General features: G+C 75.5%; 61 protein-coding genes (2 of these 61 only partly in view). 34 read left to right on the top strand and 27 right to left on the bottom strand.

Features of this window, described 5'->3' with window-relative positions; all coding sequences use genetic code 11:
- From LPA27_RS04475 to LPA27_RS04495, 5 genes are all read left to right on the top strand, one after another.
- On the top strand, window positions 1-81 hold the 3' end of the coding sequence (locus LPA27_RS04475) for a sedoheptulose 7-phosphate cyclase (protein ID WP_056903250.1). It extends 1188 nt beyond the left edge of the window; 81 of the gene's 1269 nt are visible here — the last part of the coding sequence; its start codon lies beyond the left edge, outside the window; its stop codon occupies window positions 79-81.
- A complete protein-coding gene (locus LPA27_RS04480) occupies window positions 74-895 on the top strand; it encodes an O-methyltransferase (RefSeq protein ID WP_228941658.1) in 822 nt (273 codons plus the stop codon). Before LPA27_RS04475 ends, LPA27_RS04480 begins: the two co-directional genes overlap by 8 nt.
- Window positions 896-898: 3 nt before the next feature.
- Entirely contained in the window at window positions 899-2245 is a 1347-nt protein-coding gene (locus LPA27_RS04485) for a hypothetical protein (protein ID WP_228941659.1), read from the top strand.
- A 1-nt stretch (window position 2246) separates the two neighbouring features.
- Window positions 2247-3299, top strand: coding sequence for a D-alanine--D-alanine ligase family protein (locus LPA27_RS04490; RefSeq protein WP_228941660.1), 1053 nt, complete (start codon window positions 2247-2249; stop codon window positions 3297-3299).
- A gap of 72 nt (window positions 3300-3371) precedes the next feature.
- A complete protein-coding gene (locus LPA27_RS04495) occupies window positions 3372-4145 on the top strand; it encodes a TauD/TfdA dioxygenase family protein (RefSeq protein ID WP_056863224.1) in 774 nt (257 codons plus the stop codon).
- Between the two features lie 10 nt (window positions 4146-4155).
- Here LPA27_RS04495 and LPA27_RS04500 read toward each other — a convergent pair whose 3' ends face one another.
- Both LPA27_RS04500 and LPA27_RS04505 read right to left on the bottom strand, forming a co-directional pair.
- Window positions 4156-5364, bottom strand: a complete 1209-nt coding sequence (locus LPA27_RS04500; RefSeq protein ID WP_056903252.1) for a sensor histidine kinase — start codon at window positions 5362-5364, stop codon at window positions 4156-4158.
- A complete protein-coding gene (locus tag LPA27_RS04505) occupies window positions 5357-5731 on the bottom strand; it encodes an Hpt domain-containing protein (RefSeq protein WP_228941661.1) in 375 nt (124 codons plus the stop codon). The genes LPA27_RS04500 and LPA27_RS04505 overlap by 8 nt, the downstream gene beginning before the upstream one ends.
- Window positions 5732-5833: 102 nt before the next feature.
- Between LPA27_RS04505 and LPA27_RS04510 the strand changes: the two genes are divergently transcribed.
- Both LPA27_RS04510 and LPA27_RS04515 read left to right on the top strand, forming a co-directional pair.
- Window positions 5834-6463, top strand: coding sequence for a molybdopterin-dependent oxidoreductase (locus LPA27_RS04510; protein WP_228941662.1), 630 nt, complete (start codon window positions 5834-5836; stop codon window positions 6461-6463).
- 62 nt (window positions 6464-6525) lie between these two features.
- On the top strand, window positions 6526-8739 hold the full coding sequence (locus tag LPA27_RS04515) for a PAS domain-containing hybrid sensor histidine kinase/response regulator (protein WP_228941663.1): 2214 nt from the start codon (window positions 6526-6528) through the stop codon (window positions 8737-8739).
- On the opposite strand, the gene LPA27_RS04520 is transcribed toward LPA27_RS04515, so the two are convergent.
- A complete protein-coding gene (locus tag LPA27_RS04520; protein ID WP_228941664.1) occupies window positions 8736-9383 on the bottom strand; it encodes a hypothetical protein in 648 nt (215 codons plus the stop codon). The genes LPA27_RS04515 and LPA27_RS04520 overlap by 4 nt on opposite strands.
- A 1019-nt stretch (window positions 9384-10402) precedes the next feature.
- Between LPA27_RS04520 and LPA27_RS04525 the strand changes: the two genes are divergently transcribed.
- Complete coding sequence (locus LPA27_RS04525; protein ID WP_228941665.1) at window positions 10403-11761, top strand: FAD-dependent oxidoreductase; 1359 nt, start codon at window positions 10403-10405, stop codon at window positions 11759-11761.
- Window positions 11762-11764: 3 nt separating this feature from the next.
- Here the strand turns inward: LPA27_RS04525 and LPA27_RS04530 are convergent, their stop codons facing one another.
- Both LPA27_RS04530 and LPA27_RS04535 read right to left on the bottom strand, forming a co-directional pair.
- Window positions 11765-12700: an SGNH/GDSL hydrolase family protein gene (locus LPA27_RS04530; protein WP_228941666.1), complete on the bottom strand. Its 936-nt coding sequence runs from the start codon at window positions 12698-12700 to the stop codon at window positions 11765-11767.
- Window positions 12701-12772: 72 nt separating this feature from the next.
- Window positions 12773-13498, bottom strand: a complete 726-nt coding sequence (locus LPA27_RS04535) for a PaaX family transcriptional regulator C-terminal domain-containing protein (protein ID WP_228941667.1) — start codon at window positions 13496-13498, stop codon at window positions 12773-12775.
- A 95-nt stretch (window positions 13499-13593) separates the two neighbouring features.
- On the opposite strand from LPA27_RS04535, the gene LPA27_RS04540 reads away from it, so the two are divergent.
- Complete coding sequence (locus tag LPA27_RS04540; protein WP_228941668.1) at window positions 13594-15225, top strand: acyl-CoA dehydrogenase family protein; 1632 nt, start codon at window positions 13594-13596, stop codon at window positions 15223-15225.
- A gap of 31 nt (window positions 15226-15256) precedes the next feature.
- Here the strand turns inward: LPA27_RS04540 and LPA27_RS19340 are convergent, their stop codons facing one another.
- Window positions 15257-15781 (bottom strand): MarR family transcriptional regulator, encoded by a 525-nt coding sequence (locus LPA27_RS19340; protein ID WP_324251239.1) that lies wholly within the window; start codon window positions 15779-15781, stop codon window positions 15257-15259.
- 68 nt (window positions 15782-15849) lie between these two features.
- Here LPA27_RS19340 and LPA27_RS04550 point away from each other — a divergent pair, with 68 nt between their 5' ends.
- From LPA27_RS04550 to LPA27_RS04575, 6 genes are all read left to right on the top strand, one after another.
- A complete protein-coding gene (locus LPA27_RS04550; RefSeq protein ID WP_056863233.1) occupies window positions 15850-16293 on the top strand; it encodes an OsmC family peroxiredoxin in 444 nt (147 codons plus the stop codon).
- Between the two features lie 117 nt (window positions 16294-16410).
- Window positions 16411-17664, top strand: a complete 1254-nt coding sequence (locus tag LPA27_RS04555; RefSeq protein ID WP_228941669.1) for a uracil-xanthine permease family protein — start codon at window positions 16411-16413, stop codon at window positions 17662-17664.
- A gap of 43 nt (window positions 17665-17707) precedes the next feature.
- Window positions 17708-18292 (top strand): potassium channel family protein, encoded by a 585-nt coding sequence (locus tag LPA27_RS04560; RefSeq protein WP_056863235.1) that lies wholly within the window; start codon window positions 17708-17710, stop codon window positions 18290-18292.
- Window positions 18289-18687, top strand: coding sequence for a hypothetical protein (locus LPA27_RS04565; RefSeq protein WP_056863236.1), 399 nt, complete (start codon window positions 18289-18291; stop codon window positions 18685-18687). The genes LPA27_RS04560 and LPA27_RS04565 overlap by 4 nt, the downstream gene beginning before the upstream one ends.
- A gap of 97 nt (window positions 18688-18784) precedes the next feature.
- Complete coding sequence (locus tag LPA27_RS04570; protein ID WP_056863237.1) at window positions 18785-19246, top strand: DUF350 domain-containing protein; 462 nt, start codon at window positions 18785-18787, stop codon at window positions 19244-19246.
- Window positions 19246-20514, top strand: coding sequence for a glutathionylspermidine synthase family protein (locus LPA27_RS04575; RefSeq protein WP_228941670.1), 1269 nt, complete (start codon window positions 19246-19248; stop codon window positions 20512-20514). The genes LPA27_RS04570 and LPA27_RS04575 overlap by 1 nt, the downstream gene beginning before the upstream one ends.
- A 7-nt stretch (window positions 20515-20521) precedes the next feature.
- Here LPA27_RS04575 and LPA27_RS04580 read toward each other — a convergent pair whose 3' ends face one another.
- The 4 genes from LPA27_RS04580 to LPA27_RS04595 all read right to left on the bottom strand — a co-directional run bounded on the left by LPA27_RS04580 (window position 20522) and on the right by LPA27_RS04595 (window position 23571).
- Entirely contained in the window at window positions 20522-21292 is a 771-nt protein-coding gene (locus LPA27_RS04580; protein ID WP_228941671.1) for an AfsR/SARP family transcriptional regulator, read from the bottom strand.
- Between the two features lie 127 nt (window positions 21293-21419).
- Window positions 21420-22157, bottom strand: a complete 738-nt coding sequence (locus LPA27_RS04585; RefSeq protein WP_228941672.1) for a GAF and ANTAR domain-containing protein — start codon at window positions 22155-22157, stop codon at window positions 21420-21422.
- 44 nt (window positions 22158-22201) lie between these two features.
- Window positions 22202-22903 (bottom strand): GAF domain-containing protein, encoded by a 702-nt coding sequence (locus tag LPA27_RS04590; RefSeq protein ID WP_228941673.1) that lies wholly within the window; start codon window positions 22901-22903, stop codon window positions 22202-22204.
- A complete protein-coding gene (locus tag LPA27_RS04595; protein ID WP_228941674.1) occupies window positions 22900-23571 on the bottom strand; it encodes an ANTAR domain-containing protein in 672 nt (223 codons plus the stop codon). The genes LPA27_RS04590 and LPA27_RS04595 overlap by 4 nt, the downstream gene beginning before the upstream one ends.
- A 128-nt stretch (window positions 23572-23699) precedes the next feature.
- Between LPA27_RS04595 and LPA27_RS04600 the strand changes: the two genes are divergently transcribed.
- A complete protein-coding gene (locus LPA27_RS04600) occupies window positions 23700-24311 on the top strand; it encodes a hypothetical protein (RefSeq protein ID WP_228941675.1) in 612 nt (203 codons plus the stop codon).
- 26 nt (window positions 24312-24337) lie between these two features.
- Here the strand turns inward: LPA27_RS04600 and LPA27_RS04605 are convergent, their stop codons facing one another.
- Window positions 24338-25162 carry a sigma-70 family RNA polymerase sigma factor gene (locus tag LPA27_RS04605; RefSeq protein ID WP_056863243.1) on the bottom strand — a complete coding sequence of 275 codons (825 nt, stop codon included), beginning with the start codon at window positions 25160-25162 and terminating at the stop codon, window positions 24338-24340.
- A gap of 225 nt (window positions 25163-25387) precedes the next feature.
- On the opposite strand from LPA27_RS04605, the gene LPA27_RS04610 reads away from it, so the two are divergent.
- From LPA27_RS04610 to LPA27_RS04630, 5 genes are all read left to right on the top strand, one after another.
- Window positions 25388-26464, top strand: a complete 1077-nt coding sequence (locus tag LPA27_RS04610) for a hypothetical protein (RefSeq protein ID WP_056863244.1) — start codon at window positions 25388-25390, stop codon at window positions 26462-26464.
- Window positions 26458-27804 (top strand): PIG-L family deacetylase, encoded by a 1347-nt coding sequence (locus LPA27_RS04615; RefSeq protein WP_056863245.1) that lies wholly within the window; start codon window positions 26458-26460, stop codon window positions 27802-27804. The genes LPA27_RS04610 and LPA27_RS04615 overlap by 7 nt, the downstream gene beginning before the upstream one ends.
- A gap of 10 nt (window positions 27805-27814) precedes the next feature.
- Complete coding sequence (locus LPA27_RS04620) at window positions 27815-28636, top strand: glycosyltransferase (RefSeq protein ID WP_228941676.1); 822 nt, start codon at window positions 27815-27817, stop codon at window positions 28634-28636.
- Window positions 28633-29811, top strand: coding sequence for an alcohol dehydrogenase catalytic domain-containing protein (locus LPA27_RS04625; RefSeq protein WP_228941677.1), 1179 nt, complete (start codon window positions 28633-28635; stop codon window positions 29809-29811). Before LPA27_RS04620 ends, LPA27_RS04625 begins: the two co-directional genes overlap by 4 nt.
- Window positions 29812-29958: 147 nt before the next feature.
- Window positions 29959-30678 carry a GAF and ANTAR domain-containing protein gene (locus LPA27_RS04630; RefSeq protein ID WP_162242265.1) on the top strand — a complete coding sequence of 240 codons (720 nt, stop codon included), beginning with the start codon at window positions 29959-29961 and terminating at the stop codon, window positions 30676-30678.
- On the opposite strand, the gene LPA27_RS04635 is transcribed toward LPA27_RS04630, so the two are convergent.
- A complete protein-coding gene (locus LPA27_RS04635) occupies window positions 30675-31874 on the bottom strand; it encodes a zinc-binding dehydrogenase (RefSeq protein WP_228941678.1) in 1200 nt (399 codons plus the stop codon). The two genes, LPA27_RS04630 and LPA27_RS04635, sit on opposite strands and share 4 nt — an antisense overlap.
- A gap of 47 nt (window positions 31875-31921) precedes the next feature.
- Here LPA27_RS04635 and LPA27_RS04640 point away from each other — a divergent pair, with 47 nt between their 5' ends.
- Entirely contained in the window at window positions 31922-34729 is a 2808-nt protein-coding gene (locus tag LPA27_RS04640) for an alpha/beta fold hydrolase (protein WP_228941679.1), read from the top strand.
- On the top strand, window positions 34726-35556 hold the full coding sequence (locus tag LPA27_RS04645; RefSeq protein ID WP_228941680.1) for an ABC transporter permease: 831 nt from the start codon (window positions 34726-34728) through the stop codon (window positions 35554-35556). The genes LPA27_RS04640 and LPA27_RS04645 overlap by 4 nt, the downstream gene beginning before the upstream one ends.
- Window positions 35557-35583: 27 nt before the next feature.
- On the opposite strand, the gene LPA27_RS04650 is transcribed toward LPA27_RS04645, so the two are convergent.
- Window positions 35584-36429: a Cof-type HAD-IIB family hydrolase gene (locus LPA27_RS04650; protein ID WP_228941681.1), complete on the bottom strand. Its 846-nt coding sequence runs from the start codon at window positions 36427-36429 to the stop codon at window positions 35584-35586.
- Between the two features lie 146 nt (window positions 36430-36575).
- Between LPA27_RS04650 and LPA27_RS04655 the strand changes: the two genes are divergently transcribed.
- On the top strand, window positions 36576-37181 hold the full coding sequence (locus LPA27_RS04655; protein ID WP_228941682.1) for a helix-turn-helix transcriptional regulator: 606 nt from the start codon (window positions 36576-36578) through the stop codon (window positions 37179-37181).
- 25 nt (window positions 37182-37206) lie between these two features.
- Here the strand turns inward: LPA27_RS04655 and LPA27_RS04660 are convergent, their stop codons facing one another.
- Window positions 37207-37809, bottom strand: a complete 603-nt coding sequence (locus tag LPA27_RS04660) for a flavin reductase family protein (protein WP_056863259.1) — start codon at window positions 37807-37809, stop codon at window positions 37207-37209.
- Between the two features lie 58 nt (window positions 37810-37867).
- On the opposite strand from LPA27_RS04660, the gene LPA27_RS04665 reads away from it, so the two are divergent.
- A complete protein-coding gene (locus tag LPA27_RS04665; protein WP_056863260.1) occupies window positions 37868-38155 on the top strand; it encodes a DUF1330 domain-containing protein in 288 nt (95 codons plus the stop codon).
- Window positions 38156-38162: 7 nt separating this feature from the next.
- Here LPA27_RS04665 and LPA27_RS04670 read toward each other — a convergent pair whose 3' ends face one another.
- Together LPA27_RS04670 and LPA27_RS19220 are read right to left on the bottom strand one after the other, a co-directional pair.
- The gene (locus LPA27_RS04670) at window positions 38163-39512 is read right to left on the bottom strand and encodes an FAD/NAD(P)-binding protein (RefSeq protein WP_228941683.1); all 1350 of its coding nucleotides are present in this window, start codon (window positions 39510-39512) and stop codon (window positions 38163-38165) included.
- 96 nt (window positions 39513-39608) lie between these two features.
- A complete protein-coding gene (locus LPA27_RS19220) occupies window positions 39609-39737 on the bottom strand; it encodes a hypothetical protein (protein WP_267477179.1) in 129 nt (42 codons plus the stop codon).
- A 74-nt stretch (window positions 39738-39811) separates the two neighbouring features.
- Here LPA27_RS19220 and LPA27_RS04675 point away from each other — a divergent pair, with 74 nt between their 5' ends.
- Window positions 39812-40861 carry an NAD(P)/FAD-dependent oxidoreductase gene (locus LPA27_RS04675; protein ID WP_228941684.1) on the top strand — a complete coding sequence of 350 codons (1050 nt, stop codon included), beginning with the start codon at window positions 39812-39814 and terminating at the stop codon, window positions 40859-40861.
- Here LPA27_RS04675 and LPA27_RS04680 read toward each other — a convergent pair.
- Window positions 40846-41517, bottom strand: a complete 672-nt coding sequence (locus LPA27_RS04680; RefSeq protein ID WP_228941685.1) for a TetR/AcrR family transcriptional regulator — start codon at window positions 41515-41517, stop codon at window positions 40846-40848. The genes LPA27_RS04675 and LPA27_RS04680 overlap by 16 nt on opposite strands.
- 174 nt (window positions 41518-41691) lie before the next feature.
- On the opposite strand from LPA27_RS04680, the gene LPA27_RS04685 reads away from it, so the two are divergent.
- Together LPA27_RS04685 and LPA27_RS04690 are read left to right on the top strand one after the other, a co-directional pair.
- Window positions 41692-42363: a helix-turn-helix transcriptional regulator gene (locus LPA27_RS04685; RefSeq protein ID WP_056863264.1), complete on the top strand. Its 672-nt coding sequence runs from the start codon at window positions 41692-41694 to the stop codon at window positions 42361-42363.
- A gap of 303 nt (window positions 42364-42666) precedes the next feature.
- On the top strand, window positions 42667-43179 hold the full coding sequence (locus LPA27_RS04690; RefSeq protein ID WP_228941686.1) for a ribonuclease H family protein: 513 nt from the start codon (window positions 42667-42669) through the stop codon (window positions 43177-43179).
- 167 nt (window positions 43180-43346) lie between these two features.
- On the opposite strand, the gene LPA27_RS04695 is transcribed toward LPA27_RS04690, so the two are convergent.
- Together LPA27_RS04695 and LPA27_RS04700 are read right to left on the bottom strand one after the other, a co-directional pair.
- Window positions 43347-44150, bottom strand: a complete 804-nt coding sequence (locus LPA27_RS04695; RefSeq protein WP_056863265.1) for an ABC transporter permease — start codon at window positions 44148-44150, stop codon at window positions 43347-43349.
- Complete coding sequence (locus LPA27_RS04700; protein WP_228941687.1) at window positions 44147-45148, bottom strand: ATP-binding cassette domain-containing protein; 1002 nt, start codon at window positions 45146-45148, stop codon at window positions 44147-44149. The genes LPA27_RS04695 and LPA27_RS04700 overlap by 4 nt, the downstream gene beginning before the upstream one ends.
- A 215-nt stretch (window positions 45149-45363) precedes the next feature.
- Here LPA27_RS04700 and LPA27_RS04705 point away from each other — a divergent pair, with 215 nt between their 5' ends.
- A complete protein-coding gene (locus LPA27_RS04705) occupies window positions 45364-46179 on the top strand; it encodes an enoyl-CoA hydratase/isomerase family protein (RefSeq protein WP_228941688.1) in 816 nt (271 codons plus the stop codon).
- Here the strand turns inward: LPA27_RS04705 and ykgO are convergent.
- The 4 genes from ykgO to LPA27_RS04725 are packed head-to-tail and all read right to left on the bottom strand — an operon-like array spanning window position 46160 to window position 47845.
- Window positions 46160-46282, bottom strand: a complete 123-nt coding sequence (gene ykgO / locus LPA27_RS04710; protein ID WP_056863268.1) for a type B 50S ribosomal protein L36 — start codon at window positions 46280-46282, stop codon at window positions 46160-46162. The genes LPA27_RS04705 and ykgO overlap by 20 nt on opposite strands.
- A complete protein-coding gene (rpmF, locus tag LPA27_RS04715) occupies window positions 46279-46497 on the bottom strand; it encodes a 50S ribosomal protein L32 (protein ID WP_056863269.1) in 219 nt (72 codons plus the stop codon). The genes ykgO and rpmF overlap by 4 nt, the downstream gene beginning before the upstream one ends.
- Window positions 46497-47570, bottom strand: a complete 1074-nt coding sequence (locus LPA27_RS04720) for a CobW family GTP-binding protein (RefSeq protein ID WP_228941689.1) — start codon at window positions 47568-47570, stop codon at window positions 46497-46499. The genes rpmF and LPA27_RS04720 overlap by 1 nt, the downstream gene beginning before the upstream one ends.
- The gene (locus LPA27_RS04725) at window positions 47567-47845 is read right to left on the bottom strand and encodes a type B 50S ribosomal protein L31 (RefSeq protein WP_228941690.1); all 279 of its coding nucleotides are present in this window, start codon (window positions 47843-47845) and stop codon (window positions 47567-47569) included. Before LPA27_RS04725 ends, LPA27_RS04720 begins: the two co-directional genes overlap by 4 nt.
- A 64-nt stretch (window positions 47846-47909) precedes the next feature.
- Between LPA27_RS04725 and rpmB the strand changes: the two genes are divergently transcribed.
- The 3 genes from rpmB to rpsN are packed head-to-tail and all read left to right on the top strand — an operon-like array spanning window position 47910 to window position 48620.
- Window positions 47910-48146, top strand: a complete 237-nt coding sequence (rpmB, locus tag LPA27_RS04730; protein WP_228941691.1) for a 50S ribosomal protein L28 — start codon at window positions 47910-47912, stop codon at window positions 48144-48146.
- Complete coding sequence (gene rpmG, locus LPA27_RS04735; RefSeq protein WP_056863273.1) at window positions 48146-48313, top strand: 50S ribosomal protein L33; 168 nt, start codon at window positions 48146-48148, stop codon at window positions 48311-48313. The genes rpmB and rpmG overlap by 1 nt, the downstream gene beginning before the upstream one ends.
- 1 nt (window position 48314) lies before the next feature.
- On the top strand, window positions 48315-48620 hold the full coding sequence (gene rpsN, locus LPA27_RS04740; RefSeq protein WP_228941692.1) for a 30S ribosomal protein S14: 306 nt from the start codon (window positions 48315-48317) through the stop codon (window positions 48618-48620).
- 15 nt (window positions 48621-48635) lie between these two features.
- Here rpsN and LPA27_RS04745 read toward each other — a convergent pair whose 3' ends face one another.
- The 4 genes from LPA27_RS04745 to LPA27_RS04760 all read right to left on the bottom strand — a co-directional run bounded on the left by LPA27_RS04745 (window position 48636) and on the right by LPA27_RS04760 (window position 52853).
- Window positions 48636-50738, bottom strand: a complete 2103-nt coding sequence (locus LPA27_RS04745) for a xanthine dehydrogenase family protein molybdopterin-binding subunit (protein WP_228941693.1) — start codon at window positions 50736-50738, stop codon at window positions 48636-48638.
- Window positions 50735-51742, bottom strand: a complete 1008-nt coding sequence (locus LPA27_RS04750; RefSeq protein ID WP_056863276.1) for an FAD binding domain-containing protein — start codon at window positions 51740-51742, stop codon at window positions 50735-50737. The genes LPA27_RS04745 and LPA27_RS04750 overlap by 4 nt, the downstream gene beginning before the upstream one ends.
- A complete protein-coding gene (locus tag LPA27_RS04755) occupies window positions 51739-52341 on the bottom strand; it encodes a 2Fe-2S iron-sulfur cluster-binding protein (RefSeq protein ID WP_228941694.1) in 603 nt (200 codons plus the stop codon). The genes LPA27_RS04750 and LPA27_RS04755 overlap by 4 nt, the downstream gene beginning before the upstream one ends.
- Before the next feature lie 302 nt (window positions 52342-52643).
- On the bottom strand, window positions 52644-52853 hold the full coding sequence (locus LPA27_RS04760; RefSeq protein ID WP_056863278.1) for a hypothetical protein: 210 nt from the start codon (window positions 52851-52853) through the stop codon (window positions 52644-52646).
- Between the two features lie 222 nt (window positions 52854-53075).
- Here LPA27_RS04760 and LPA27_RS04765 point away from each other — a divergent pair, with 222 nt between their 5' ends.
- Window positions 53076-53264: a ferredoxin gene (locus tag LPA27_RS04765; RefSeq protein ID WP_228941695.1), complete on the top strand. Its 189-nt coding sequence runs from the start codon at window positions 53076-53078 to the stop codon at window positions 53262-53264.
- A protein-coding gene (locus LPA27_RS04770) for an NAD(P)/FAD-dependent oxidoreductase (RefSeq protein ID WP_228941696.1) crosses the window boundary here: on the top strand, window positions 53261-54351 show its 5' portion. 199 nt of this gene lie beyond the right edge of the window; only the first 1091 of its 1290 coding nucleotides appear in the window; it begins with the start codon at window positions 53261-53263; the stop codon falls past the right edge of the window. The genes LPA27_RS04765 and LPA27_RS04770 overlap by 4 nt, the downstream gene beginning before the upstream one ends.

Consider the following 54351-nt stretch of genomic DNA (forward strand, 5'->3'; position numbering starts at 1 on the left):
AAGCGGGTCTGCGCGTCGCTGCCGCGCGGCGGCGAGGGCGTCGACCAGTACACCCGCGCCGAGACCCCGGCCGGTGCCTGAGCCGGTGCCCGGCCCGCGGCCGGTGACGCCGGTCGGCATCGTCGCCGCGCTGCTCGAGCGGGTCGAGGCCGGCCTGGTCGACGTCGCGGGAGTGCCCGACGACGTGCGGGCCGACCTCGCCCGGGCCCGGGCGGTCGCCGGGGGCCTGGAGCCCTACCTCGAGGCCGGCACCAGCCCCGAGTCACCTGCGCTGACCGCGCTGACCGCGCGCACGCAAGCCGAGGACTGGAGCGGGCGCAGCGGGGGGGTGCACCTGGAGCAGGAGATGCTCTCCGGCCACGTCGAGGGTGCGCTGCTCCAGCTGCTCGTGCGCACCGGCGGCGCCCGCCGGGTGCTCGAGGTGGGCATGTTCACCGGCTACTCCGCGCTCGCCATGGCCGAGGCGCTGCCCGAGGGCGGCGAGGTGGTGGCGTGCGAGCTCGACGCCGCCGTCGCCGCCCTGGCCGCCGAGTGTTTCGCGGCCTCCCCGGCCGGCGGTCGCATCCGGGTCGAGGTGGGCCCGGCGCTCGCCACGCTGCGCCGCCTGGCCGACGCGGGTGAGGTCTTCGACCTGGTCTTCGTCGACGCCGACAAGACCGGCTACGCCGCCTACGTCGACCTCCTCCTCGACACCGGCCTGCTCGCCGAGGACGGTCTGCTGGCCCTCGACAACACCCTGCTGCAGGGCGAGCCCTGGGCCGGCGGCCCCGACGGCGCCACGAGCGCCAACGGCCGCGCCGTGGCCGACCTCAACGCAGCGCTCGCCGCCGACCCCCGGGTGCAGCAGGTGCTCGTGCCGCTGCGCGACGGCCTGACGCTGGCCCGGCGGGTCTGAGCCGTGGCCGCCCTCTCGAGCGCCGCGACCGGCGCGGTGACCCTCGCCAAGACCATGGGCGCGCTGGCCCTGCTGCAGGCCACGCTGCCGGTCGACCTGGTCGTCACCGGCGTCGCCGCCGCGCGCGGGCGGGCCGCCCGCTGCGCCCGACCCGACCCCGGCGCGACCGCGGCGGAGCGACGTACGGTGCTGGTCAGCGGGGGGAAGATGACCAAGGCGCTGGAGATCGCGCGGCTGATGCACCTCGCGGGGCACCGGGTCGTCATGGTCGAGACCCGGCGCTACCGGCTCACCGGCCACCGCTTCTCGCGCGCCGTCGACGCCTTCCACGTCGTGCCCGACATCTCCTCGCCCGACTACGCCGCGGCGCTGCTGCGCGTGGTGCGGCAGGAGGGCGTCGACGTCTACGTGCCGGTCTGCTCGCCGGCCGCGAGCATCGCCGACGCCGAGGCCAAGCGGGTCCTGGAGCCGCACTGCGAGGTGGTCCACCTCGACCCCGACGACCTGCGCCGCGTCGACGACAAGCACCTCTTCGCCGAGTCGGCGGCTGCGCTCGGCCTCGCGGTGCCCGACACCCACCGGATCACCGACCCGCAGCAGGTGCTCGACTTCGACTTCTCGCGCTCCGCGCGGCCCTACATCCTCAAGTCGATCCCCTACGACCCCGTGCGCCGCCTCGACCTCACCCGCCTGCCGCTGGCGACCCGCGAGGAGACGGCCGCCCACCTGGCGCGGCTCCCGATCTCCCCGGAGCACCCCTTCATCCTCCAGGAGTTCGTGGAGGGCGAGGAGTACTGCACCCACGGCACCGTGCGCGACGGGCGGCTCCAGGTCTACATCTGCTGCCGCTCCTCGGCCTGGCAGCTGACCTACGAGATGGTCGACAAGCCCGCGATCCGGGAATGGGTCGAGACCTACGTCGCGGCCCACGGCCTCACCGGGCAGCTGTCCTTCGACTTCATCGAGGACGCCGAGGGCGTCGTGCGGGCCATCGAGTGCAACCCGCGCACCCACTCCGCGATCACCCTGCTGCACGGCCATCCCGGCGTCGCGGCGGCCTACCTCGACGACGACGCCCCCGCCGTCGAGCCGCCCCTGGGCGGTCGGCCCACCCACTGGACCTACCACGAGCTGTGGCAGGGGCTGCGCCACCCGCGCACCCTGCCGGGCCGGTTGCGCACCCTCGCGCGCGGCCGCGACGCCGTGCTCGACCCCGCCGACCCGCTGCCCTTCCTCATGCTCCACCACGTGCACGTGCCGTCGCTGCTGCTGCAGAACCTGCGCCGGCTGCGTCCGTGGACCAAGGTCGACCTCAATATCGGCAAGCTCGTCGAGCCGGGAGGCGACTGACGTGGCAGAGCACAGCACCGGACCCTTGCGGGTGCTCCACCTGGCCGGCTCCGCCGAGGACGACTTCCTCGCCGACGTCTCCCTGCTCTACGCCCGCGACTGCCTCACCGCCGTCGCCGACCCCGAGCGCTACGTCGCGCTCGTCGCCCACGTCAGCCCCGACGGGTCGTGGCGCTTCCCGGCCGACCTGTCGCCGGCCGCGCTGGCCGCTGCCGACCCGGTGCCCTTCGCCGAGGCCGTCGGCGTGGTCGCCGGGCTGGGCGTCGACCTGGTCGTGCCGCAGATGTTCTGCCTCTCGGGCATGACCCACCACCGCGCGCTGCTGGAGCTGCTCGGCCTGCCGTACGTCGGCAACCGGCCGGCCGTGATGGCGCTGGGCGCCGACAAGGCGCTGGCCCGCGCGGTGGTCGCCGCCGCCGGCGTCAGGGTGCCCGAGGCCTACGTCGTGCCCGGCGGCCCCGAGGCCGGGGCGGCCGACCTGGCCCTGCCGGTCGTGGTGAAGCCCGTCGCGGCCGACAACTCGGTCGGGGTGAGCCTGGTCCACGAGCAGGGCGACCTGGCCGCGGCGGTCGAGGCCGCCCGCGAGCACGGTGGGCGCGCGCTGGTCGAGACCTACGTGCCGCTGGGGCGCGAGGTGCGCTGCGGCGTGATCGAGGTCGACGGCGAGCTGGTGTGCCTGCCGCTGGAGGAGTACGCCGTCGACACCGACACCAAGCCCGTGCGCGACCAGGCCGACAAGCTGCGCCGCGCCGACGACGGCGACCTCGCCCTGGTGGCCAAGGACGCCGAGCACGCCTGGATCGTCGACCCCGAGGACCCGGTCTGCGAGCGGGTCTGGGCCGCCGCGCGGCGGGCCTACCGCGCGCTCGGCTGCCGCCACTACGGCCTCTTCGACTTCCGCATCGACCCCGACGGCGAGCCGTGGTTCCTGGAGGCCGGCCTCTACTGCTCCTACGCCCGCACCAGCGTGGTCGCGGTGATGGCGCGGGCGGCCGGCATCGACCTGCCGCAGCTCTTCCGCCTCGCCGCCGACGACGCCCTCGCCCACCCCTGACCCGACCGCCTGACCCGACCGCCCGACGCGACCGCCTGACCCGACCGACCGCCCGACCCCGAGGAGAACCCCGTGGAGACCCAGATCCTGCACCCCGTCGGCGCCCGCGTCAGCGACGTCGCCCTCGACGACCCCGGCCTGCGCGCCGCGCTGCCGGGTCTGCTGGCCGAGCACGGGGTGGTGGTGCTGCCGGGCCAGGAGGTGGGCAACGAGGAGTTCCTCGCGTTCCTGCGCTCGCTGGGCGAGCTGACCTTCACCCGGGGCGAGACGCCCGTCGAGGGCCACCCCGACCTCAACCTCATCAGCAACGTGGGGCGCGAGACCCCGCCGCGCAGCACCTTCCACGTCGACACCAGCTACGTCGCGCGGCCCCCGGCGTACACCGCGCTGCGCGCCGTGAGCATCCCCGAGCGGGGCGGGGCCACGCAGTTCACCAACCAGTACCTCGCGCTGGAGTCGCTCGACCCCGACCTGCGCGAGCGCGTCGAGGGCCGCACGATCACCCACGTCGTCACCGGTGTGGAGCTGGAGGAGGACGACGAGTCCGCGGCCGAGCACCCCGTCGTGCGGCCCCACCCCGTCACCGGCCGGCCCTCGCTCTACCTCACCACGCTGTCGCGGTGCGCCGCGGTCAGCGGGCTCGACGAGGAGGAGTCGGCGTCGCTCGTGGCGCGGCTCTACGAGCACTCCACGCGCCCCGAGAACACCCTCGACCACACCTGGGCCCCCCACGACGTGGTCATCTGGGACAACGCCTGCGTGCTGCACCGCGCCGACCACTCCGGCGTCGTCGGCGACCGCGTCATGCACCGCGGCATGGTCGCCGACCACGCCGTGACCGCCTGAGTCGACCGGCTCAGCCCCGCGGCGCGGCCAGGACGCCTCCCGGCATCCGCACCACGACCGTGACGCCCTCGCCCGGCCGGGCGTCGAGCTCGATCGAGCCGCCCCAGGCCTCGGCCATGCGCTGCGCCGCCGCGAGCCCCAGGCCCAGCCCCTGGTCCTCCCGGTGCAGCGAGAGCGACGACTTCGCGAAGGGCCGGCCGAGGGCGGCCACGTCCTGGGGCGGGATGCCCTGGCCGCTGTCGGAGACGATGATCTCCACCGTGCTCTCGTCGGCGAGCCACGCGGCCACGAAGACGTCGGTGCCCGCGGCGGAGAACTTGGCCGCGTTGTCCACCACCCGCTCGAGCACCTCGCGGACCTCCGCCGCCGGTGCCAGCACGAGGAGCCCGGGGGGTGTGGGGGCGCGGCGCACGGCGATGCGGTGCCCGTGGCGGTAGGTGCGCCCCGAGGCGGTCTCCGCCACCAGGTCGAGGACGCCGTCGAGGTCGGAGGAGGGCCGGACGCCGCGACCGTCGGGCGCGCCGGCGTCACCGGCCTCGGTGCCCGCGCTGACGAGGGCCACCGCGTCGGTGGCGACGCGCCCGAGACGCTCCGTGGCGGCCTGCATGCGCTCCAGGACGCGCTGCTGCTGCGGGGTCAGCGGACCGGGGCGTCCGTCCAGGAGCATCTCCACGGCCACCATCAGCACGGTCAGGGGCGTGCGTAGCTCGTGGGACAGCAGGGTCACCGCAGCGGTCGTGCGGGCGTCGAGGTCCTCGGCCGCCCGCTCGGCCTCGGAGGGGGCGGTGACCCCGTCGAGCGCCACGGCCAGGCCGTCGGCGGCCCGGCGGAGCAGTCGACGGTCGGCCGCCGTCCAGGCCCGTGGGGCCCGCGACCAGGTCACCAGGTGGCCCAGGTCGGCTGCCCCTGCCCCCTGCACGGACACGGCGCCGAGGGCGCCCATCGCACGCGGCCGGCCGCGGTGGTCGTGGAGCGTGGGGTTGGCCGTCGTGGTGCGCCGGTCGTCGGTGGGCTCGGCGCCCAGCTCGGCCCAGGCCGCGACCGGGTCCGAGCCGCCCCCCGGCTGCTGGAACCACGCCGAGTCGGTGCCCAGGGCGCCGCGCAGCCACTCCGCGGCCACCGCACCGAGACTCTCGCGGCTCACCGGACCGTCGGCGCGGGCCGCCTCCAGGCGGCGACGGAGCGCGTCGTGCCCGGTCGGCGCCGCAGTGTCAGCCACGGGTCGGCGCGTCGGAGGAGGACCGGGCCAGCCAGGAGCCGATCGCCCGCGCGGTCGAGGCCGCCACCTCGTCGAGGCGCTGGAGCGCGGCGCCGGCCCCCGACCGCTCCAGGGCGGTCGTCGTCGCGGCCAGGCGCCGGGCGCCGACCTGGGCGGCCGCCGAGCGCAGGGCGTGGCACGCCCTGCGCAGCTCCTCCTCCTGGCCCGCGGACGCGGCGTCGTGCACGGCCGCGACGCGGGCGCCGAGGCCGGCGACCAGGTCGCCCAGCACCTCCCGCGCGAGCGGTGCGCCCACGGCCTCGACGAGGTCGCCGGCGGCCAGCAGGGGCTCGACGTCGGCGTCGCTCGACGGGCACGGAGGGTGCATGGGAGAAGGTCATCACGACGGCGGCGTCGTGGAGCGGAATTTGACGAATTCTTGAGCCCGCATGTGCTGCTGCGCGTGGTGCGGCCTGCCGATCATGGGCCCGTGGACGACCTCACGACCCGACTCTCCCGCACCGCCCGCGCCACGGTCCGGGCGGCCGCTCCGCTGGTGCTGCTGCTCGCGCTCGGCTCGGCCTGCTCGCAGGCACCTGACGCCCCGGGCTCCGCGGCCGGCGCCCCGCCCGTGGCCGAGGTGAGGACGCTGGCCCCGGCCACGCTGGAGCCGGGCGACGAGGTGCCCGCGCCCACCGGGCCCGTGGTGCTCACCATCACGGGCGGTTCGGTGCACAACGTGGGCGACCGGCTCGAGCTCGACCGGGCCCTGCTCGACCGGCTGGGCTCGGTGTCCTACGAGGCCGACGACGACCAGGCCACCGGTGGCCGCCGCACCTTCTCCGGCCCGCTGGTGGCCACGCTGCTGGAGGTGGCCGGAGCCGGTGACGCGACGGTCATGGCGACCCACGCGATCAACGACTACACCGCCGACGTCCCGGTCTCCGACGCGTCGGCGTACCCGCTCATGCTGGCGACCCGCACCGACGGTGAGCCGATGGACGTGGCGGGCTACGGGCCGACGCGCTTCGTCTACCCGACCGAGGGCGCCCCCGAGCTCGACAGCCCCGAGTACGACGCCCGGTGGGTATGGCAGCTCGACCGGATCACCCTGCGATGAACCCCCGGCCGCTCGCGGGTGGAGCGCCTGCACGCGGCCGCCGGAGCCGGTGGGCGCCGAGCGTGCCCGGCGCGGTGCTCCTGGCCCTGGCGCTGTCGATGCTCGTGGTGACCCTGGTGCTCTCGGTGGCGACCCTGCGCCAGGTCGGGCTGCTCTCGGGACGCGTCGGCGACACCCAGGCCATCGTCGACGCCAACGTCAGGACCCTGACCCAGGTGCAGCGCGAGCTCCTGCTGCTCGACACCATGCTCGCCGACGGCGCGAGCGCCGACGAGCTCGACCTCCAGGGGCAGCTGGTGAGCCAGCGGGTGCAGGAGGGCTCGCTGTCCTACCAGGAGCAGACCCTGCGCGCCGAGGACCTGCTGGCCCTCGCCCGCGCCGACCAGCGGCGCTGGGACGACGACCTCCTCCCCAGGCTCGAGGCCCTGGGCGACGTCGCGGACCGCCCCGGCGCCGAGGGACCGGCGGTGCGGGCGCTGCGGCAGGACGTGATGGAGCTGGAGAGGTCCTACAACCAGCTCGTCTCCGACGGCGAGAACAACCGCAAGGCCCAGGCGGGGCTGGCCAACGACGACGCCGAGCGTCTGCTGTCGGGGGCGCGGCTCATGGTCGGCGGTCTCTTCGCGACCTTCGCCCTCGGCCTGCTCGCGCTGGTCCTCGGCCTGGTCGTGGCGCGGCGCGCCTCGCGGCAGCGCGAGGCCGACCGCGAGGCCCTGGTGACGCTGAACCAGGACCTCGAGCGCTACGCCCACATCGTGCACGCCACCTCGACCATGGTCGTCTGGACCGACGTGCGCGGGCGCATCATCTGGGTCAACCCCGCCTTCGAGGCCGAGACGGGCTGGGCGCTGGCCGAGGTGGTGGGACGCTCGCCGGGTGACTTCCTGCAGGGGCCGGGCACGGACCCCGCCACGGTGCGGGAGATGGGGGAGCGGCTGCGGCGCGGGGAGCGCTTCACCGCCGAGGTGCTCAATTACCACCGCGACGGGCACGAGATGTGGGTCGCGCTCGACGTGACCCCCCTGCGGGAGGAGGCCGCGCAGGGAGACGGCGCGCTCACCGGGTTCGTGGCCGTGCAGTCCGACGTCACCGAGCGCCGCGAGGCGTCGGCGCTGCTGGAGGTCGCCCGCCGCGAGGCCGAGGCGACAGCCGCCGACCGGGCCGCCTTCCTGGCCACGATGTCGCACGAGATCCGGACCCCGCTCAACGCGGTGCTCGGCCTGACCGAGCTCCTGGCCGCGGGCGAGCTCGAACCCGAGCAGCGCGACTTCGCCCTCACCGCCCAGCGCAGCGGGCGGCACCTGCTGAGCCTGGTCAACGACATCCTCGACTTCTCCGCGCTCGACGCCGGCGGGGTGACCTCCTCGGAGGCGGAGCTGTCGCTGGTCGAGACCGTGGACGACGTGGCGGCGATGTTCGCCAGCGAGGCGCAGGGCAAGGGGCTGGAGCTGCAGGTGCGGCGTACCGCCTCGGCGCCCGACCGCGTGCGCGGTGACGTCGTCCACCTGCGCCAGGTGCTGGTCAACCTGGTGGGCAACGCCGTGAAGTTCACCGACACCGGGAGCGTGGCCGTCGAGGTGTCGCGCGACAGCGAGGGCGCCGTCGTCCTCGAGGTCCGTGACACGGGGATCGGCGTGCCGCAGTGGCGCATCCCCTCGCTCTTCCAGCCCTTCACCCGGGGCGACGTGTCCGCCACCCGGCGCCACGGCGGCACCGGGCTCGGCCTCGCCATCTCGCGCGGCCTCGCGCGGGCGATGGGCGGCGACATCTCGCTGACCTCGGTGCTGGGGGAGGGCACCACCGTCACCGTGCGGCTCCCCCTGGCGCCCGTCGGTGCCGCCGAGACCGCGGCGCCCCCGGTCGGTGCCGCCCTCACTACCGACGTCGGGGCCGCGCTGCGGGTGCTGGTCGCCGAGGACGACCCGATCAACCAGAAGGTGATCACGGCGATGCTGCGGCGCTGCGGCCTCGACGCCGTCGTCGTGCCCGACGGTCTCGCCGCGGTGGAGGCGGTGCGGTCGGCCGCGGGCCGGGGCGAGCCCTTCGACCTCGTCCTCATGGACATGCAGATGCCGGTCATGGACGGGATGGAGGCGACCCAGGTCGTCGCCCTCGAGCACCCCGGCCTGCCCGTGGTCGCACTCAGCGCCAACGTCCTCCCTGCCGACCGCGACCGCATGCTCGCAGCCGGCGCGGTCGGCTACCTGACCAAGCCGGTCAGCCTCGCCTCCCTGCTCGACGTGGTGCGGACCCACACCGGGGTCGCCGCCCGCTAGCCCGTCGCGGTGGCGCGCTCGGCGAGCCGTACGGCGACGTGGCGCACCAGGGCGGTGGTCTCGGGGTCGGCGGCGGCCTGCTCGGGCACGAGGCCGCCGAGCAGGGCGGCGGGACGGGTCAGCCACGCCCAGGCGCGCCACGGGTCGGTGCCGGCCCCGAGCAACGTGGTCAGCACCGCGGCGAGCTCGTCGCGCACCCTCCCCGCCGCGTCGAGCTGGAAGGCCGGCACCATCGCCTGCTCCCGGCTGACGACGAGCAGGCGGTGGGCACCCGCCGCCTTGTGCACGTCGAAGCGGGTGGCCTCCAGCGTCGCCCCTCGCAGGGCCGCCAGCGACGCGTAGTCGTGCCACGGGCTCGCCACCAGCTCGGCCCGCACCCGCGCCTGCTGGGCCAGCTGCACCAGCGGCACCGGCACGGCGTGCTCGGGCTCGTCGCCCTCGGCGTGCAGCAGCCTGTCGAGGTCGGCGAGCTGGTCGGCTCCTAGCGGCTCCCCGGTGCGCGGGTCGGTCCACCGCGCGTGGCCGTCGCCGTCGCGGTGGAGCGTCGGCAGTCCGGCCGCCCCCAGCTGGTCGGCCAGCCCCAGCCGCTCCAGCCAGGCCGCGAGGCGCTCGCTGGTCTCCGCCGGGCTCTCCTCGCCCGTCATCGGGCCTCACCAGTCAGGGGGCACGTCATGGGGCAAGCCTGCCTCACCCTCCCTGGACCGCTCGGCTCAGCCGGTGCGGACCGGCGTGGTCGAGCCGTGGGGGCTGGTCCCAGTGCGGCGGTCGACGGGCTCCGGCGGTGGTGGGGTCGAGGTCGATCACAGGTCACACCTAGACCGTGGTGCCGTGCAGCGAGCGGCGCCGGGTGGTGGTGGCGACGGCGCCGGGGCCCTCGACGGTGACGGTGCCCGATGGTGTCCGGTGCGGCCCGTGGGTCGGCCCGGTGGCCGGCGTCGGTGAGTGGCGGGAGACGACACCTGCGGCGGCCCTCGACCCGTCGTACGCCGCCACTTCTCGGGCGGGCCGGCCGGTGCTGGGGGCCCTCGCGGTGACCGAGCGTGCGTAGTGGCGGGAGACGACACCTGCGGCGGGCGTCGACCGGTCGTTCGCCGCCACTTCTCGGGCTGGCCGGCCGGGGACCGGGGGCAGCCCCGCGTGGCGGGTCTGCAGCGCTCGCGGTGACCGCGCGTGCGCAGTGGCGGGAGACGACACCTGCGGCGGCCCTCGACCGGTCGTACGCCGCCACTTCTCGGGCGGGCCGGCCGGGGACCGGGGGCAGCGCCGCGTGGCGGGTCTGCAGCGACCGACCGACCGGGGGCCGGGTGCCCGTGACCCCTACCGACCACTCGGACACCGACGGGTCACGACGCGACGATCCAGAGGAGCGACGGTCGCCGGCGTGGTTCCTGAGGAGCGAGCGCAGCGAGCGTCTCGACGGGCTCCCTCCTCGACCACCGGGGTCGTGGGGCCGCCCGGGCGACCGTCGCGCGGCGGTGTGACGGTCGACGTCACAGTCGGATCCGGGGGAGCGACCTAGGTCACAGCCGTATCCTGTGACCTCACAGCGGATCGGTCCCTACTGCGGTTTGGCGGGGCCCGTGATGCTGGTGCAGGGCGCAGGTGCGCCCGTCCTCGGCGCGCGACCTGCGCGCCGTCCCTCTCGCATCAGGAGTGAGCAGTCATGAGGAAGTTCCGGGTCGCCGTGGTCGGTGCCGGTCCCGCGGGCATCTACGCGGCCGACATCCTGACCAAGGAGCACGAAGGCGCGAGCGTCGACGTGATCGAGCGGCTGCCTGCGCCGTACGGCCTGGTCCGCTACGGCGTGGCGCCGGACCACCCGCGGATCAAGGAGATCGTCAAGGCGCTGCGGCGCGTGCTCGACCGCGACTCCATCCGCTTCCTCGGCAACGTCGAGTACGGCCGCGACGTCACCCTCGACGAGCTCAAGCGCCACTACGACGCGGTGATCTTCTCCACCGGCGCCATGTCGGACCGCTCCCTCGACATCCCCGGTGTCGACCTCGAGGGCAGCCACGGCGCGGCCGACTTCGTCAGCTGGTACGCCGGGCACCCCGACGTGCCCTCCGAGTGGCCGCTCGACGCCCGCTCGGTGGCCGTCATCGGCGCTGGCAACGTCGCGCTCGACGTCGCCCGCATGCTGGCCAAGCCCGCCGACGAGCAGCTGACCACCGAGATCGCCGACAACGTCTACCAGGGCCTCAAGGCCAACCAGGCCACCGACGTGCACGTCTTCGCGCGCCGCGGCCCCGCGGAGATCAAGTTCTCCCCCATGGAGCTGCGCGAGCTCTCCCACTCCCCGAGCATCGACGTGCTCGTGGAGGAGGAGGGCTTCCAGATCGACGACGACGGCCAGTCGCGCATCAGCAGCAACAAGGGCGTCCGCCTCGTGGTCGACACCCTGCTCAAGTACCTCGAGGCCGAGCCGACCGGCGCCCAGCACCGCATCCACATCCACATGTGCCACGCCCCGGTCGAGATCCTCGGCGAGGACGGCAAGGTCGTCGCGATCCGCACCGAGAAGACCGAGATGGACGGCACCGGCAACGCCCGCGGCACCGGCGAGTTCGTCGACACCCCGGTCCAGGCGGTCTACCGCGCGATCGGCTACCGCTCCTCCAGCCTGGCCGACGTGCCCTTCGACGACGTCCGTGGCGTGGTGCGCCACGACGGCGGACGGGTCGTCGACGAGGACGGCATCCAGCTCACCGGGCTCTACGTCACGGGCTGGGTCAAGCGCGGGCCGGTCGGTCTCATCGGCCACACCAAGTCCGACGCCAGCGAGACCGTGCGCCACCTGCTCTCCGACCTCGAGAAGACCCCCGCCCCCGAGGTGAGCGATCCCGAGGGCATCGTCGAGCTCCTGCTCGACCGCGGCGTCGCCGTCACCACCTGGGAGGGCTGGGAGCGTCTCGACGCCCACGAGGTCTCGCTGGGCGAGGCCTCGGGTCGCGAGCGGATCAAGGTCGTCCCGCGCGAGGAGATGCTGCGTATCTCCCAGGGCGCCGCCCCCCAGGGCTGAGCGCTACGGCACCAGGTCGAGGACCCGCATGGCCCGCGCGGCCATGCGGGCCTCGCCGAGCGCGTTGGGGTGCACGATGACCGGGTTGGTGCCCTGGAGCACCGGCTCGATCCAGCGCACGCCGGCCTCCTGGCAGGCGTCGTGGCCCTCGGAGACCCGGTTGAGGTTGACGTACGTCGAGCCGGTGGCCGCCGCCGCGCGACGCACGGCGTCGTTGAGCGTGGCCTGGAGGCTGCGCAGGTAGGGCACGTCGCCCTCGGCGACCGGCATCTGGTCGAAGCACCCGCCGGTGCGCGGCAGGATCCACGGGTAGCCGAGGATCGCGACCTCGGCGCGGGGCGCGCGACGCGCGACCTGGCGCAGCACCTTCACGATCGCGGGGTAGGTCGTGTCGCGGATCGTGTCCTCGTAGCTCGAGCCGAACTGGTCCTTGCACGGACTGCCCTGGCCCAGCGACAGCACCCCGAGCGCGCCGCAGGACAGGATCGAGCCGATGAAGACGCCGCTGTCGTTGCCGCCGATGGTCATCGTGACCAGGCGGGTGCGCCGGTCGAGCGCGTCGAGCTGCGGTGCGACGCCGGGGTACTGGCCCTCGGCGTAGTCGCCGGTCTCCGCGCCGCCGCAGGTCACGTCGACCAGGCGCGCACCGGTGCGCTCGGCGATGAGGTGCGGGTAGTTGAGCGTGGAGCGCAGGCACTGGGGCGGCGCCGTCGGGTCGGGCGGCAGGACGCCTGAGGCGGCGCTGTAGGAGTCGCCGAGGGCGACGTAGCGCCCCCCGTCGACCAGGGCGCCGCGCAGGTCGCGCCGGCCGTCGCGGTCCGTGGCCGAGCCGGTGACGGAGGCGGTGGCGGGAGCCACGAGCAGGGTCGCGGCCAGCGCGAGGACCGCGGCCAGGACGGGTGCCAGGACGGCAGGGCGGGCGGGCGTGCGTGGGCGCATCGGGTCTCCGTCGACGGGGGGACGGGCGAGGTGGTGCCCGTCACAGCGTTCTACGGGGCGCTCCCGCCCCCGTCAAGGGCTCGAGGAGGTCACGGTCCCGCCGAGCACCTCGGCCACGAGGTCGCGCTGGTAGTCGTCGTAGGCCGCACGCGCCCGCGCGGCCGGCCAGGCGTGCGGCTCGAGCGAGGCGGGGAGCAGGGGGTCGGCGGCGAGGTGGCGCACCAGCCGCGCGGCGAGGGCGAGCCGGGTCGCCGGCGTGGCCGCCTCCGCGAGGGCGGCCGTCGTCCGCTCCGCCTCCTCCGCCCAGCCCCGGAGGTCCCACAGGCGGGCGGCGAGCGCTGCGGGGTCGTCGTCGGGGCGGGCGCGGAAGAGGGTGGTGGTCGGGTCGGCGGGGGTGGGGCGCTCGAGGTTGGCGGGGCGGGTCCAGACCCCCTCCCGGAGCTCGGCGAGACGGGCGGCGGCCATCCGGGAGCGCAGGGCGGAGCGCTCGGTGCCGGGGCGTCCGGCCACGGTGACCACGACCATCTCCCAGTCGCCGTCCCACGCTGCGGCGCGCGCGGTGTGCTCCTGGCGCTCGCGGCGCTCGACCAGGCGGCGGCCCAGACGGTGCTCGGCGCCCTCGCGGGTGACGTCGCCGGCGGCGACCGCACGGCTCAGGGCGACGCGCACCGTGGCGGGCGCGATCCCCAGGTGCTCGCCGGCCCCGACGAGCTCGGCCCCGGTCATCGGTCGCGGGTGGGCCCCGAGCAGGAGGCTCAGCACCACCGAGCGGGCGGGGAGCGGCTTGACCTCGGGCACCGGTCGAGTCAACCACAGGAGCATTACGCCTCTGGACACGACTGTCACGCCAGACGTAATGTCCGTCGCCCGACGCGTCGATCCCAGGAGGGCCCATGACCACGACCCACGAGGTGCTCAACCAGGTGCCGCCGCTGGTCGGGCACGACACCAGCGACGACGCCGCCCTGCGCGAGGGCCTGGAGCGCGAGGGGGCCGGGTGGGCGCTCGGCGAGGTCTCCGCCCTGGGCCGTCTGGCCGGGAGCGGCGAGGCGCAGGAGCTCGGCCGCCTCGCCGAGCGCCACCGCCCGGTGCTGCACACCCACGACCGCTACGGCCACCGCATCGACGAGGTCGTCTACGACCCGGCCTACCACGAGCTGATGCGCACCGCCGTCGCGCACGGGCTGCACGGCGCCGCCTGGGCCGACGACCGCCCGGGCGCCCACGTCGCGCGCGCGGGCCGCTTCATGGTGTGGAACGTCGACGCCGGCCATACCTGCCCGATCTCCATGACCTACGCCGTCGTGCCCGCCCTGCGCGCGCACGCCGACCTCTCGGCGCGCCTCGAGCCGCTGCTCACCGGGCGCGACTACGACCCCGTCCTGCGCGACCCCGACACCAAGCGCGGGCTCATCGCGGGCATGTCGATGACCGAGAAGCAGGGCGGCTCCGACGTCCGCGCCAACACCACCACGGCCACACCGCAGAGCGACGGCACCCACCTGCTGGTCGGCCACAAGTGGTTCACCAGCGCGCCCATGTCCGACGTCTTCCTCACCCTCGCCCAGGCGCCGGGCGGTCTCTCGTGCTTCCTCGTGCCGCGGGTCCTGCCGGGCGGCGCGCGCAACCCGCTGCGCCTCGTGCGGCTCAAGGACAAGCTCGGCAACCGCTCCAACGCCTCCAGCGAGATCGAGTACGACGGAGCCGTCGGCTGGCTCGTGGGCGAGGAGGGGCGCGGCGTGCGCACCATCGTGGAGATGGTCAACATGACCCGTCTCGACTGCGTCATCGGCTCCGCGGCCGGCATGCGCGCGGGCCTGGTGCAGGCCGCCCACCACGCCCGCCACCGCGCGGCCTTCGGTCGCCCGCTGCTGCAGCAGCCGCTGATGCGCAACGTGCTGGCCGACCTGGCGGTGGAGTCGGAGGCCGCGACGACGACGATGCTGCGCCTGGCCGGAGCCAACGACCGCGCCGTGCGCGGCGACGAGGGCGAGGCGGCGCTGCGCCGCATCGGCCTGGCCGTGACGAAGTACTACGTGTGCAAGCGCGCGCCCGTCGCGGTGGGGGAGGCGCTGGAGTGCCTCGGCGGCAACGGCTACATCGAGGACTCCGACCTGCCGCGGCTCTACCGCGAGATGCCGCTGCTCTCGATCTGGGAGGGCTCGGGCAACGTCGCCGCCCTCGACGCGCTGCGCGCCCTGGGGCGCGAGCCGCACACCCTCGACGCGTTCCTCGGCGAGGTGGAGCTGGCCGCGGGCGCCGACCGCCGCTTCGACGACGCCCTGGCCCGGCTGAAGAAGGAGCTGACCTCCTTCGACGACCTCGAGGTGCGTGCGCGGCGCGTGGTGGAGCAGCTGGCGCTGGTGCTCCAGGGCTCGCTGGTCGTGCGGCACGCCCCCGCGGCCGTCGCCGACGCCTTCTGCGCCTCGCGCCTGGGGCGCGACTGGGGTGGGGCGCTCGGCACGCTGCCGCCCGGTCTCGACCTCGACCCCGTCGTCGAGCGCGCGCTCGTCGAGGTGCCCTGACCCGTCGAGCCCTGACCCGTCCGGACCCGGGTCAGCCCTCCAGGGAGCGGCCGGCCGACGCGGTGACGCCGCGCAGCAGGTCGCGCAGGGCCACGGCCTGCTCGGCGGTGACCCCCAGCGCCTCCGCGACCCGGCACTGCACCCGCTCGGCCTCCGGTCGCATCGCCTCCCCGGCGGCGGTGAGGGCGACCAGCACCACCCGCTCGTCGGCGGTGCTGCGGCGGCGGGTGACCAGGCCGGCCTGCTCCATGCGGCGCAGCAGGGGCGTCAGTGTGGCGTGGTCGAGGCGCAGGGTGGCGGCCAGGTCCTTGACCGCGCACTCGTCGCGGCCCCAGAGCACGACGAGCACGAGGTACTGCGGGTAGGTGACCCCGAGGTCCTCGAGGATCGGCCGGTAGGCGGCCGTCACCGCCCGCGAGGCGGCGTAGAGGTCGAAGCAGAGCAGGGCGTCGAGCTCGTGCCCGACCGCGACGGTCCCGGAGGTCGTGCCCGACGTGGTGCCGGACGTGGTGCCGGACGTGGTGCCGAACGTGGTGCCGAACGTGGTGGAGGACATGCTTGCATCTTACTCGTGGGCAGGTATGTTGTGTGCAAGACATCTTCGTCGACCGAAAGGAACAGCACATGCCCACGCGCACCGCTCGCACCGCCTGGAACGGCACCCTCGAGGACGGCTCCGGCCAGGTCGAGCTCTCCAGCTCCAAGGTCGGCACCTATGAGGTCTCCTTCCCCAAGCGCGCCGCTGACGAGGCCGGGGGCACCACCAGCCCCGAGGAGCTCATCGCCGCCGCGCACTCCGCCTGCTACGCCATGCAGCTCTCGGCCTTCATCGCCGAGGCCGGCGGCACCCCGCAGGCCCTCGACGTCAAGGCCGACGTCTCGCTCGGCCCCGACTCCGCCAACGGCGGCTTCAAGCTCACCGGCATCACCCTGACCGTGCGCGGCGAGGTCGACGGCCTCGACGCCGCCGGCTTCGCGAAGGCCGCCGACGCGGCCAAGGCCGGCTGCCCGGTCAGCAAGGCCCTCACCGGTGTCGAGATCACCCTCGACGCCGCGCTCGAGGACTGAGCGCTCCACCAGCTCCACCAGCCCGGGGCCGGTCGCCGCGACCACCGCGGCGACCGGCCCCGGTCCACGTGGTGCCCCGGTCGGCACGGCGGGTCCTCGACACGCGACGATGACCCCATGCGCCTCTCCTGGACCCTGCACCGCGACGGCCGCACCGTCGCCGACGACGAGATCGTGCGGCCCGAGGAGCGGCTGGCCTGGCCGCTCACGATCGGCCTGGGCGCCCAGCACGTCGTCGCGATGTTCGGGGCGACCTTCCTGGTGCCGCTGCTGACGGGCTTCCCGCCCACCACCACCTTGTTCTTCTCCGGCGTCGGCACGCTGCTCTTCCTCCTCGTCACGGCCAACCGGCTGCCGAGCTACCTCGGCTCGTCCTTCGCCTTCATCGCGCCGATCCAGGCCGCCACGGCCACCGGCACCCTGGGCAACGCCCTCTTCGGCGTGCTGGCCGTCGGGCTCACCCTCGCCCTGGTCGGCGTGGTCGTGCTCGTCACCGGCACCCGCTGGATCGAGGCGCTCATGCCGCCGGTGGTCACGGGCGCGATCGTGGCCCTGATCGGCCTCAACCTCTCCGGCGCCGCCACGGCGAACGTCCAGCTCGCGCCGTGGACGGCCACGATCACGCTGGCCGCCGTCATCGTCGTCGCCGTCGGCCTGCGCGGGCTCGCCGCGCGCCTCTCGGTGCTGCTCGGGGTGGCGGTCGGCTACGTCGTGGCCGCGCTGGCCGGCGCCGTCGACCTCGGCCCGGTGCGCGACGCGGCCTGGGTGGGCCTGCCCGACTTCTTCGCCCCGGAGCCGAGCTGGAGCGTGCTGCCGGCCTTCCTGCCCGTCGTGCTGGTGCTCGTGGCGGAGAACGTCGGCCACGTGCGCACCGTGGCCCACCTCACCGGTGACGAGTCGCTCAACCGGCTCACCGGCCGTGCCCTGCTCGCCGACGGGATCGCCACCACGCTGGCCGGCTCCGCGGGCGGCTCGGGCACCACGACCTACGGCGAGAACATCGGCGTCATGGCCGCCACCCGGGTCTACTCCACCGCGGCCTACTGGGTCGCCGGCGTCGTCGCGCTCGTGCTCAGCCTGTCGCCGAAGTTCGGCGCGCTGGTCAACACCATCCCCGCCGGCGTGCTGGGCGGCGTCACCGTGGCGCTCTACGGCCTCATCGGCGTCATCGGCGTGAAGATCTGGATCGACAACCGCGTGGACTTCTCCCGCCCGGTCAACCAGCTCACCGCGGCCGTCGCGCTGGTGATCGGCATCGGGAACCTCACCCTCGGCGGCGAGGACGTGCTCGTCACCGGCATCGCGCTCGGCACCGTCGCCGCCCTCGTCGTCTACCACGGCGCCACCGCGCTGGAGCGGCTGCGCGCGTGAGCGGCGGGTTTGAGGTGCCCCCGCCGGTGGCAGGAGGTGGCCTATGACGCCCGTCACCGAGACCCCGCGGCGGGTCACCGCCCCCGTGCGCCGGCTGGTCAACGCCCCCCTCGCCCTCGTCGTCGCCATCGTCGTCGTCTGGGTCGGCTGCTCGATGGCCTACGCGGTGCTGGAGGACCGCGGCCCCGTCGAGTCGCTGTGGTGGGGCATCGTCACCGGGTCGACGGTCGGCTACGGCGACTCCTACCCCTCCTCCACGGCCGGGCGCGGCGTGGCCAGCGTCCTCATCGTCACCATGCTCCTGCTGGTGCCGATCGCGATCGGCCACGTCATCGCCGGCCTCGTCGTCGACCGCGACCAGTTCTCCCACGACGAGCAGGTCGCGCTGGCCGAGACCGTCGAGTCGCTCCACGACCGCGTCGAGACCCTCGAGCACCTGCTGCGGGCCAGCCTCACCGACGTCCACGGGAGCGCCTGGGTCGAGGAGCACCTGCGGGAGGCCGCCTCCCGCGAGAGCGCCCACCACGACGTCGACGACCGCATGCTCGCCACCTTCCACGGCACGCCCGCCACCTCCGCGGCCACCACCTCGGCGCCCGCCACCTCTCGCACGAAGGACCGCCCATGACCTCCCGCCCCGGCACCACCACCCGCCGCATGCGCTCGGCCGGCGTCTCGATCGGCGTCACCGCGCTCATGGCCGCCGGACTCACCGGCTGCTCGACCTCCGCCGACTACGCCGCGGTGTGCGTCGACCCCGACACCCAGGAGCGCGTCGACGACGACGAGTGCGACGACGACTCCGACTACAACGGCACCGGGTCGGGCTTCTTCTGGTACTACCTCGGCGCCAGCTCCCGCGTGCCGGGTGTCGGCAGCCCCGTCTCCGGCGGCACCTTCAACGGCTCCTCGCTCAGCGGCAACGTCCAGCGCGGCGGCCTGCCCAGCAGCGGCGGCACGTCGGTCAAGAGCGTCACCAAGACCGGGGGCTTCGGCGGCGTCAGCCGCGGCATCTCCTCCTGACCGGCCCGACCCGCCCGGCCCGACCCGCCCGGCCCGACCCGCCCGGCCCCGCCGCGCACCCGCCCTGCTCGTCGTACCGAACCCCTAGGAAGAACTCATGCTGGAAGCCCTGCTCGTCGCCCTCGGGCACGCGATCGTCTACGCCCTGGCCGCGGGCGTGCTGCTCGTCGTCGCCTACTACGTGCTCGACCTCGTCACCCCGGGCCACCTCGGCAGCCACCTGCGCGGCATCGACGAGACCGGCGCGGAGTCGGTGCACGCCGCCTCGCGCTCGGCCGGGCTGGTCACCGCCTCCTGGCTGGTCTCCAACGCCCTGGTGCTCTTCACCGCGATCTGGACCAACGGCGAGACGTCGCTGGGCTGGGCCCTGGTCTGGACGCTGTGCTTCGGCCTGCTCGGCGTGGCCCTCAACGCGGTGATGTTCTTCGTCGTCGAGGCGCTGACCCCCGGCGACCTGCGCACCATCGTGTGCGAGCCCGGCCCGGTGCGCCCGCTGGCCTACGTCGCGGCCGCGTCGGCGATCTCGGTGGCGCTGATCGTCTGCGCCAGCATCGCCTGATGTGGCGCCACGCGTCGCGCCCGCGCCCGGAGTGGGAGCGCATCGTCACCGAGCAGGGGCTGATCTTCCCCGTCACCCCGACCCCCGAGGGCCGCACGGTGCCCTACTGGAACGAGTCGGCGTGGTACGAGGTGACCCTCGACGAGGTCGAGCTGCTCGAGGCCGCCACCGAGGAGCTGTGGGCGATGTGCGTCGACGCGGCCGGCCACATGGCCGCGACGATGACCGACGAGCGCCTCGGCCTGCCGCCCGGCAGCCTCGCGCTCGTGCGCCGCTCCATCGAGCGCGGCGACCCCGCGGTCTACGCCCGCTTCGACCTCGCCTACGGCGCCGACGGGTCGGTGAAGATGCTCGAGATCAACGGCGACACCCCCACCGGCCTGGTCGAGACCGGCGTCGTGCAGTGGCGCTGGATCGAGGACGTCATGACCGACATCGACCAGTGGAACTCCGTCCACGACCGGCTGGTGGCCCGCTGGCGCGACCTGCTCGTCTCCGGTGAGCTCGAGGGCGACCACCTGCACTTCCTCTACGACCTCGGCGGGGAGGGGGAGTACGACGGCGGCGAGATGGAGATGACCGTCCACTACCTCATGGACTGCGCCGTGCAGGCCGGCTGGACCGTGATGGCCCACCCCATCGGCGAGGTCGGCTGGAACCCCGACACCCGCGACTTCCGCGATGTGCACGACCGCCCGATCCGCAACGCCTTCAAGCTGTACCCGTGGGAGGACATGCTGGGCGAGGAGTTCGGCCGGCTGCTGCTCGACGAGGCCGAGACGACCCCGGTGCGCTGGTTCGAGCCGGCGTGGAAGGTGCTGCTGAGCACCAAGGCGATCCTGCCCGTGCTGTGGGAGCGCAACCCGGGCCACCGGCTGCTGCTGCCGGCCTACTTCGACGAGCCCCGCGACCTCGAGGAGTGGGTGGCCAAGCCGCTGCACGGGCGCGAGGGCGACAACGTCACCGTGCACCTGGCCGAGGGCCACGAGCAGACCAAGCCCGGCCCCTACGGAGCCGAGGGCTTCGTCTACCAGCGCTACTACCCGCTGCCGGTCTACGGCGGCAACTACGTGGTGCTCGGTTCCTGGGTCGTCGACGGGCAGGCCGCCGGCATGATCGTGCGCGAGTCCGACGGCATGGTCACCGACTACTTCAGCCGGGTCGTGCCCCACGCCATCAGCGACGGGCTCAGCCCCGACGACGCCACCGTGCGCGGCTGGCTGGCGACGCGTACGCCGGTCACGCCGCCGTCGCTGCCGCCGGGCTGACCCGGGCTCAGTCGGTCCCGGCGCCCCGCAGCAGCCTCAGGTGCAGCTCACGGGTCTGCGGCGACGGGTCGGCGCCGAGCTCCTCGGCGAGCTGGCGACGGTAGCCCTCGAAGGTGCGCAGCGCCGCCGCGGTCTCGCCCAGCTCGGCGTAGGCCGTCATGAGGGTGCGGTGGACGGCCTCGGCGCCGGGGTCGACGGCGATGGCCTGCTGGGCCAGGTCGACGGCCTCACGCAGGGCGCCGGTGCGCAGGGCGGCCTCCGCCGCGTCGGCGAGCAGCACCGAGCGCAGGCCGCGCAGGGCCGCCCGCTCGGCCCGTGCCCAGGCCGCGGTCTCGTCGTAGGCGCTGAGGTCGCCGGCCCACAGGGTCTCGGCCCGCCGCGTGTGGTCGAGCACGTCGACCAGCCGGGCGTCGAGGAAGGCCAGCCGGGCGTGGCGGGCGTGGTCGCGGTAGACGGCGACGTCGACCCACGCGCCCTCGAGCACCAGCCCCTCGGGGTGGCGCACGACGCAGTCGGCCTCGACGGCGCGCCGGATCTGGCTGGCCGCGGTGCGCAGGCTCCCGCCGGCGTGCTCGGGCGAGGACGCGGGCCACAGGGCGTCGGTGAGGGTCCGCGCCCGCACGGGCCGCCCGTCGGCCAGGGCGAGCATCCGGAAGAGGTCCATGGTCTTGCCGGTGCGCCACGCCGCGGGGGGCACGACGGTGCCGTCGCGCCGCACGACCTCGAGACCGCCGAGCAGGCGGACGAGGACGGGGGAGGTGGGGCGGGGACCGGGCATGGCAGGCGGTGCTCCGTGGGGGGAGTGGGGATCGCAGCACCGGTCTGACCGCGGACCCAACCCTAACCCCACCCCGCCCCCGGGCGCCGGAGAAACGGACCGTGGTCCGAGACACCCAGCGAGATCCTCAGGTCGTCGGCCGCTCCGGGGGGAGCAGGTCCCCGACCGCGAGCCGTCCCTCGATGACGTCGGTGGCGACCGTGCCCAGCGGGCGGGCGTGCTCGCGGGCGAAGGCGCGCATCAGGGCGAAGGCCTCCTCGATCTCGAGGTCGGCCCACTCCGCCACCACGCCCTTGGCCTGCTCCACCACGACCCGCAGGCTCAGCGCCGCCTGGAGCTGGTCGGCCAGCACCTCGCGCTGCCGGGGGGTGCGCTCCTGGAGCAGCCCGACGGTCGCGACCGCCGTGAGCGCCCTGGCGATGGCGCGGTCGTCGTCGGTGAGGTCGGTGGCCGCGGCGTAGAGCAGCGCCAGCGCGCCGAGGCGCTCCGAGCGCAGGCGCAGCGGGACAGCGTGGACGGAGGGGTAGCCGAGCTCCTCGGTGGTGCGCACGAAGCGCGGCCAGCGTCGCAGGCCCTCGGTGCGGGGCACGTTGACGACGTCGTCGCCGGAGCGGAACGCGTCGAGGCACGGCCCCTCGGCCGTGGCCAGGGTCTCGAGCCCGAGGTCGCGCGCGGCGTGGGTCGTGGTGGCGATGACCCGCAGGGCGCCGCGCTGGTCGGCCAGGACGATGGCGGCGGCGTCGGCACCGAGGATCTCGGCGCTGCGCTCGGCGAGGTTCTGGAGGAAGTCGACCACGTCGAAGTCGTCGCCGAGGGTGTCGGCGAGCTCGACGAACGTGGTGGCCAGCAGTTGCTCACGAGACACGGGTGTCCCTCCTCGGTCGTCGGTGCGGAGGCTCGGCGGGCGGGTCACCGGAAGTCGATCCTGCGGGCCACGACGTCGCGCGCCACCTCGATGATGGACCTGTCGGCCACGTAGGCGTGAGCTCGCAGCAGCAGGAGCGCGTCGTGCAGGCTCACCACGGCCTGCACCGAGACCATGCCGGTGGCCTGGTGCACCTCCGGGTGCGTGGTGAAGCCGTCGACGGCGTCGTCGAGCCGCGGGTCGTCGAGGGCCCCCTGCGAGGCGGGGTCCTGCAGGTGGAGCAGCACCACCACGGCGGCGTCCACGAAGTGCAGCGCCAGCGACAGGTCGTCGTCGTCGAGCGGCCCGGCGCGGGTGCGGTAGACGTCCAGGGCGCCGAGCCTGATGCCGCCGATGCGCAGCGGGAAGGCGAAGACCGCACCGACCCCCCGCTCGCGCAGGTGGGCGGAGTAGGCCGGCCACCGCTGCTCGCCGGCGCCGAGCTCCGCGAGCTGCACCAGCCGACCGGTGCGGAAGGCCTCCACGCAGGGCCCCTCCCCGAGGGTCAGCTGGAGCACCTCGAGCTCCTGGGCCGCCGGGTCGGAGGCGGCGACGAGCTCGCTGGTGGCGTCGGGGGCCATCACGGCGAGCCCGACCGCCACGGCGTCGAGCTCCCGCTTGGCCGAGCGGCACAGCAGCTCGGGCAGGGTGAGGTCGCTGCCCGCCTCGTCCATCAGCGACATGAGGATCCGTCCGACCGGCGTCACCGGGGCTCCGTCCCGGAGACGATCTGCTCGGCGAGGTCGCGCACCTTGACCTGCGACTCCTGCGACATCCGGCGCAGGTAGGCCATCGCCTGCTCCGAGGTGAGGGCGTGGCGCTCCATCACGATGCCCTGCGCCTGGCCGATGAGCGCGCGGGTGGTGAGCGCCTCGCGCAGGTTCTGCACCCGGTCGACCTGGCGCAGCAGCCGTCCGGCCTGCAGCGCGGTGCGGCCGAGGTCGGCCCAGCCGTCGTGCTCGAAGGCCCGCGGCCGGTGGGAGTAGAGGTCGAGGGTGACGGCGTGCCCCCGGATCGCGGGCAGGCCCAGGACGCGCACCGACAGCACGTCGAGCCCGGCGGCCGCGGTGCTCCAGTCGGGCCACAGCGGGTCGTGCCGGGTGTCGGCGATGGTCGTCGCGGACCCCTCCGGCAGCGCGCGGCTGCCGGGCCCCCCGTGCAGCAGCAGCTGCAGCTCGTCGAGCTCGGCCACCAGGGGATCGGTGAGGGCCAGCCGGGTGGCGCCGCCCGCCTCGGTGTGCAGGGAGAGGCCGGCGTGGTCGGTGCCGAGCCGCTCCCGGGCGAAGCGGGCCACCTCGCCGGCGCCCTCGGCGAGCTCCTCGCAGCGCTCGAGGCGCCCGAAGAGGTCCTCGAGGTCGGGCCAGGGTGAGGTCACGGTGCCCGCCCCCCTGGTCGGTCGTCGGTGCGCCCCGGAGTGGGCGCGGCCTGATCCGCCACCATCGCACACCCGGGGTCCGGGGGTAGCCTCCCCGCAGTGCCCGAGCCACCCAGGAGGAGGCAGCCGTGACCGGTCGTCGACCGCTCGTGCTCGCGGCCCTCGTGCTGCTGCTGCCGCTGGTCGGGTGCGACGGAGGCGGTGGCGGTGGGGACCCCGAGGGACCGGCCACGGCCTACGACCCCGCGCGCGACACCTCGGTCTACGACGACGCCCCGTCCACCGAGACCTTCGACGACGCCTTCCGGGAGGACTACGAGGCCCAGGTCTCGCTGCCCGACGGGCGCAAGGTCAGGCTGTGGTACTCCGCCTCGGGCGACCGGCTGCTGGAGCAGCACTACTCCCCGCGGGAGGGCGCCTGGACCTCGCCCGTGGTGCTGCACCGCTCCGAGGAGCCCGACCCCTGCCAGGGCATCGAGGTCACCGAGGAGGACGGCGTGGTCGCCGTCATCGCCGACTTCGGGCTCTACTGCTACGACGGGGACCCGCCCAGCGACTCTCTGGCCCTGGCCGCCACCGGCGACCTGACGACGTGGGACGTCGACTCCACCCTCGGCTTCGACGGCTGGCAGGCCATGACCATCGAGCCCGCCGCCGACGGGCCGCTCGTGACGTGGGACGGGCCCGAGGGCACCGGGCTGACCTGGACGGCGGCCTCGGGGTTCGCCGGTGGGGCCTGACCGGGCGCGCACCACCGGCCCGGCGCTCAGGCCGCGCCGAGGTCGTGGCGCAGCGTGCCGAGGATCCGGCTGAGCTGTCGCGACACCTGCACCTGGCTTACCCCGAGCTCCTCGCCGATCTCCCGCTGGCTGCGGCCCATCACGAAGCGCAGGGCCAGCACACGGCGGTCCCGGGCGTCGAGGGTGCGCACGACAGGACCCAGGTCGGCCCGGGCCTCGGCCCCGGCCAGCCCGTCGTCGGAGTCGTCGGGCAGGAGCGAGCCCAGCGTGGCGCCCCCGTCGCCGCCGGCGCCCCCGTCACCGACGGGCAGGTCGAGGGAGGTCGGCCGGAAGCAGCCGCGCGCCGCCCTGGCCTCGTCGACCTCCTGCTCCGTGGCCCGGCACGCCGCGGCCAGCTCCGCGGTGCTCGGCTCACGGCCCAGCCGCTGGGCCAGCGCGGTGCCCTGCTGCTCGAGGGCGCGCTGCAGGTCCTGGACCCGTCGCGGCGGCCGCACGGCCCAGCCCAGGTCGCGGAAGTGGCGCAGCACCTCGCCGCGGATCGTCGGCACCGCGAAGGTGAGCAGGTCCTCCGAGGCCGCCGGGTCGAAGCGGCGCACGGCCTTGACCAGGCCCTCGTAGGCGACCTGCACGAGGTCGTCGTCGGCCACCCCGCGCCCGCGGTAGCGCGCGGCGACGGCCTCGGCCACGCCGCGGTTGAGCACGACGACCTCGTCGAGCGCCTCGCGGCGGGCCTCGGGGTCGCCGGCCACGCTGCGCGCGACCAGCTCCGCCGTGCGCCGCGAGCGCTCGGCGCGGGGCACGCGGGCGGTGCGGGTGGGGTCGGCCGGGTCGGGAAGGGAGGTCGGGGGCATGACCGGGTCCTTCGGCGTGCGGGGTGGATCGCCGGTGTTTCCAGCGGGGCCCGGTCACCGACGCTAGCCACGCGGGCCGGGCGGCGACGCCACCCGCAGGGGTGCGGTGCATGACCGGGCGGGCGGGGGGAACCGGGGCCCATGCACCCCGTCCGGCACCTGTCCCCGCGCCCGTCCGTCCTCCCGGGGTCGGGCCCGCCCGCGGCGTCGCCCGCGCCGGAGCCGGTGCTGCTCAGCCGCGGGCACGCCGCCGGCACCCGCCCGCTGGTCGACCTGGCGCGCGCGGCGTACGACGTGGCCGACGCGGGGGTCGCGGCGATGGTGCGCCTCGCGCTGGAGGTCGAGGACGACGTGCCGCTGCCGGGGTCGGGGGAGACGCTGCGGCGCTGGGAGGTGCTGGCCACGGTGGCCGCCCAGGACCTCACCGCCGCGCGGGCGCTGGAGCCGCACCTCGACGCGGTCGCGGTGCTGGCCGAGGCCGGCCCGGCCGCCGCGGGCGTCGACGACCTGCTGGAGGAGGACGAGGGGAGGCCCTCGTGGGGCGTCTGGGCCGCCGAGGGACCAGGAGCGCGGCTGCGGGCGGTGCCCGACCCGGCCACCGGCGGGGTCCGGCTGACGGGCCGCAAGCCCTGGTGCTCCCTGGCGCGCGAGGTCTCCCACGCCCTGGTGACCGCCTGGGTCGACGAGGAGCGCCGCGGGCTCTTCGCGGTGCGGCTCGCCGATCCCGGCGTGCTCGTCGAGGACGGACCGTGGTCCTCGCTCGGTCTGGCCGAGGCCGTCACCTCGACCGTCGTGCTCGACGGGGTGCCGGCCCGCGAGGTCGGCGGGCCGGGCTGGTACCTCGAGCGCGCCGGCTTCGGCTGGGGCGGCATCGGCGTCGCCGCGGTCTGGTACGGCGGGGCCGTCGCGGTCGCGCGGCGGCTGCGCGAGCAGTGCGCTCGCCGCGAGCCCGACCAGGTGGCGCTGGTGCACCTCGGGGCGGTGGACGCGGCGCTGGCCGCGGCCCGGGCGGTGCTCGTCGAGGCCGCCACCGACGTCGACACCGGCTGCGCCGCCGGTGGGAGCGGTGCGCTGGCCGCGTTGCGGGCGCGCCAGGTGGTGGCCGACGCCGTGGAGGAGGTGACGGGGCGGGTCGCCCGGGCCCTGGGGCCCGGCCCGCTGGCCCACGAGCACCGCCACGCGCGGCGCGTCGCCGACCTGGGGCTCTACGTGCGCCAGCACCACGGCGAGCGCGACCAGGCCGCCCTCGGCCGGGAGCTGCTGGCCCCGAGCACGAGCGCGGACGGGGCGACGGCGTGGTGACCTTCGCCCACGACGCCCCCGGCACCGAGGCGCCGTCGTGGCGCTGCCACCCGCGGCGCCGCCAGGTGCGCGCGCTCGACCCGGCCCGCCTGCTCGGCCCGGCACCGGGCTCGGTGCTGGTGGTCGTCGCGGCCCACCCCGACGACGAGACGCTGGGGGCGGGAGCGCTGGTGGCGGAGGCCCACGCCCGCGGGGTGGAGGTGCGGGTCGTCGTGCTCACCGACGGCGAGGCCAGCCACCCCGACTCGCCCACCCACACCCCCGCCGAGCTGGCGGGGCTGCGGCGCGAGGAGGTCCGCGCCGCGGTCGACGCCCTGGCGCCGGGCTCGACCCCGTGGCTGCTGGGCCTGCCCGACGGCGCCGTGGCCGCGCACGAGGACGAGGTGGTCGCCGCCCTGGTCGGGCTGGTCGGCGACGGCCGCGACACGGTGGTCGTCGCCCCGTGGCGCGGGGACCAGCACCCCGACCACGAGGCCGCCGGGCGGGCCGCCGCCGCGGCGGTGGTGCGCACCGGTGCCCGCCTGCTGGAGTACCCCGTGTGGTTCTGGCACTGGGGCCGGCCCGACCTGGCGCCCTGGTCCGACCTGCGGGCCGTGCGGCCCTCCCCGGTGGCCCGGGAGGCCAAGGCCCGGGCGATGGCCGCCCACCGCAGCCAGGTCGCCCCGCTGTCCGCCGCGCCCGGCGACGAGGCGCTGCTGGCGCCCGGCTTCCTGGCCCACTTCACCGGCGCCGAGGAGCTCTTCGTGGAGGCCGGCGCCACCGACGAGGCGCTCGAGCAGGTGCACCGCCGCGACGCCGACCCGTGGGGCACCGACCGGCGGTGGTACGAGCAGCGCAAGCGGTCCCTGCTGCTGGCCGCGCTGCCCCGCGCCTCCTTCCTGCGGGGGCTGGAGGTGGGCTGCTCGACCGGGGCGCTCACCGCCGAGCTGGCCCCGCGCTGCCGCGAGCTCGTCGCGCTCGACGCGAGCCCGGCGGCGCTGGGCCACGCGCGCGACCGCCTGGCGCTTCTGGACGGCGTGCGGCTCGAGGCCGCCGTCGTGCCGGGGGAGTGGCCCGAGGGCGACTTCGACCTCGTCGTGCTCTCCGAGACCGGCTACTTCCTGAGCCCCCGTGACCTCGAGGGGCTGGTCGAGCGGGTGCGGGCCTGCCTCACCGACGACGGCGTCCTGGTGCTGTGCCACTGGCGCCACCGCGTCGAGGGGTGGGTGCTCGACGGCCCCGACGTCCATCGCGTCGTCGCCGCGGCGGGGCTGGGAGAGGTGCTCGGCACCTGGGTCGACCGCGACGTCGAGATCCTCGTGATCGGCCCCACCGACCTGCTGCCCGACCCTCGTGCCTGAGGCGGGCACGGTGCTCGACGCGCTCCTGGTCGTGGTGCCGGTGCACGACGAGGAGGAGCTGCTGCCCGGCTGCCTGGAGGCGCTCGCCGCGGCCTCGGCCCTGCTGGCCGTGGCCCGTCCGGCCCTGAGCCTGCTGACGCTGGTGGTGCTCGACCGCTGCACCGACGCCTCCGCCGAGGTGGCACGGTCCCACGGCGTGCGCACGGTCGCCCTCGACGCCGGCCGGGTGGGCGCGGCCCGGGCCGCCGGGGTACGGCACGGCGCGGCCCTGCTGGGCGCCCCGCCGGCCGCCACCTGGGTCGCCACGACGGACGGCGACACGGTCGTGCCCGCCGACTGGCTCGCCGCCCAGGTGCGGCTGGCCGAGCACGGCGCCCGGCTCGTGCTGGGGCGGGTCGTGCCCGACCCCCGCGACGTCGAGGAGCACCTGGCCCGGGCCTGGCGCGCCCACCACACCTCGCCCGAGCCCGGCGACCACGTCCACGGCGCCAACCTCGGCGTGCGCCTCGACGCCTACCTCGCCGCCGGGGGCTTCCCCGACGCCGCCGAGCACGAGGACTCCGCGCTCGTCGACGCGCTGCGGGCGGGGGGCGTCGTGCCCGTCGGCGGGCCGCGGGTGACGACGTCGGGGCGGCGCCGGGGTCGCACGCCGGGCGGCTTCGCGGGCTTCCTGCGCGACCTCGAGTCGCGGCTGCACGGGCCGGCCCCGCATGCGTCCGGCGCGACGGGGAACCGGGTCGTGACCGCTCCACCGGACGACCCAGGAGGCACCATGACGAGTCCCGTCCCCCGCACCCCCGCACCCGCCCGCACCGAGGGAGGCGTGCGATGAGGGCCGTGACCTGGCAGGGCGTGCGCGACATGCGCGTCGAGGACGTGCCCGACCCGACCATCGTCGACCCCACCGACGCGGTCATCCGGGTGACGAGCACCGGGCTGTGCGGCTCCGACCTGCACCTCTACGAGCCGCTCGCCCCCTTCATGACACCCGGCGACGTCGTGGGCCACGAGCCGATGGGCGTCGTGGAGGAGGTCGGCCCCGAGGTCCGCGACCTGAAGGTCGGCGACCGTGTCGTCGTGCCCTTCAACATCTGCTGCGGCACCTGCTGGATGTGCACCCAGGGCCTGCACAGCCAGTGCGAGACCACCCAGAACCGCGACCAGGGCACCGGCGCGAGCTTCCTGGGCTACAGCAAGCTCTACGGGCAGGTGCCGGGCGGACAGGCGGAGTACCTGCGCGTGCAGTTCGCCGACTTCCTGCCCGTCACGGTGCCCCAGGGCCCCGCCGACGACCGGTTCCTCTTCCTCTCCGACGTGCTGCCCACCGCCTACCAGGCCGTGCGGTACGCCGACCTCGCCCCCGACGGGGTGCTGCTCGTGGTCGGCGCCGGCCCCATCGGCGACATGGCCGCGCGGATCGCCCTGCACGAGGGCCACCGCGTGATCGTCGCCGACCGGGTGCCCGAGCGGCTGGCGCGCGTGCACGGCCGGGGCGCGGAGACCATCGACATCGACAGGGTCGACGACCTGGCCACCGAGGTGCGCGACCGCACCGCGGGCCGTGGTGCCGACGCGGTCATCGACGCGGTCGGCATGGAGGCCCACGGCAACCCCGTGGCCGAGAAGGTCGTCAAGGGCGTCGGGCTGCTCCCCGACGCGCTCGCCAGGCCGCTGATGAAGCGGGTCGGCATCGACCGGCTCGACGCGCTCACCAGCGCCATCGACGCGGTGCGCCGCGGTGGCACCGTCTCGATCTCGGGCGTCTACGGCGGGGCCGCCAGCCCGATGCCGCTGCTGACGCTCTTCGACAAGCAGATCCAGCTGCGCATGGGCCAGGCCAACGTCAGGCGCTGGACCGACGACCTGCTGCCGCTGCTCGTCGACGACGACCCGCTGGGCGTGGACACCTTCGCCACGCACCACCTGCCGCTGGAGGAGGCGCCGGCTGCGTACCGCTCGTTCCGCGATAAGGCCGACGGCATGGTCAAGGTGGTGTTCCACCCCTAGGGCGACCCGGTGGGCCCCGGTCGAGGTGGGTTGCTAGCATTCGGCTCGCTCGATCGGGGCCCAACAGCGACCCCGTCCCCTGCGCCCCCACGCGGATCTCGACGTCCGGGGTGGCGCACGCCCGGACGGAACCGCATGCTGGCCCACATGGACATCGCCGCAGCCCTCGCCCAGGCCTCCGCCGATCTCAAGCAGCCCCAGGACCTCGACGCCGCCCTCGCGACGATCGCGGAGGTGGCCTGCGAGTCCACGCCGGGCATCGACCACGTGGGCATCAGCGTCGCGCACCGTGGTGGGCGCATCGAGACCCGCGCGTGGACCGACCAGGTCGTCGTGGAGCTCGACCAGCTCCAGTACGACACCGGTCAGGGCCCCTGCCTGCAGGCCCTGGAGTCCGACGGCGTCGTGCGCGTCGAGCACGCCCGTCACGAGCAGCGCTGGCCGGCCTTCATCCCCGGCGCCGTGCGGCTCGGGCTGCGCTCGCAGCTCGGGGTGCGGCTCAACTCCGACGCCCGCACCTTCGGCGCGCTCAACCTCTACTCCTTCTCCTCCGACACCCTCTCCGACGAGACCGTGCAGATGAGCGAGCTCTTCGCCTCCCACGCGGCGCTGGCGATGGGTCACGCCGAGCGGATCGGCAACCTCAGCGCCGCCCTGACCAGCCGGAAGGTCATCGGGATCGCGCTGGGACTGCTCATGCACCGCCTCGAGATCGACGAGCCGACGGCGTTCGCCTACCTGACCCGCATGTCGGCCAGCACCGAGACCAAGCTGCGCGACGTCGCCGCCTCGGTCGTGGCCGACCACGAGGCGCGCTTCGGCCGCGGCGCGACCGAGGCCGGGGAGCCGGAGCCCGCGGGCGCCTAGGCTCCCGTGCCCGCGCCGCCCGCCCCGGCCACCTCGTGCACCTGCGTGCCGGCCAGGGACGGGTCGATGAGGACCTTGGCGTGGCGCTCGGGGTCGCCCAGCGCCTCGAAGGCCCCGGCGACGCCGTCGAGGCCGACCCGGCCGGTGAGCATGGGCGAGGGGTCGAGGTCGCCCTCGCCCAGCGCGTGCAGGGTGTCGCGGAACTCCAGCGGCGTGTAGCCCACCACGAAGCGCAGGTCGAGCTCCTTGTTGACCGCCAGCGAGGGGCGCAGCGTGTCGGGGCCCATGCAGACGCCGACCACGACCACCCGGGAGAAGAGCGGGGCCCCGGCGAGCACACCGTCGAGCATGCCGGGCACGCCCACGCACTCGAAGACCACGGGCGCCTTCGGCGTGGCGGCGCCGACCCGCTCTGCCGCGCGCCAGCCGTGCCACCAGCCGACCGGCAGCCGGCTCAGGCCCTCGACGGCGTCGATCGCGGCGTTGTAGGCGGCCGGCAGGGTCGCGAAGGCGCCGCGCTGCACCGCCGTGTCGTACGGCGACGCCACGGCCGGGTCGACCACGACGTCGGCGCCGCACGCGGTGGCGAGGGCGCGCCGCCCGGGGGAGGGGTCGCTGGCCACGACGTGGCGCACCCCGCGGGCCTTGAGCACCGTGACGACCGCGAGGCCGACCGGGCCGCAGCCCAGCACGACGGCGGTGTCGCGCCGGCGCACCTGCCCGCGGGCCACGGCGTGCCAGGCCACGGCCATCGGCTCGGTCAGCGCCGCGACGTCGGCGTCGAGCCCGTTGGGCACCGGCAGCGCCAGCGACTCCTGCACCACCACCTGCTCGGCGTAGGCGCCCGGGGCGGCGAGGGACAGGCCGATCCCGTCGACCTCGCGGCCGCGCCGCAGCAGCGGCACGGCGACGACGGGCGTGCCGGGCCGCAGCCGACCGCGGGTGCGGGGGCCGTGGTCGGCGACCTCGCCGAGCAGCTCGTGGCCGAAGACGCCGGGCTGGCCCGAGCGCATGAAGCGGGGGTAGCCGACGAGGTCGAGCACGTCGGCGAGGTCGTCGCCGTGGTGGCGCGCGTGCAGGTCGGAGCCGCAGATGCCGCAGCGCCGCACGTCGAGGAGCAGCTGGCCGGGTCCGGGCTCGGGGTCGGGCAGGTCGACGACGGCGAGCTCGCCGTCGGTGCAGGTCACGGCGCGCATCCGGGGAGACTAGCGGCGCGCCTTGCCGGTGGCGGTAAGAATGCAGCATGCGTCGGCCCGCTCGACCCCGCCGGGCCGCCCTCGCCGCGGCCGTCGTCGCCGCGCTCGTCGTGGCCGGCGCGGGCACGGCCGCGGTGACCGGCCTGGGCGGCGAGGACGCCGTCGCGGTCGACGAGCAGGAGCTCGAGGTGGCGGTGGGGCCGGAGCCCTCGGGGGAGCGGGTCTCCCTCGACGTGTCGGTCTTCGCGCCCGAGGAGGGCGCCCCGGGCGCCGACGACGAGGGCCGCCGCGCCGCGGTGCTGCTGGCCCACGGCTTCGGCGGCAGCAAGGACGACCTCGCCGCCCAGGCCCGCTCGGTGGCCGCCGAGGGCTACGTCGTGCTGACCTGGACCGCGCGCGGCTTCGGCGACTCCGGCGGCCTGATCCACCTCGACTCCCCGGACTACGAGGTCGCCGACGCCTCGCGGCTGCTCGACCTGCTCGCCGAGCGCGACGACGTGCTGCTCGACGCCCCCGGCGACCCCCGCGCCGGCATCGCCGGCGGCTCCTACGGCGGGGCGCTGGCGCTGATGGCCGCGGCCTACGACGACCGCGTCGACGCGATCGTGCCCGCCATCACCTGGCACGACCTGTCGCAGGGGCTCTTCCCGCAGCGCGCGCTCTCCGGCAGCGCCGCGGACGACTCGACCGCTCCCGGCGTGCTCAAGCAGCGCTGGGCCTCGCTCTTCTTCGCATCCGGCCTGGCCGCGGGTCTCGACCCCTCGGCCGCCTCCGCGGCCCCGGGCGTCGACCCGCAGTGCGGGCGCTTCGCCCCCCGGGTCTGCCGGCTCTACGACGAGGCCGCCACCACGGGCCGACCCGACGAGGCGGTCCTGCGGCTGCTGCGCCGCTCCTCCCCGGCGCCGGTGCTCGACCGGATCGCCGCGCCGACGCTGCTCGTGCAGGGCCTCCAGGACTCCCTCTTCGGCCTCGACCAGGCCGACGCCACCGCCCGCGGCCTCGCCGCCGGGGGCACGCCGGTCGCGGTGCGCTGGATCGACGGCGGCCACGACGCCTCCGGCACGGCGCTGTCGGCCGACGACCTGGTCGACCCGGCGCTGGCGTGGTTCGACCACCACCTGCGCGGCGGGCCCGACCCCGGCGAGGCCTTCGACCTCTCGCTGCCGGCCTCGCCCTTCGGCGAGGAGGAGGCCGAGCAGCTCACGGCCCCGGCGTACGGCGAGGAGACCACGACCACCCTCCCGCTGGCAGGCGCTCGTGGCGACGGCCCGCAGCCGCTGCTCTCGCCGCCCGGCGGGCAGCCCGCGGCGCTGACGTCGCTGCCCGGCACCGGGCCGCTGCTGGGCGCCGCCGGGTCGACCGGCGCCGGCTACGCGCTCGGGGCCCTGCCGGGGGAGTCGGCGGTCTTCGACACCCCGGCCCTCGACGAGCCGCTCACCGTCGTGGGCAGCCCGCGGGTGCGGCTCTCGGTGGTCTCCTCGACCACCGACGCCACCCTCTTCGCCTCGGCCTGGGTGGTCTCGGCCGACGGCGCCGCGACCCTGCCGCGCCAGCTGGTCTCGCCCGTGCGCCTCGAGGGCCTCACGCCGGGGCGCCCGCGCGAGGTCGAGGTGGCCCTGCCGACGTCGGCCTACCGCGTCGAGGCCGGGCAGTCGCTGCGCGTGGTGGTCTCCAGCACCGACGCGGCCTACGCCGTGCCCCAGGACCGCCGCACCTACGTCGTGTCGCTGGCCGGCGACGGCGTCGTCGTGCCGAGCGTCGACGCGGAGCGCACGGCCGGCACCGGCGGGCTGGCGCCCACGCCGCTGGTGGTGGCGGTGGGCCTGCTGCTGCTCGGGGCGGCCGCGCTGGCGCTGCTGGCCGGCCGGCGGCGCCGCGAGGCGCCCGTGGTCGCGGAGCTGGCCGACGTGCCGCTGGCCGTCGACGGGCTGGTGAAGCAGTACAGCAACGGCTTCCGTGCCGTCGACGGCACCTCCTGGCGCGCCGAGCGCGGCCAGGTCGTCGGCCTGCTGGGGCCCAACGGCGCCGGCAAGACCACCACCATGCGCATGCTCGTCGGCCTGATCCGCGCCGACGGCGGCAGCGTGCACGTGCTCGGCCACCGCGTCACCGCGGGCGCCCCGGTGCTGGCGCGGGTCGGCGCCCTCATCGAGGGCCCCGGCTTCCTGCCGCACCTCTCGGGTCGCGACAACCTGCTGGCCTACTGGGCCGCCACCGGCAACGACCCCGCCGCCGCGCACCTCGAGGAGACGCTGGCCATCGCCGACCTCGGGGTCGCCGCCGAGCGGCCCGTGCGCTCCTACAGCCAGGGCATGCGCCAGCGCCTGGGCATCGCCCAGGCCATGCTCGGCCTGCCCGAGCTGCTGCTGCTCGACGAGCCCACCAACGGCCTCGACCCGCCGCAGATCCGCAACCTGCGCGGCGTGCTGGCCCGCTACGCCACCGGGGGCCGCACCGTCGTGGTCTCCAGCCACCTGCTCTCCGAGGTCGAGCAGACCTGCAGCCACGTCGTGGTCATGCACCGCGGCCGGGTGGTGCTCGAGGGTGCCGTCGCCGACCTCGTCGACCGCTCGGGCTCCACCCTCGTCACCGTCGAGGGCGACCCGGCCCGCGCCGTCGAGGCGCTCACGGGTCCCGGTGGCCCCGGCGGCGTCGAGCAGGCCGCCGTCGAGCCCGACGGACGCGTGCGCGTCGTCGGCACCGCCTCGCGCCCCGTGCTCGTCGCGCGGCTGGTCGAGGCGGGGGTGCCCGTCGCCGCCGTCGACGGGCGCCGCCACCTCGAGGAGGTCTTCATGAGCCTGGTCGGCGAGGGCCAGCCCGCCCAGGTCGCCGACGCCGGGGAGGCACGCCGATGAGCCACCAGACCACCCCGCACCGTCCGCTGCCGCTGCGCGCGGAGGTCCGGCGCCAGCTGCGGCGACGGCGTACGCGGCTGTCGTTCGGGTTCCTGGTCGTGCTGCCGCTGCTGCTGGTGGGCGCCTTCGCGCTGGGCTCCGACGACAGCGAGGGCGGCACGTCGTTCGTCGACCTGGCCCAGGTGGGGCCGGCCAACCTGGCGGTCTTCGCGATGTTCGCCTCGGCCGGCTTCCTGCTCGTCGTGCTGGTGGCGCTCTTCGCCGGCGATGCCGTGCCGTCGGAGGCGAGCTGGTCGACGCTGCGCTACCTGCTGGCCGCGCCGGTGCCGCGGGGGCGGCTGCTGCGGGTCAAGCTCACCGTCGCGCTGGCCACCACGCTGGTCGCGCTCGTGCTGCTGCCGGCCTGGTCGATGCTGGTGGGGCTGGTCGCCTACGGCACCGAGGCCTACCAGGGCCCCACCGGTGAGCAGCTGACCTGGGCCGAGACGGGGCTGCGCCTGGCGGTCGCGGTGGGCTACCTCTTCGTCAGCCTGCTCTTCGTCTCCTCGCTGGCCGTCCTCATCGGGGTGCTCACCGACGCCCCGCTCGGGGCCGTGGGCGGTGCCGTGCTGATCACCATCGTCTCCAACATCCTCGACACCATCAGCCCGCTCGGGCGGCTGCGCGAGGCGCTGCCGACCCACGAGCAGTTCGCCTGGGCCGAGGCCCTGCAGCGCGACGTGGAGTGGTCGGGCATGGCCAGCGGCGCGCTGTGGTCGATCGGCTACTCGGTGGTGCTGCTCACCGCGGCCTTCGTGCTCTTCCAGCGCAAGGACGTGCTCAGCTAGGCGCCCCCGCCCGGCGGCAGCGCCGGCTCAGAGCCCGAGCAGGCGGCGCAGCGTGGTGATCACGCCGTGGTCGAGGTGGGAGGGGGCGCGGTAGCGCGCCCGGGCCAGCACCTCGGGGTGGGCGTTGTCCATGGCGAAGGACAGGCCCGCGGCGTCGAGCATCTCCAGGTCGTTGAGGTAGTCGCCGAAGGCGACCGTCTGCTCGGCGGAGACCCCGAGCTCCTCCTGGAGCCGGCGCACGGCCACGCCCTTGTCGACCCGGGGGTGCATCACGTCGACCCAGTGGGCGCCGGAGACGACCACCTGGTGGGTCTCGCCGAAGTCGGCCAGCGCGGGCGCGGTGCCCTCCTGGGGGTCGGCGAAGCTGAAGACGGCCACCTTCACCACGTCGTCCTCGACGGTGTCGAGGTCGTCGAGCTCGACCAGGGAGGCGTAGTAGGGGTCGACGTGGTCGAGGAAGGCCCGGTCGGTGCGCTCGACGTAGGCCGCGCGCTTGCCGCAGACCACCATGCCCAGGTCGTGGCCCTGCGCGGTGAGGTCGCGGCCCCGGCGCACGAGGCGCGCGACGACGTCGGGCGCGAGGGTGGTGGAGCTGATCTCGGCCTCGTCGCGCACGACGTAGCTGCCGTTCTCGGCGATGAAGACCATGCCCTCGCGCGCCCGGTCGAACTGGCGCGCCAGCGTGGCGTACTGCCGCCCGCTCGCGGGGGAGAAGACGACGCCGCGCTCGCGCATCGCCTCCAGCAGCGGCCACAGGTCCTCGGGGATCCGGCCCTTGCCGTCGAGCAGGGTGCCGTCCATGTCGACGACGACCAGGCGCACGTCGGCGCCCTCGGGCAGCGGGGAGGTCGGGTCGGCGACAGCGGTGCTCACGCCACCAGGGTCCCAGCCGGGTCGGCTCGGCCGGCGGGCGGGGCCGTGCGACCCTGGGCCCCCGGCGCCCCTCTGGCTAGGGTGGTCCCGACCGCCCGGGGCCCAACCACGACCCCTCCCGGCAGTCGCTCTGGTCGGAGTCCCCCATGGCTTCCCCGGCTTCCCCGGCTTCCGGGCACCGTGTCGCGCCGGTGCTGCTCGCCCCCGTGGCGCTGCCCCCGCTGCTGCGCATCGGCCTCGACACCGTCGTGCGCCGCCACGCCTGCCGGGTCGCGCTGGCCCCCGCGGTCTCGCCCCGCCCGCCCGACGTGGCCATCTTCGAGCCGTCCTCGCTGGACGACCGGGAAGCCGACGCGGTCCTGAGCTGCCCGTCGATCGCCCTGAGCTTCGACACCAGCCCCTGGGGCCTGCGCCGGGCGCGCTCGCTCGGGGCCGACGAGGTGCTGCCCGTCTCGGTCGACCCGGCCGAGCTGGTCGCCGCCGTCGAGCGGCTGGCCCGGCGCCGCGACGAGCCGGCTGCCGGCGGCGCCGACCCGGCCCCGCTCCCCGGCGCCCTGTCGGGGCGCGAGCACGAGATCGTCTGCCTGATCTGCGACGGGCTGTCCAACGCCGAGATCAGCCGGCGGCTCTACCTCAGCATCAACTCGGTGAAGACCTACATCCGCTCGGCCTACCTCAAGATGGGCGTGACCAGCCGTTCGCAGGCCGTGCTGTGGGGCGTGGAGCACGGCTGCTCCCGCCTCTCGGACTGAGCCGGCGCGGGAAGCGGCCCGGGGGTCAGCGGGCGATCTCGGAGGGGTCGCCCGGGCGGCGTACGGCGCGCGTGGGGCCGGGCAGGCCCCAGTCGGGGCCGCCGAGGCGCGAGACCGGCTGCATCCGGTCGTAGGACGGCAGGCCGTCGACCACGACGTCGTCCTCGACGCTGATCCACACGACCTCGCCCAGCACGAGGGTCGAGGACCCGAGGTCGACGGTGGAGTGCAGGCGGCACTCGATCGCCGCGGGCGAGGCCGCGACCGCGGGCGGGCCGACGACGGTGCTCGGGCGCATCTCGACGCCGAGCTCGGCGGCCTCGTCCTGGTCGGGGGCGAAGCGGGCGCTGCTGTCGTTGACCTGGTCCATCAGCGGCAGCGTGGCCACGCTGACGGTGAACTCGCCGGTCGCCACGACGTTGCGCAGGGTGTCCTTGTCGCCGATCGAGGCGAAGGCCACCACCGGCGGGTCGGCGCAGACGACGGTGAAGAAGGAGTGGGGCGCCAGGTTGCCGACGCCGTCGGCGGAGCGGGAGGCGACCCAGGCGATGGGCCGGGGCACGACCAGGGACGACAGCAGGGCGTAGGTGTTGGTGTCGTCGCTGCGGGGGTCGAAGTCGGTGCGCACGCGTCCAGCCTGCCAGGGGCGGCCACGCCCGCGGGGGGCGGTGCGCCACCATGGGGTCATGCCTGCCTACTGGATCAGCACCTACCTCGAGATCACCGACCCCGAGAAGCTCGCGGCCTACGCCGAGCTCGCCGGCCCCGCCATCGTCGGCGCCGGCGGCCGCTTCCTGGCCCGCGGCCTGCCCGCGAAGGTCTACGAGGCCGGGCGCGAGCAGCGCTCGGTGCTCGTGGAGTTCGAGTCGGTGGAGGCGGCCGTCGCCGCGCACGACACCCCGGCCTACCAGGAGGCCCTCGCCGCGCTCGGCGACGGCGCCGTGCGCGACCTGCGGATCGTGCCCGGGGCCTGACCCCCGCTCAGCCGGCCAGGAGCAGGTCGGCCAGCTCGGCGGCCTGTGAGCGGATCTCGGGCACCGCGGTGGTCTCCCACAGCGCACCCTTGCGGGGCGGGCCGACGACGTGGAGCCCCGGCACGAGGTCGCCGTCGGCGCGCAGCACCGCACCCTCGGGCGTGCAGCGCACGCCGAGGCCGAGCGGGTCGCCCACGACCAGACCTCGCCGCCGCAGCGAGGCCAGCAGAGGCGAGGTGGTGGCGTCGAGGTCGGTGGTGGGGCCGGTGCAGTTGACGACCGCGTCGGCGACCACGGACTCGCCGCCACCCCCGGGCGTGACCCGGCACCGCGTGCCGAGGTCCTCGACACCGGCCAGCCCGCCGCCGACGACCTGCAGCCGCCCGGCGTCGACGTAGCCCCTGATGCGCGCGGCCACACCGGGCGCCATGCGGTGGCGCAGCACCTCCCAGTGCCGGGCGTGGCGGCTGAGGAAGCAGCGCCGCTCGGAGCCCTCGAGGCGGGTCCAGGTGCGCTGGGTCGCCCCGCGCAGGCCGTCGACGACCGAGCGCCAACAGACGCCGTGGTGGCGGGCGCGCGCGATCTGGCCGACCACGTGGGCGGCCAGGCCGTCGGCGGTGAGCGGGCCGCTCGGCATCGGGGTGGCCCAGCTCGTCGAGCACGGCGACGGTAGGTGGGAGTGGGGCAGCAGGCCCGTGCGGCTCAGCATCACCACCCGGCGCGCCGGGTGGTCGCCGAGCAGGCTCAGGGCGGCGTCGACCGCGGTGAGCCCGCTGCCCACCAGCACGACGGTGGCGTCCCGGGGCAGCGCGGCGAGGGCGGCGGCGTCCCACGCCGAGCCGACGTGCCAGGGCGCGTCGGGCACCGCGCCCTGCTCGGTGCGCAGCGGGCGCGGCTCGAGGTTGCCGTAGGCCAGCACCGCCCGGTCGGCCTCGGTGGTGGCGTCGCGGCCGCGCACGAGGAAGCGCCCGCCGCTGGCGGGGGCGACGTCGACGACGCTCTCGCGGCGCACCTCGAGGGTGGCCACCGAGGAGCGGCGGCTCTCCTCGAGCACGTCGGTGAGGTAGTGGGCCCAGGTCGCGCGCGGCAGGAAGCCCACGGGGTCGCTCGGCCGGCCGGTGCGCTCGGCCCAGGCCACGAGGTGGCCCGGCTCGTCGGGCAGCGCGCTCATGTCGCGGCTGCGCACGTTGAGGAGGTGGCGCCGGTCGGTGGTGCGGTAGGCCACGCCACGCGCCGGCACGGGGGCGGGCTCGTGGAGCACGACCCGCAGGTCGGGGTCGGTGGCGCGGCGCAGCAGGTGGGCGGCGGTCAGGGCGCCGCTGGCGCCGCCGCCGACGACGGAGATCGTGGTGGGCATGGGGGGCCTCCTCGTAGGTCGTTCACCCTCAACCCTACTCGATTACTCGACTTACGAGGGTTTCGGCGCGAGGGGCCCCGCCGGGTCAGCGCCGGGTCAGCGACGCATGCGGGGCAGCAGGTACAGCACGGCGAACGCGACAGCGGCGACGACGACGAGGACGACGAGGATCTTCACGAGGGCTCCTGGGCTCGGGTGCCGCGCGGCGGTGCGCGACGGACCCACCCTGGCACGCCCGCGCTCCCGATCGGGTCCTCGCGGGTGAGGGGCGCGCCGCGGTCGGGGAGCAGGGTGGGGTGATGAGCACCGCTGCCACCCACCCGACCGCCCCGTCGACCCCGGTCGCGGGCCCCGTCGTCGTGGTGGGGGGCGGGTTGTCCGGCGTCGCCTGCGCCCGCGCGCTCCACGACGCCGGGCGCGAGGTCGTGGTCGTCGACCGCGGCCACCGCATCGGCGGGCGCATGGCCAGCAAGCGCCTGGAGGGGCGGCCGGTCGACACCGGGGCGTCCTACCTCACCGTCTCCGACCGCCGCTTCGCCGAGGTCGTGGAGGCCTGGCGCGTGGCGGGTCTCGCCCACCGCTGGACCGACACCTTCTCGGTGCTCGAGCCCGGCGCCGACCCGAGCGTCAAGGAGGGGCCGGTGCGCTGGGGCACCCCCGGCGGCATGCGCAGCCTGGTCGAGGCCCTGGCCGAGGGTCTCGACGTACGCCGCGGCGCCGTGGAGCGCGTGGAGTCGGGCGACGACGGTCTGCGGGTGGTGGCCGACGGGGTCGACCTCGCGCCGGCCGGCGCGGTCGTGCTGGCCATGCCCGACGAGCAGGCGGCTCGTCTGCTCGGGGGCGACCACGGCGCGGTGGCAGCGCGGCTGACCCGGCCCTCCGAGCCGGTGATCGCGCTGGTGGCCCGTTGGCCCGAGCGCGCCTGGGACTCCGCGGCCCCGGGTGGCGCCTTCGACGGCGCCTTCGTCAACGGCGACGACGACGTGGCCTGGATCGCCGACGACGGGCGCCGGCGCGGCGACGACGCCCCGGTGCTGGTCGCCCACTCGACGCCCGCGCTCGCCGCCCGGCACCTCGACGACCCGGCTGCGGCCGGGCCGGTGCTCGTCGCGGCGCTGCGCCGACTGCTCGACCTCCCGGAGCCGGCCTCGACGCTGGTGCACCGCTGGTCGCTGGCCAAGCCGACCGGGGAGCGGGCCGAGCCGTGCCTGCTCGCGGAGGTGCCGGGCGGTCTGGTCGGCGTCTGCGGCGACGGGTGGGGGCCGCAGTCGAAGGTGGAGGGCGCGTGGCTCTCCGGCACCGCCCTGGCCGAGGCGCTGCTGCGCCTGCCGGATCAGTCCTCGCGCTGAGCCCCGGCGGCGACGGCGAGGGCGTCGTCGAGGTCGAGGCCGACCGTCTGGAGCATCACAGCCACGTGCAGCGCCTCCGGGTCGAGCCCGGTGACGGCGTCGTCCTCGCCGCGCTCGCCGGCCAGGGTGCGTCGCATCATCGCGACCGCACCCCCCACGACGTGGGTGACGGTCGACTCGGGGTCGGGTGAGCGGAAGCGGCCGGCCGCGATGCCGTGGACGAGCAGCCGACGGGCGTAGGGCGCCATCGAGCCGTTGACGGGGGTGTCGGCGTGGTTGAGGTGGACCAGCAGGCGCGCGAACCCCGGGTCGACCAGGGGCAGCCGCACCACCCGGCGCACGACCCGCGCGGCGGTGACGGCAGGGTCCTCGCCCGCGGTGCCGGGATCGGCGGTGTCGGGGTCGTCGGGCCCGTGCACGGCGGAGGCCACCAGCTCGGCCATCGTCTCGGCGGCGATGGTGGCGACGAGGTCGTCCTTGGAGCCGAAGTGGTTGTAGAAGGACCCCAGGGCCACGCCGGCGCGCTCGGTGATCTCCTGCACGCGCAGCCCGGAGACCCCTCGCTCGGCCACCAGCGAGCGCCCGGCCGTGACGAGCTGGCCCCGGGTGCGCGCCCGTCGGCGCGCCACCGCCTGCTCGTGCTCCGCCGCGCTCATCGGGCCCAGTATGGACCGGCGGACCCGTCCGTTCGGAGAGGTCGCACAGGCTTACGGCGTACGCACGATGTGCGTGATGTGTCATCCATATGTCATCCTGGACCTCATTCAGATGGGTGAGGGCCGCGTGGGCGGTGCTGACCTGCGCAAACTCCAGGCAGTAGGTTCGAGCCCGTGATCGTCTCCACGCCCATCCGCGCCACCCTCGTCGACGACTACGCCGTCGTCGCCCCGGGCGTCCGTCACCTGCTCCAGCCCTACTCCGACCGCATCGTGCTGGTCGACCTCGCCGACGCCCTCGCCGACCCGCGCTCGGTCGACGTCGTGCTCTACGAGCCCGTCGGCCTGCGCGAGAGCGACCACGAGAGCCTGCAGCGCCTCGTGCACGTCGGCGGCGCCCGCGCCGTGGTCTTCACCTGGCGCGACCAGGCCCAGCACCTCGCCGGCGCCGCCTCGCCCGGCCGGCTCTCCAAGGCCCTCCCCGCGGCCGACCTGGTCACGGGTCTCGAGCGCATCCACCGCCAGCAGCCCGGGCGCCCCGGCCAGCCCGGCGCCGCCGGTCAGCACCGGCCGGTCGACCGCACCCCCCACGGCGCGCTCAGCGGCAACAGCGCCACCGCCGCGCTCTCGCTGACTCCGCGGGAGGCCGAGATCCTCGCCCTGATCGTGCAGGGCTACACCAACGTCGAGATCGGCAAGAAGCTCTACCTCTCGATCAACTCGGTGAAGACCTACGTGCGTGGCGCCTACCGCAAGATCGACGTCACCCGGCGGCCCCAGGCGGTGGCCTGGGGCATGCAGAACGGTCTGGGCGGGGTGTCGACCTCGCCCGACCACGTGGCCTGACCAAGCTCCGCGGGGCGGACCAGACCACCGTGGTCCCCTCGTGGCCCGCGCCCCCAGGGGCGGCGCGCCTTTACTCTCACCCCCAGGGGTGAAAGTGCCGGGAGGGCTCGTGCGGAGGCCGATGTCGGGTTATATTTCTCTTGTCTTCATCTTCACCACCGCGGGTGACTTCTCACCAGCACCGGGTGACACGCAAGACGAGTAGCGCTCAGGGGGTGCCTACCCACAGACGCGCTTCGGGCGGCGGATCCATCGGATCCGCCGCCCGAAACCATTTCCGGGGGGTGTGTCAGGGTGTCCGGCGTGCCGACCACCTCCCGCTCGTCCTCCCGCTCGTCCTCCCGCCCGTCCTCCGCCCGCGCCCGGCGTCCCGCCAAGCCCGCCATGGTCGCGCCGCCCGGCGCTCGCCAGGTGTTCACCGACGGGGCCTGCTCGGGCAACCCCGGACCGGGCGGGTGGGCGTGGGCCCTCGACACCGCGGTGCACGCCTCGGGCGCCGAACGGCCCAGCACCAACCAGCGCATGGAGATCCGCGCCGCCCTCGAGGCCGTGCTGGCCCTGGAGGGCCCGCTGGTCGTGGTCAGCGACTCGACCTACGTCGTCCACTGCTTCCGCGACGCCTGGTGGAAGGGGTGGCGCCAGCGCGGCTGGACCAACACCGCCCGCAAGCCTGTCGCCAACCGCGACCTGTGGGAGCCGCTGGTCGACGCGGTGGAGGCCCGCGGCGACGTCGTCTTCCACTGGGTCAAGGGCCACTCGGGCCACCCGATGAACGACTTCGTCGACCGGCTCGCGGTGGCGGCCAGCAAGGGCTGACCGCGGTGCGGGTTTCACCGGCTGGCTGGCGAAACCCGCACCTGTCGGCCCACGCGTCGGCCGACAGGTGCGGGTCCGGGCCGACCGGTGTGACGGGTGGTGCCGGTTGGGGCTGGGGCCGGCGGATCGTACGGCGGCGCTGGCGCGCGAGGGCCGGCCCGACGGCGCTACTTGCTGGTCGAGAGGCGGTACTGCCGCACCGAGAGCGGCACGAAGACGACCAGGATCAGCAGGACCCACAGCAGCGTGTAGAGGGCCGGGTGCTGCATCGACCAGGCCTCCTGGGGCGGGGCGGTGGCCGGCACGTTGCCGAAGAGCTCGCGCACGGCCTGGGTCAGCGTCGACACGGGGTTCCACTCGACCACCGTGCGCAGCACCGAGCCGAAGCTCTCGGTGGGCACGAAGGCGTTGGAGACGAAGGTCAGCGGCATGATGACGATGAACGAGGCGTTGTTGATGACCTCGACGCTCGGCACGAGCAGGCCGACCCAGGCCATCACCCAGCTGATCGCGTAGGCGAAGAGCAGCAGCAGGCCAAAGGCGAGCAGCGCGTCGACGACCCCGTCGCGGATGCGCCAGCCCACGAGCAGGCCGGTCAGCGACATGATGACCACCGACAGCACGTTGTAGACGACGTCGGAGGTCGTGCGGCCCACGAGCACCGCCGACGACGACATCGGCAGCGAGCGGAAGCGGTCGATGATGCCCTTCTGCATGTCCTCGGCCAGGCCGGCGCCGGTGAACGTGGCGCCGAAGACCACGGTCTGGGCGAAGATGCCCGGCACCAGGAACTCCTTGTAGTCCACGCCCTCGGGGGAGATGGCGCCGCCGAAGACGTAGGCGAAGAGCAGCACGAACATGATCGGCGAGATCAGCACGAAGACGAGCACCTCGGGCACCCGCTTGATCTTGATCAGGTTGCGCTTGGCGACCACCCAGCCGTCGGTGGCGGCGCGCGTCATGGTGCTCATCGGAGGGCCTCCGTGGGGGTCGGGGAGTCGTCGGTCGCGGCCGGCGAGCCGGGCGTGGCCGAGGTGGCGTGACCGGTGAGGGTCAGGAAGACGTCGTCGAGGGTGGGCCGGCGCAGCCCGACGTCGAGCACCTCCACGCGGTGCTCCTCGAAGTCGCGCAGCACCTCCAGCAGCGCGGACGCGCCGCGGTCGACGGCCGCGGTGAGGGCCCGACCGTTGTCGCCGACCGAGACGCCGCCGACGGCGACCCGCTCGAGCACCCGCTGGGCCGTCTCGCGGTCGGCGGCGTCGCGCAGCACGATCTCGATCCGCTCCCCGCCGGTCTGGGCCTTGAGCTCGTCGGCCGTGCCGCGGGCGATGGCGTTGCCGTGGTCGATGACGACGATGTCGTCGGCGAGGCGGTCGGCCTCCTCGAGGTACTGCGTCGTCAGCAGCAGGGTGGCGCCGGAGGCGACCAGCTCGCGGATGACGTCCCACATCTGCTGCCGGCTGCGGGGGTCGAGCCCGGTGGTCGGCTCGTCGAGGATGAGCACGGGCGGCTCGGCGACGAGGGCGCCGGCCAGGTCGAGGCGGCGGCGCATGCCGCCGGAGTAGGTCTTCGAGGGCCGGTCGCCGGCGTCGGCGAGGTCGAAGCGCTCGAGCAGCTCGCGCGCACGGGTGCGGGCGCGGGCGCGACCCAGGCCGTAGAGCCGGCCGACCATCTCGAGGTTCTCGTAGCCCGTGAGGTGCTCGTCGACCGCGGCGTACTGACCCGACAGGCCGATGCGCGAGCGCACGCCCTCGGGGTCGGCGAGCACGTCGACGCCCGCGATCTGCGCGCTGCCGCCGTCGGGCTTGAGCAGCGTGGCCAGGACGCGCACCGCGGTGGTCTTGCCGGCGCCGTTGGGCCCGAGCAGCGCCAGCACGGTGCCCTCCGGCACGGAGAGGTCGAGCCCGCGCAGGGCCTCGACCTCCTTGTAGCGCTTCACCAGGCCGGTGGCGCGGATCATCTCGTCCATGGGGTCCTCTCCTCGGGTGCCGACGCGAGGTGGACCCGGGTCGACGCCGAGAATCATCGCGCGCGGCACCGACAGTCGCCAGCGGATTGACGGCCCGGCCGGGGACCGGTCGGCGACCGGTCCGCGTTGCGCCGAGCCGTACGGCGTGGCAGCGTCGTCGGCCGGCCGCCGGCCACCGACCGGACGGTCGTGGACCCACCACCGAGGAGCCCGCCATGCACCCCCTGCGCCTGGAGCGCGACGGCGCCGTCGCGACCGTCGTGCTCGACCGGCCCGCCCAGCGCAACGCCCTCGACCTCGCGCTCAAGGTCGCGCTGCGCGAGGCGCTGGGCGAGGTCGCCGCCGACGAGGGGGTCAGGGCCGTGGTGCTCACCGGTGGCCCGGAGGCCTTCTGCGTCGGCCAGGACCTCGCCGAGCACGCCGCCGCGCTGGCCGAGGGTCCGGCCTTCGACACCGTCACCGAGCACTACAACCCGGTCGTGACCGCGCTGGCCACCATGCCCAAGCCGGTCGTGGCGGCCGTGGCCGGCCCCTGCGTCGGGGCGGGCCTGGGGCTGGCCCTGGCCTGCGACCTGCGGCTGTGGAGTACCACGGCCCGCCTCGGCACGGCCTTCTCCGGGATCGGCCTGACCTGCGACTCGGGCCTGTCGACCACGCTCGTGCGCGCGGTCGGCGAGCAGCGCGCCCGCGAGCTCGTGCTGCTGGCCCAGCCCTTCGGGCCCGACGAGGCCGTGGCCTGGGGCCTGGGCGGCCGCGTCGTCGAGCCCGACGCGCTGCTCGAGGAGGCGACCGCCCTGGCGCGGCGGCTGGCGGCCGGCCCCACGGCGGCGTACGCCGAGTCCAAGCGGCTGCTCGCCGACGCCGCCGCGGGCCGACCGCTGGCCGAGACCCTCGCGGCCGAGGCGGCCGCGCAGGTGCGCCTCGGCGCCACGGCCGACCACGCCGGCGCGGTGGCGTCGTTCCTGGCCAAGCAGCGCCCGACCTTCGAGGGTCGCCAGGCGCCGGAGCGGCTCAGCCCTGGCGCGCCTTGAGGCGGGGGTTCTGCTTGTTGATCACGTAGGTGCGGCCGCGGCGGCGGACGACCTGCGACCCGGGCTGCTGCTTCAGCGAGCGCAGCGAGTTGCGGACCTTCATCGGTCACCTCCTCCCGGGGTGCGGGCGCGGGCGCGGGTGGGGGCGCCGGTGGCGGGGTCGACCAAGCCGCGCTCGACCGCGCGGAGCAGGCGCCGGGGCACGAGGTGCTCCTCGCCAGCGACCGTGACCGGCACGAGGGCGGGAGGGGTCGCCTTCCACTGCGAGCGGCGGTGACGGGTGTTGCTGCGCGAGGTGCGGCGCTTCGGCACGGCCATCAGGCGATCTCCCTCACGGGGCCCAGCCACGGCTCGAAGCCGTCGACCGGGCGCCGCCACGACTGCCCGGAGGCCTCCTCGGCGGTGGTCATCAGCAGGGCCTCGAAGGCCTCCTCGAGGTGGTCGGGCCGCGCGCCGACGCCGGTGAGCACCAGGCGGGTCTGCGCGGGGCGACGGCCCCACGACTCGCCGGCGCCGATGCTGAGCTGGCCGCCGGCGCCGTCCCACTCCAGCGCTCGCCCGGGGCGGGTGGGCAGCCAGAAGCAGCCGCGCGAGCGGTGGCGCCCGCTGCCGAGGTCCTCGAGGCCCTCCAGCAGTCGGTCGGGGTGGAAGGCACGGTCGGAGCGCAGGTCGACCTGCCACACGTCGGGAACGTCGGGGGAGGGCACGTCCTGGGTGCGGTAGGGCGAGGCCCAGGCGGTGGTCGCGGCGTGGTCGTGCAGCCCGTCCGCGACCAGCGCGCCGTCGAGCAGCTCGGGGCCTGCGACGACGCGGGCGCCCGGCCGGGCCAGCGTGCGCAGCAGGGCCAGGCCCGCGGGCTCGCGCTCGCCGGTGACCACGACGACGTCGGCGTGCTCGACCATGCCCGAGGCGACCTCGCCGACGCCGCGCTCGTCCTCGTGGGACGTCGCGACGCCGCGCTCGGCCATCAGTGCGTCGCCGAGCAGGTCGTCGACCACGGTGGGGCCGGCGACGGCGGTCACGACCCCGGCGACGCGCAGGTGGCGGGCCAGGCGGGCGTCCCAGGTCAGCACGTGGCACACCTGCGCGGCGTCGGCACCGACCGGCAGGTGCGCGACGACGGTGCCCCAGCGCCCGTCGCGGGCCAGCCGCTCGATGGTCGGCACGACGTCCTCGCGCAGCGCGCAGCTCACGCAGGCGTGCTCGAGGTCGACCTCGGCGCGGTCGAGCACGCCGGTGACGTCGCTGACCACCCGGGTCAGCAGCTGCCGCTCGACGTCGATGTGGTGGCGCACGGCGACGGCCTGCGGCAGGTCCCACTGCAGGCTCACCAGGGTCGCGTCCATCGCGTCGGGAGAGACGCCCGTGACCAGGACGACGGGTGTCCTCACGACGACCGCCCCCCTCCGGCGCGAGCGCCGTAGCGGCGCTGGAAGGCCTCGACACGGCCCTCGCTGTCGAGCACGCGCCCCTTGCCGGTCCAGAAGGGGTGGCTGGCGCTGCTCACGTCGACGTCGACCACGGGGTAGGTCGCGCCGTCGACCTCGACGGTGCCGCCCTCGCCCGCTGCGCGCTCGACCAGCGTCGAGCGCGTGAGCACGACGTCGCCGGTGGAGCGGTCACGGAAGGCGACCAGGTCGTAGGTCGGGTGGATGCCGGGTCTCAACGGGACCTCCTGAGGTGGTTAGAATGAGAATCGTTCTCATCCTAACCCATCATCAGGAGGACCCGTGTCCCGCACCTGCCAGGTCACCGGGCGACAGCCCGGCTTCGGCCACCACGTGTCGCACTCGCACCGACGCACCAACCGGCGCTTCGACGTCAACGTCCAGAAGAAGCGCTACCGGGTGCCGAGCCTGGGCCGCACCGTCACGCTGGGGCTCAGCGCGCGCGGCATCAAGGTCGTCGACGCGCGCGGCATCGAGTCGGTCGTCGCCGACATCCAGCGCCGGGGCGGGAGGCTCTGATGGCGCGCGGCAGCGACATCCGCCCGGTCGTCAAGCTCCGCTCCACCGCGGGCACCGGCTACACCTACGTCACCCGCAAGAACCGGCGCAACGACCCCGACCGGCTCGAGCTGAGCAAGTACGACCCCCGCGTGCGCCGTCACGTGGCCTTCCGCGAGGAGCGCTGAGGTGGCCACGACCGCGAAGATCGCCGCCGACGCCCGCCGCCGGCGCACCGTCGAGCGGTACGCCGGGAGGCGCGCCGCCCTCAAGGAGCGGGTGCGCCGGGCCGAGCCGGGCTCCGCGGAGCTGGCCGACGCCGTGCGCGCCCTCTCGCGCCTGCCGCGCGACTCCTGCCCGGTGCGCGTGCGCAACCGCGACCAGGTCGACGGTCGCCCGCGTGGCTACCTGCGCAAGGCGGGGGTCTCGCGGATCACCTTCCGGGCGCTGGCCCTCCGCGGCGAGCTGCCGGGGATCACCACGTCCAGCTGGTGACCCCCGGCGCCCGTCTCAGCGCACGAAGCGGTCGGCGGTGACCGGCAGGTCGCGCACGCGGATGCCGGTGGCGTGCCAGGCGGCGTTGGCGACGGCCGCCGCGGTGCCGACGATGCCGATCTCGCCGATGCCCCGCCCCCCGAAGGGCGTGGCGAGGGTGTCGGTGTCGTCGGCGAGCCACTCGACCTCGATGCCGTGCACGTCGGCGTGCGAGGCCACGTGGTAGGTCGCGAGGTCCTGGGTGACGACGTGACCGAAGCGCGGGTCGCGCACCGACTCCTCGAAGAGCGCGCCCGAGAGGCCCATGACCAGGCCGCCGTAGAACTGCGAGCGGGCGGTCATCGGGTTGATCACCCGACCCGAGGAGTAGACCCCCAGCAGCCGCGGCGCGCGCAGCTCGCCGGTCCAGCGGTGGACGCGGACCTCCGCGAAGACCGCACCGAAGGAGTGCAGCGCGTAGCGGTCCATGTCGGGGTAGGCCTCGGCCGTCGCGGTCGAGGCCACCCCGGCGTCGGGGTGCTCGCCGTGGTCGGCGCGCAGCTGCTGCACGGTCTGCACGATCGCGGTGCCCCACGACCCGGTGCCGGCCGACCCGCCGGCCACCGTGGCCGCGGGCTGGTCGGTGTCGCCGATGTGGAGGTCGACCGCGGCGGGGTCGACGCCCAGGGCGTCGGCGGCGATCTGCACCAGCACCGTGCGGGCGCCGGTGCCGAGGTCGACGGCGCCGATCGACACGGCGTAGCGGCCGCCCCCGAGCGACTCCACGCGTGCGGTGTTGCCCGGCATCCACAGCGTCGGGTACGTCGCCGCGGCCACGCCGGTGCCGACCCACCAGTCGCCGTCCTGCACGGTGCCGGGAGCCGACGGGCGACCGGCCCAGCCGAAGCGCCCGGCGCCGCGCTCGAGGCACTCCACCAGGCGGCGGTTGTTCCACGGGTTGCCCGTCTCGGGGTCGACGTCGGGCTCGTTGCGCACGCGCAGCTCGATCGGGTCGACCTCGCAGGCGAAGGCCAGCTCGTCCATGGCGACCTCCTGGGCGAACATGCCGGGCATCTCGCCGGGCGCGCGCATCCAGGACGGCACCGCCACGTCGAGCGCGGCGACGCGGTGGGTCGTCGCGCGCGCGGGCGCGGCGTACATCATGCGGGCCGCGGTGGCGGTCTGCTCGGTGAACTCCTTGATCGCCGAGGTCTGGCTCACCGCGTGCTGCTCGATGCCCAGCAGCCGCCCGTCGGGCTCGGCGGCCAGGCGCACGTGGGAGACCGTCTCGGTGCGGTAGCCGGTGAGCGCGAACATCTGCTGGCGGGTCACCGCCAGCTTGACCGGCCGGCCCGGCACCGACAGCGCGGCCAGGACGGCCGCCATCTCGGGGGCGTGGGGCAGGCCCTTGCTCCCGAAGCCGCCGCCGACGTAGGGCGCCCGCACGGTGATCTGCGAGGCCTCGAGGCCGAGCATCGGCGCGAAGGTCGTGGCGACCGCGTGGACGGCCTGGGTGGAGTCCCACAGCGTCAGCCGCTCGCCGTCCCACAGCGCCGTGGCGGCGTGGGGCTCCATCGGGCTGTTGTGCTCGTGGGGGGTGGAGTAGCGCTGGTCGACGACCACCGCGGCCCCGGCGAAGGCGGCCGCGACGTCGCCGTCGGCCCAGTCGGTCTCGTGGCCGGCGTTGACCGACTCGGGGGCGTAGGTCTCAGCGCCCTCGAGGGAGGCCCGGTGGGGCTCCTCGTCGTAGGCGACGTGCACCAGGCGGGCACCCTCGCGGGCGGCCTCGGGGGTCTCGGCGAGCACGACCGCGACGATCTGGCCGCGCAGCCCGACCCGGTCGTCCTGGAGCACCGCCAGCTCGCGGTCCTCGGTGTCGGCCAGGCGCGGCGCCGACTCGTGGTCGAGCACGCTCACGACGCCGGGGTGGGCGAGCGCGGCGGCGGGGTCGACGCGCACGACGCGGCCGCGGGCGATCGTCGACTGCACGAGCCAGGCGGTGAGCGGGGCCTCGACGCCGTCGTCGGCGCCGTGCTCCATCGCGTAGCGGGCATGGCCGGTGACCTTCTCCCGGCCGTCGGCGCGGTCGAGGTGGGTGCCCATCGAGCGTGCCTCGATGGGGGTGGCCTGCTGGGTCATCGGGTGCCTCCCTGCTGCTTCGACGCGAGCTGGTGCATCACCAGCGCGGTGGCGTTGCGGACCATGGCGACCTTGAACGCGTTGTCGTCGCCGGTCTCGGCCGCGCGCAGCTCCTCGGCCGCGGCGGCGCGCACGGCGTCCTCGCTGTAGACCTCGCCGCGCAGGGCCTGCTCGGCCACCGTGGCGCGCCACGGCTTGTGGGCCACGCCGCCCCAGGCGATGCGCACGTCGCGCACGACGTCGCCGTCGAGCTCCAGCGCGCCGGCCACCGAGACCAGGGCGAAGGCGTAGGACGCGCGGTCGCGCGCCTTGTAGTACGTCGAGTGCCGCGTCAGCTCGCTGCCGCGCAGCTCGACGGCCGTGACCAGCTCCCCGTGGGCCAGGGTGGTGTCGTCCTCGGGGTGGTGACCGGGCAGTCGGTGCAGGTCGGCGAGCGGCACGCGCCGCTCCCCGTCGGGGCCGAGCACGACGACGTCGGCGTCGAGGGCGGCCAGGCCCACGGCCATGTCGGAGGGGTGGGTGGCGACGCAGTCGGCGCTCGTGCCGAGGATGGCGTTGTAGCGCCCGTAGCCCTCCAGCGCCGAGCAGCCCGAGCCGGGCTCGCGCTTGTTGCACGGCGTGGTGACGTCCTGGAAGTAGACGCAGCGGGTGCGCTGCAGCAGGTTGCCGCCCGTGGTGGCCTGGTTGCGGATCTGGCCCGAGGCGCCCGCGAGCAGCGAGCGCGAGAGCGCCGGGAAGGTGCTGCGGACCACCGGGTGGGCGGCGAGGTCGCTGTTGCGCACGTTGGCGCCGATGCGCAGCCCGCCGCGGTCGCCCTCGAGGACCTCGACGGTGTCGAGGGGCAGCCGGCTGACGTCGACCAGGGTCGAGGGGGTCGCCACCCCCAGCTTGAGGTGGTCGACCAGGTTGGTGCCGCCGCCGAGGAAGCGGGCGTGGGGGTCGGCGCTGACGGTGGCGACCGCGGAGGCGGCGTCGTCGGCGCGGACGTAGGTGAGCTCCTTCACCGGACGCCCTCCGTCTCGTGGTCGTGGGTGTGGCGGGCGGGGTCGACGCCCTGGCCGGCGGTCCGGCCCGCGGCCTGGCGCACGGCGTCGAGGATGCCGACGTAGGCGCCGCAGCGGCACAGGTTGCCGCTCATGCGCTCGCGGATCTCCTCGTCGGTCAGCTCGACGCCGCCGCCGACCTCGAGGTCGTCGGTCACGTGGCTGGGGTGGCCCTGCTTCGCCTCGTCGAGCACGCCGACGGCGGAGCAGATCTGGCCGGGGGTGCAGTAGCCGCACTGGTAGCCGTCGTGGTCGAGGAAGGCCTGCTGCACGGGGTGCAGCGCGCCCTCCCCGCGGGAGCCCGGATCGGCCGCGGAGCCGGTGAGCCCGGCGGCGGTGACGATCTCGTCGCCGTCGTGGGCCACCGCGAGGGCCAGGCAGGTGAGGTGGCGACGCCCCTCGAGGAGCACGGTGCACGAGCCGCACTGGCCGTGGTCGCACCCCTTCTTGGGGGCGGTCGCGCCGACCCGCTCGCGCAGGGCGTCGAGCAGCGTCGTGCGGGTGTCGACGTCGAGCGTGTGCTCGCTGCCGTCGACGGTGAGCGTGATGGAGGTGTCCATGGGCCGCCTTCCGTGGGATGCCAGGGTGGCCTCCTCGACTCTCCCTCCCGGGCGCGCCGCAGCGTCCACCCGCGGGGGTGAACGGGCCCGCGGACACCGGTCCGCGAGGCTGCTCGACGTGCAGCGGCGCGGTCCGCTCCCACCCGCGCGGGTGGGACGGTGCGGGTGCGGCGCGAGGGATGCTCGGAGCAGCGGTCGCCGCGGCGGCCGAGTCGGTCAGGCGGGGCTCACGCAGCCCGCCGGGGGGCGCCGAACTCCCGACCAGGCTGGCCCGCGGCGACCGCTGACCGCGCCGCGGGGCCTCAGCCGACCATGACGGGGCCCACCGGGACGGCGAGCGCCGAGCTGCTCTGCTCCTCGACGGGCGTGGGCGGGTCGAGGTCGGTGTCGTCGCCCTGCAGCAGCCCGATGAGCAGGATGACGCCGCCCACGACCACGAGCAGCACGAGCACGGCGGCGGGCACCAGCCACCGTGCCCGGTTGCCTGCGGGGGTCTTGGCCTGGTCGGTCATCGGTCCTCCGATCGCGAGGCGGAAGGTCCGGCCTCTCCTCCACCGTGCCACGGGGCGCGGGCCGGTATCTCCCACAGAAGGGTGACTCCGACGTCGCCCGCGACACGTGCCGTGACCTTCGCCACAGGTGCCGCGGTGGCCGGGCGCGGTCTGCCATCGTGCGAGCGGGCCGGTCGCCCCGACCGGCCGTCCCCCCACGACCCCGAGCCCCGAGGTGCGCCCATGAAGATCACCGTCGACTACGACCGCTGCGAGGGCATCGGCATGTGCGAGTCGCTGGCCCCCCACCACTTCCAGCTCGAGGACAACGGCAACCTCACCGTGCTCCAGGCCGAGGTCGCTCCCGAGGACGTCTCCGACGTCGAGGAGGCAGTGGCCAGCTGCCCCACCGGGGCGCTGCGACTCCAGTGACCGCTCCGGGGCCGACGCCCGACCGCGGCGCGCCGCCGGACCCCGCCACCGGCCGACTGGTCGTGGTCGGCGCCTCGCTCGCCGGGCTGCGCGCGGTCGAGTCGGCCCGCAAGGCGGGGTTCGCCGGGTCGATCACGCTGGTCGGCGCCGAGGAGCACCTGCCCTACGACCGCCCGCCGCTGTCCAAGGCGCACCTCGGGGACGGCCCCGGGGCGGAGCCCGCAGCACCCTTCCTGCGCGAGGAGGGCCACCTGCGCGAGGAGCTCGGGGTCGAGCTGCTGCTCGGCCGGCCGGCCACCGCGCTCGACACCGCCGCGCGCGTCGTCCACGTCGGCGGGCGCGAGGTGGCCTACGACGCCGTGGTGCTCGCCACCGGGTCGACGGCGCGGCGCCTGCCCGGCACCGACCACCTCGACGGCGTGCACCCGCTGCGCACCCTCGACGACGCGCGCGTGGTGCGGCGCGCCCTCGAGGCGCGGGCACGCACGGTCGTGGTGGGCGCGGGGTTCATCGGCTCCGAGGTCGCCTCCGCGGCCCGGGGGCGGGGCCTCGACGTCACCGTGGTGGAGGCCCGGCCCACGCCGCTGGTGCGGGCCGTGGGCGCGGACCTGGGCGCCCACGTCGCCGCCATCCACGAGCGCCACGGCACCCGCCTGCTCACCGGCGTCGGCGTCGCCTCGGTCGAGGGCGACGGCTCGGGCCGGGTGGAGCGGGTCGTGCTCGACGACGGCACGGTGCTGCCGGCCGACCTGGTGGTCGTCGGCATCGGGGTCGTGCCCGCCACCGGCTGGCTGGAGGGCTCCGGGCTGCGCCTCGACGACGGCGTCGTCTGCGACGAGACGCTGTGGGCCGGCGCCCCCGGGGTCTGGGCCGCGGGCGACGTCGTGCGCTGGCCCAACGCCACGATGGGGGAGACCCAGCGGCTGGAGAACTGGACCGGGGCCGCCGACCAGGGGGCCGCGGCCGCGCGCAACGCGCTCGACCCGGCCGCCGCGGCGGCGTACGCGACGGTGCCCTTCTTCTGGTCCGACTGGTACGACGTGCGGATCCAGATGATCGGCTCGCCGGTGGCCGACGAGGTGCTCGT

The organism is Nocardioides sp. Leaf374 (assembly GCF_916862475.1).
In the GTDB taxonomy this organism is placed as follows: Bacteria; Actinomycetota; Actinomycetes; order Propionibacteriales; family Nocardioidaceae; genus Nocardioides; species Nocardioides kribbensis.

Coding starts and splice junctions, on each gene's coding strand:
- LPA27_RS04505 (WP_228941661.1), bottom strand. CDS start 5,731: ATGCACCCTCCGTGCCCGTCGAGCGACGCCGACGTCGAGCCCCTGCTG.
- LPA27_RS04520 (WP_228941664.1), bottom strand. CDS start 9,383: ATGACGGGCGAGGAGAGCCCGGCGGAGACCAGCGAGCGCCTCGCGGCC.
- LPA27_RS04525 (WP_228941665.1), top strand. CDS start 10,403: ATGAGGAAGTTCCGGGTCGCCGTGGTCGGTGCCGGTCCCGCGGGCATC.
- LPA27_RS04530 (WP_228941666.1), bottom strand. CDS start 12,700: ATGCGCCCACGCACGCCCGCCCGCCCTGCCGTCCTGGCACCCGTCCTG.
- LPA27_RS04540 (WP_228941668.1), top strand. CDS start 13,594: ATGACCACGACCCACGAGGTGCTCAACCAGGTGCCGCCGCTGGTCGGG.
- LPA27_RS19340 (WP_324251239.1), bottom strand. CDS start 15,781: ATGTCCTCCACCACGTTCGGCACCACGTTCGGCACCACGTCCGGCACC.
- LPA27_RS04550 (WP_056863233.1), top strand. CDS start 15,850: ATGCCCACGCGCACCGCTCGCACCGCCTGGAACGGCACCCTCGAGGAC.
- LPA27_RS04555 (WP_228941669.1), top strand. CDS start 16,411: ATGCGCCTCTCCTGGACCCTGCACCGCGACGGCCGCACCGTCGCCGAC.
- LPA27_RS04560 (WP_056863235.1), top strand. CDS start 17,708: ATGACGCCCGTCACCGAGACCCCGCGGCGGGTCACCGCCCCCGTGCGC.
- LPA27_RS04565 (WP_056863236.1), top strand. CDS start 18,289: ATGACCTCCCGCCCCGGCACCACCACCCGCCGCATGCGCTCGGCCGGC.
- LPA27_RS04570 (WP_056863237.1), top strand. CDS start 18,785: ATGCTGGAAGCCCTGCTCGTCGCCCTCGGGCACGCGATCGTCTACGCC.
- LPA27_RS04575 (WP_228941670.1), top strand. CDS start 19,246: ATGTGGCGCCACGCGTCGCGCCCGCGCCCGGAGTGGGAGCGCATCGTC.
- LPA27_RS04580 (WP_228941671.1), bottom strand. CDS start 21,292: ATGCCCGGTCCCCGCCCCACCTCCCCCGTCCTCGTCCGCCTGCTCGGC.
- LPA27_RS04605 (WP_056863243.1), bottom strand. CDS start 25,162: ATGCCCCCGACCTCCCTTCCCGACCCGGCCGACCCCACCCGCACCGCC.
- LPA27_RS04625 (WP_228941677.1), top strand. CDS start 28,633: ATGAGGGCCGTGACCTGGCAGGGCGTGCGCGACATGCGCGTCGAGGAC.
- LPA27_RS04630 (WP_162242265.1), top strand. CDS start 29,959: ATGGACATCGCCGCAGCCCTCGCCCAGGCCTCCGCCGATCTCAAGCAG.
- LPA27_RS04635 (WP_228941678.1), bottom strand. CDS start 31,874: ATGCGCGCCGTGACCTGCACCGACGGCGAGCTCGCCGTCGTCGACCTG.
- LPA27_RS04640 (WP_228941679.1), top strand. CDS start 31,922: ATGCGTCGGCCCGCTCGACCCCGCCGGGCCGCCCTCGCCGCGGCCGTC.
- LPA27_RS04645 (WP_228941680.1), top strand. CDS start 34,726: ATGAGCCACCAGACCACCCCGCACCGTCCGCTGCCGCTGCGCGCGGAG.
- LPA27_RS04655 (WP_228941682.1), top strand. CDS start 36,576: ATGGCTTCCCCGGCTTCCCCGGCTTCCGGGCACCGTGTCGCGCCGGTG.
- LPA27_RS04665 (WP_056863260.1), top strand. CDS start 37,868: ATGCCTGCCTACTGGATCAGCACCTACCTCGAGATCACCGACCCCGAG.
- LPA27_RS04670 (WP_228941683.1), bottom strand. CDS start 39,512: ATGCCCACCACGATCTCCGTCGTCGGCGGCGGCGCCAGCGGCGCCCTG.
- LPA27_RS04675 (WP_228941684.1), top strand. CDS start 39,812: ATGAGCACCGCTGCCACCCACCCGACCGCCCCGTCGACCCCGGTCGCG.
- LPA27_RS04680 (WP_228941685.1), bottom strand. CDS start 41,517: ATGAGCGCGGCGGAGCACGAGCAGGCGGTGGCGCGCCGACGGGCGCGC.
- LPA27_RS04695 (WP_056863265.1), bottom strand. CDS start 44,150: ATGAGCACCATGACGCGCGCCGCCACCGACGGCTGGGTGGTCGCCAAG.
- LPA27_RS04700 (WP_228941687.1), bottom strand. CDS start 45,148: ATGGACGAGATGATCCGCGCCACCGGCCTGGTGAAGCGCTACAAGGAG.
- LPA27_RS04705 (WP_228941688.1), top strand. CDS start 45,364: ATGCACCCCCTGCGCCTGGAGCGCGACGGCGCCGTCGCGACCGTCGTG.
- ykgO (WP_056863268.1), bottom strand. CDS start 46,282: ATGAAGGTCCGCAACTCGCTGCGCTCGCTGAAGCAGCAGCCCGGGTCG.
- rpmF (WP_056863269.1), bottom strand. CDS start 46,497: ATGGCCGTGCCGAAGCGCCGCACCTCGCGCAGCAACACCCGTCACCGC.
- rpmG (WP_056863273.1), top strand. CDS start 48,146: ATGGCGCGCGGCAGCGACATCCGCCCGGTCGTCAAGCTCCGCTCCACC.
- LPA27_RS04745 (WP_228941693.1), bottom strand. CDS start 50,738: ATGACCCAGCAGGCCACCCCCATCGAGGCACGCTCGATGGGCACCCAC.
- LPA27_RS04755 (WP_228941694.1), bottom strand. CDS start 52,341: ATGGACACCTCCATCACGCTCACCGTCGACGGCAGCGAGCACACGCTC.
- LPA27_RS04760 (WP_056863278.1), bottom strand. CDS start 52,853: ATGACCGACCAGGCCAAGACCCCCGCAGGCAACCGGGCACGGTGGCTG.
- LPA27_RS04765 (WP_228941695.1), top strand. CDS start 53,076: ATGAAGATCACCGTCGACTACGACCGCTGCGAGGGCATCGGCATGTGC.